The following is a 56,481-nucleotide window of genomic DNA, read 5'->3' as shown; positions in this document are numbered from 1 at the left end:
CCGGCGAAGGAATCGATATCCATGCCCATCATCTCGATGAACTTCAGCGGCGACAGAATCTGGTGGCCGCCCGAGCTTTCATGCAGGAAAGCGGTGAGCTCGACCCCACGGATTGTGGCGGTCAAGATCTTGCCCCCGGCAGAAACAGTGGTGCCTCTCATAGGTCGATCACCAACCCGGGATTGAAGTCCTTGTTCTCGAATTCCCCGTGCCAGTTCAGGTAGCCGCGCGGATTGCACACCACCCGACAGGCGCCGGCCCGGTAGTCGAAGCTGTCGTGCGTATGCCCGTGTACCCAGAGGGATGGCACCTCGAAGAACTCGGGCAGCATCTCGTTGACGAAGCCGCCCGAGGCCCAGTCCTCGGCGAACCGTGGTGCCAATGACTTGCGGTGCGGCGCATGGTGGGTGACGACCACTGTGGGCCCGTCGAACGGCTCGGCGAGCTTCCTGCGCAGCCAAGAGCGATGCCGCCTGTGGAACTGCAAGGTGTCCATCGGCACCAGACGCCTCGTGCCCCGGGAGTTGGACGTCAAGGGATCGTCGATGCGGATGGCCGAGTAGTCGGCCAGGTAGCGCGAGCACGCCGTCATCGAGCGATAGCGGTCCGACAGAAGGCGCACTGGCTGCCCCGCAAAGCCGGGGTTGTCGATACGCAGGCGAAAGTCCGTCCACAGGGTGCAGCCGAGGAAGCGCACACCGGCGATCACGACCTCGTCGCAATCGAGGAAATGAATGCCGTGCTCCTTGGCCTGGCGTCGCATCTCAAGCAGTTCCTGATCCAGGACGGACTCGTAGTACTCGTGGTTGCCCGCGATCTGCACGATCGGCTTGTTGCCGAACCGGGCCGGGTTACGCAGCCAGCGCGCGGCGACGCGCCCAGGTGCCACGATGTCGCCCGCCAAGACGGCCACGTCGTAGTCCAGATCCTTCGCAACCTCGAAGGTCTCGAACTCCGCATGCAGGTCCGAAAGGATGAGCAGCTTCACATCGGTAGGCCCATTTCTTCGGCAGCGCATTCAGGGCATCAGGATCGAGAGCTTGGCGTTCCATGCCTCGCCGTCCGACCTGGAGGGCACGGCGACGCGGATCGTCGGGCGATCGAAGTCACAGGTCTCGAAGAGGAAGTGCACGTGCTGAAAGCGCCACAACGCGGGTTGCCTGAAGTCCTCGGTCCACAGGAGCTGCCAGGTCCGGAAGTAATCGAAATCGACCGTCCGGGCAGTCTTTCCATGAAAGACGATGCAGGCCTTGCGCGCGTCCGGATCAAACAGGATGCAGGTCCCGTCCCAATCGCCCAGCATGCGTCGGGGATCGACCGGGAAAAAGGTCGCGCCAGACGCCTGTCCCTGTTTTCGCAGCAACTGCTCGCGCCCGGCCTGGATTAAGCGTGGGGATGCAATCCAGGCCCAGTAGAAAAGAGCCAGGGCAATGAAAAGCGCCAGCAGAAGCGGGATTTCCATGCTCAGCCTTTCTGGGCTCGAGTCAAAGACCGCACGCAATGCAAGAGCAACTCGCCATCCATTTCGAAAACGGTGAGCATCAAGCTCTCCTCTTCAATTTTCAATTCCTCAATTTGTACCATACAGACGGGTGCATAAAAGAGTCTTCGCAACGAGATTCGTTGCATGCGGTCACCCCAGGATCCTGCGCTGTTGAGAGCCTTTGCGGCCGAGCTGAAAGCTCGGCGAACCGCACTTGGCTTCAATCAGGAGGAGTTGGCCTTTGCCGCAGGCCTCAATCGCACGTTCGTCGCCAAACTGGAGACGGCGACGACGAGTCCATCCTTGAGCAGTCTCGTGCTGCTGTGCGGTGGATTGACGGTAGAACCGTCGGAGTTGATGCATTCGCTGATGAAGCGATACAGGAAAGAGCTTCGCGCTGAATCAAACCAGACATGATGGGCACACACGACATCCGGTTACGAAATCTGGTGGAGACTTCTAGGATCAGGTGATCCGCCCCTGCGGGGAGCAAGCTGTCCCACCAAATTGCTCATCCATAAAGCCGCCTTCTGCTGCGGCCGTTGGTGCTCGATTTAAGCGCGCTTTCGAGCGTGCATGACCCTTTTTGTTACCGCCGTGGGCAAGGACATGGACTTGCCGTGACTGACTTCGTGCGAACGCCGCAACGGAGCGCAGGCTACGAACCGGGCCCTATGAGACGTAGCTCCCGCACGGAGTGCAGGAATTGCGCACAACTGCGGTGAATCAGAGCAGATTCTTGTCCGCGTTGGATTTCAGCAGACCCCCCAAGCGTCCGGGAGAAGGCTCAATGGCGACGCACTTTATTCTCCCGACGCACTTTATTGAACATCAGCAGCGCATCAGGGAATCTACGGATATATGATTCCCCGAATGGCCTTGATTGAGTGCATTTTTTGTATACAAATAACGCATCCGAAAAGCAGGTACTCAATCCACCCCACTCGCACGAGGAAAAGACCATGAGCACAGTCGTCAGCCAGGCCCCCGCGGGGGCAAGCGAAGCCGGCCTTGCGCCGCACGCGGAATCGAACGCCGTCATCAAGCCGGGCTACCACCCGCGCCTGACCAACGAAGACCTCGCTCCGCTGAAGAAGCAGACCTGGGGCCAATACAACATCTTTGCCTTCTGGATGTCCGACGTGCACAGCGTGGGCGGCTACATCACGGCCGGCAGCCTGTTCGCACTGGGCCTGTCGAGCTGGCAGGTGCTGGTGTCGCTGCTGGTGGGCATCGTGATCGTGCAGTTCTTCTGCAACCTGGTGGCCAAGCCCAGCCAGGTAACGGGCGTGCCCTACCCCGTGGTTTGCCGCGCGCCCTTCGGCGTGCTGGGCGCGAACATTCCGGCCATCATCCGTGGGCTGATCGCGGTGGCCTGGTACGGCGTGCAGACGTATCTCGCGTCGGCCGCCTTCATGGTGCTGGCGCTGCACATGGCCCCGGGCCTCGCGCCATATGCCGATGTCGCGCAGTACGGCTTCGTCGGCCTCTCGGCGCTTGGCTGGGTCGCGTTCATGGTTATGTGGGTGCTGCAGGCCTTCGTGTTCTGGCGCGGCATGGACGCCATCCGCAAGTTCATCGACTGGGCCGGCCCGGCGGTGTACGTGGTGATGGCCGTGCTCTGCGGCTGGCTGGTGTGGAAGGCCGGCTGGAGCAAGATCGACCTGAACCTGGGCGGCATCAAGTTCCAGGGCTGGGACGCGCTGCCCGTGATGCTCTCGGCCATTGCGCTGGTGGTGAGCTACTTCAGCGGCCCGATGCTCAACTTCGGCGACTTCTCGCGCTACGGCAAGAGCTTCGACGCGGTGAAGAAGGGCAACTTCTGGGGTCTGCCGGTGAACTTCGTGTTCTTCTCGCTGTTGACGGTCATCACCACGGCCGCCACGCTGCCCGTGTTTGGTGAACTCATCACCGATCCGGTGCACACCGTGGGCAAGATCGACAGCACCACCGCCGTGGTGCTGGGCGCGCTGACCTTCATGATCGCCACCATCGGCATCAACATCGTGGCCAACTTCGTCTCGCCGGCCTTCGACTTCTCGAACGTGGCGCCGCAGCACATCAGCTGGCGCACGGGCGGCATGATCGCCGCGGTGGGCTCGGTGTTTCTCACGCCGTGGAACCTCTACAACAGCCCCGAGGTCATTCACTACACGCTCGACGTGCTGGGGTCGTTCATCGGCCCGCTGTTCGGCATCCTGATTGCCGACTACTACATCGTGCGCAAGCAGCGCATCGACGTGGACGCGCTCTACACCATGAGCCCCAAGGGCGAATACTGGTACAGCGGCGGCTACAACCCGAAGGCGATCCAGGCGCTGGTACCGTCGGCTCTCGTGCCGATCCTGTGCGTGATGGTGCCGGCGCTTCGCGGTGGCGCCAACTATGCTTGGTTCATCGGCATGGGTCTGGGCTTCGTCCTCTATGCCCTGCTGAACCGCAACAGCAAGACTTGAACTGAAAGAGAAAGAAAGGGCCGCTCCGTGCGCATCAAGATCATCAATCCCAACACCACCTGGAGCATGACCGAGAAGATCGGCGCCTGCGCCCGCGCGGTGGCGCACGCCGGCACCGAGATCGTGGCCGTGAGCCCGGCCATGGGGCCGGTCTCCATCGAGAGTCACTACGACGAGGCGCTGGCCGTGCCGGGCTTGCTGCAGGAGATCGCTTCGGGCGAGCGCGACGGCATCGATGGCTACGTGATCGCCTGCTTCGGCGACCCGGGCCTGAAGGCCGCGCGCGAGTTGGCACGCGGCCCCGTGGTGGGCATCGCCGAGGCGGCGATGCACCTGGCCAGCATGATCGGCAGCCGCTTCAGCGTGGTGACCACGCTGGGCCGCACCATGGGCCAGGCCTGGCACCTGGCCGAGATCTACGGCATGGAACGCTTCTGCGCCAACGTGCGCGCCTGCGAACTGCCCGTGCTCGAACTGGAAGAGCCCGGCTCGGGTGCGCGGGAACGCATCGTCGACGAGTGCCGGCGCGCGCTCGAAGAAGACGGCTCCGACTGCATCGTGCTCGGCTGCGCCGGCATGACCGACCTGTGCGAGCACATCGAGCAGGTGCTCGGCGTGCCCGTGATCGACGGCGTGGCCGCGGGCACCAAGCTGATCGAATCGCTCGTTGCCCTGAAGCTGCGCACCAGCAAGCGCGGGGAGCTGGCAAAGCCCCTGCCCAAGCCCATCATTGGTGCGCTCGAGGGCTTCACTCTCCCGCGCTAGGCCACAATCCGCGCATGCCTCGCGCCAGTTCCAAACCCTCCGCTTCCCCTGCCACCGCTGTTCCGGTCGAGAACGGCGTGGCTGCAGCCGACAAGAACAGCTCCATCGAAAGCATCGCCAACGACATCGCCACCGCGATCGTCGAGAAGCGCCTGCCGCCAGGCACATGGCTGCGCGAAGAAGCGCTGGGCCGGGTGTATTCGGTGAGCCGCACCAAGGTGCGCGCCGCGCTGCTGATGCTGTCGAAAGACAAGCTCATCGAGATGATTCCCGACAAGGGCGCCTTCGTCTGCCAGCCCTCGGTGGAAGAGGCCCGCGAGGTGTTCGCGGTGCGCCGCATCCTCGAGAGCGAGGTGGTGCGCCTGTTCATCGCCGCCGCGCGGCCGCGCGACTACCAGGTGCTGGAGCAGCACATCAAGTTCGAGCGCACCGCGCTGCGCCAGACCACCACCACTGGCACCGTGCGCGAGAAGCTGCTGGGCGACTTCCACGTGGCGCTGGCAGAGGCCACCGGCAACCGCACGCTGGCCGAGCTGGTGCGCGAACTGGTGGCGCGCAGCTCGCTGATCGCCATGCTCTACCACTCGTCGAACGACCCGCATTGCTCGTCGGACGAGCACTCCGACTTCCTGCGCCTGTGCCGCAAAGGCGACGTGGAGGCAGCCGTGACGAGCATGATCGACCATCTGGAGCGCATCGAATCCAGCCTCGAACTCGGCACCGACAAGCCCGACCGCCAGCTCGACCTGGTCAAGGCGCTGCTCGCCTGACCCCACGGCCGGCAGGGCCGGTGCGGCTGTCACACAACCGCGTCATGCTGTAGCCCGAATGGCTTACGCGTTTTTCCCGTGCGCGAGCGCCGCCGACGAACAACTTCCACAGCATGCCCCGGCAAACCCGGCCCAACGCCACCCCTGCCTCGCCTCCTGCGATCTCGCCCTTCTTCCAGCCCATCGTGGATCTGCGCAAGGGCACGGTCTTCGGCCATGAAGCCCTCATTCGCGGACCGGCCGGCACCCCGCTCCACAGCCCGCAGGCGCTGCTTGCACTTGCCGCGGCCGAGTCGCGGCTGACCGAGTTCGAGCTGCAGTGCGTGAAAGCCATCCTCGCCGAGTGGGGCCGCCTGCCCGATGCGGGCCGGCTGTTCGTGAACATGAGCGCCGACGCGCTGACCGCGGCCACGGGCGGCGTGGGCACGGCGTGCTGGCTCGAACGCATGCTCGCGCACCACAACGTCAGCGCCCGCGACGTGACCGTGGAGCTCACCGAGCAGCGCGCCACCGGCAGCCCTGAGGCGCTTGGACGTGCGGTCGAGACGCTGCATGCGCTGGGCGCGCGCGTCGCGCTCGACGACTTCGGCGAAGGCCATTCCAACCTGCGGCGCTGGAAAGACCTGCAGCCAGACTTCGTGAAGATCGACAAGCTGCTGACCCAGGGCATCGCGAACAGCCCACAGAGCGTGGCGCTGGTGCGCGCCATCGTCGGCTTCGGCAACGCGCTGGGCACCGAGCTCATCGCCGAGGGCGTGGAAGACGCGAAAGACCTGCACGTGCTGCGCGACCTCGGCATTGCCCATGGCCAGGGCTACCTGTTCGGCCGGCCGGCGCCGGCGCTGCAGCCAGCGCTGCCCGAGCCTATGGCGGCCACCATCCGCGACACCCGCATCGCGGTGATGCCGCATGCGTCTCAAACGTCGCAGCCCAATGTGCTGCGCAGCCTGTCGGTCATTCAGGCGCCGGCGCTCAGCCCGCAGACGCCGATCGACGAGGTCTCTGCAATCTTCCAGAAACACCCCGAGCTGCATGCGCTCGCCGTGGTCGACAAGGGCACCCCCGTTTCGCTGATCAACCGGCAGTCGTTCATGAACGACTATGCGCGGATGTACTTCCGCGAGGTCCACGGCCGCCGCCCCTGCCTGGCCTACGGCAGCAGCACTCCACGCATCGTGGAGCGCGAAGAGAACGTCGAGAGCCTGCTCGGCATCCTGATGTCGGAAGACCAGCGCTACCTGAGCGAAGGTTTCATCGTCACCGAGAAGAAGCGCTACGTTGGCCTGGGCACGGGCGACCAGCTCGTGCGCGCCGTGACCGAGGCGCGCATCGAGGCCGCGCGGCACGCCAACCCGCTGACCTCGTTGCCGGGCAACATCCCCATCAACATCCACATCGCGCGCCTGCTCGACAGCGGCGCCGACTTTGCCGCCTGCTATGCCGACCTGAACAACTTCAAGGTGTTCAACGACCACTACGGCTACTGGCGCGGCGACGAAATGATCTTGCTGCTCGCGCGGCTGGCGACGCAGCACGCAGACGCCCATCGCGACTTCGTCGGCCACATCGGCGGCGACGACTTCCTGGTGCTGTTCCAAAGCCCCGATTGGCACCGGCGCTGCACCGCCCTGATCGACGACTTCAACCGGCAGGCGCCCAGCCTCTACGACGAGGCGGAAAGACAGTCCGGCGGCATCGAAGGCGAGGACCGGCATGGCGTGGTCCGGTTCACGCCCTTCTCCACGCTGTCCATCGGCGCGGTGCGCATTCCGCCGGGCATGTTCAGCCATGCCGAGGATGTGGCGAGCGAGGCGGCCATCGCGAAGCACGATGCCAAGCAGACGGCCTCGGGCCTCACGGTGCGCGAGGCCCGGCCACGCCCATAGCGCAGGGACTTATGCGTCGATGGTCCCGGCGGCCGGCGACAGTCTTGCGGCCTTGACCACTCGGCGAGGCCCCCTCCGCGGATGCGGGTTTTCCAGAGTCTGGATTGTTGCATAAGTTGTATACAGTTTGGCGTACACAAAACGGGGTGTGCGCATGCCAAGCCGTGTCGCCCACCTTCCTTCTCGCCGCAGCAGGAGCCCAACGATGACGGCCGACAGTTCTCTCTCAACAGTCCATCCCGTGGACCAGCGCCTGCCTTCGGGCAAGCTCGCGGCCCTTGGCCTGCAGCACGTGCTGGTGATGTATGCGGGCGCCGTCGCGGTGCCGCTGATCGTCGGGCGCGCGCTCAAGCTCACGCCAGACGAGGTCGCGCTGCTGATCTCGGCCGACCTCTTCTGCTGCGGCATCGCCACGCTGATCCAGGCGCTGGGCGCCACGCAGTTCTTCGGCATCAAGCTGCCCGTGATGATGGGCGTAACCTTCGCGTCGGTCGCGCCGATGGTCGCCATCGCCAATGCCAACCCGGGGCAGAACGGTGCGCAGCTGCTCTTCGGCGCCATCATCGGCGCGGGTGTGGTGTCGATACTGATCGCGCCGCTGGTGAGCCGAATGCTGCGCTTCTTTCCGCCGGTGGTCACCGGCACCATCATCGCGGTCATCGGCATCAGCCTGATGCGCGTGGGCATCAACTGGATCTTCGGCAACCCCGTGGGCCCGACGGCGCCCGCGCTGGTCGATCCGGTCTATGCGAAGTGGCTGGCCGAAGTGACTTCGCCGGGCAGCTCCATTCCCGCCGTGCCCAAGGGCTTCGCGATCATGCCCACCGTGCCCAACCCCAAGTACGCAGACCTGTCGGGCTTCGGCGTGGCTGCGCTGGTGCTGGTGTCGATCCTGCTGATCGTCAAGTACGCGAAGGGCTTCATCGCCAACATCTCGGTGCTGCTCGGCATCGTGATTGGCGCCGTGGTGGCCTCGATCACCGGGCTCATGACCTACGAGAAGGTGGGCAAGGCCGCGTGGGTCGACATCGTGCTGCCCTTTCACTTCGGCATGCCGCAGTTCGACCCGATCCTGATCTTGACGATGACGCTCATCATGATCGTGGTGATGATCGAATCGACCGGCATGTTCCTCGCGCTGGGTGAGATGACCGACCGCAAGATCAGCCAGAAGGACCTGGCCCGCGGCCTGCGCACCGACGGCCTGGGCACGCTGATCGGCGGCATCTTCAACACCTTCCCGTACACCAGCTTCTCGCAGAACGTGGGCCTCGTGGCCGTCACCGGCATCAAGAGCCGCTATGTGTGCGTGGCCGGCGGCGCGATCCTGATCGTGCTGGGCCTGCTGCCGAAGATGGCCGCGCTGGTCGAGTCGCTGCCCACGGTGGTGCTCGGCGGTGCGGGCCTCGTGATGTTCGGCATGGTGGCGGCCACCGGCATCCGCATTTTGTCGGGCGTGGACTTCAAGACTAATCGCCACAACGCGATGATCGTCGCGGTGTCGATCGGCATCGGCATGATTCCGTTGATCGCGCCCAACTTCAAGCAATGGATGCCGCATGCCATTCACTCGCTGATCGAGTCAGGCATCTTGCTGGCGTCTATCGCGGCGGTGCTGCTGAACCTGTTCCTCAATGGTGCGAAGCACGACGAGCAGGCCGTGATCGCTGCGGCCAAGCAGGCCGAAGCCCACTGAGCCTTTGCTAGATCATCGCCAGCGGCCCCTTGCGCCGCGGCGGTGGATGCAACCGGTCGAGCTCTTCGAGAGTCGCCGCATCGAGCTTCAGCTCTGCGGCGGCCAGGTTCTCCTTCAGGTGCGTGCTGCGCACCGCCTTCGGGATCGCCGCCACGCCGGGCCGCGCGATCACCGCGGCCAGTGCCAGTTGCGCGGCCGTCACGCCGAGCCGCTCGGCCAATTCGCCCAGCCCATCGTCTTCGGCCAGCGCGCCCTGATCGATCGGGCTGTAGGCCATCAGCGGCATGCCACGTTCGCGCTGCCACGGCAGCAGGCTGAACTCCGGGCCGCGCTCGCCGAGCGACAGGTACACCTGATTGGCCGCGCAACCCGGGCCGTCGCCGACGGCCTGCGCCAGCTCCTCCATATCGTCGGTGTCGAAGTTGCTCACGCCCCAGTGGGCGATGCGCCCGTCGGCCACCAGCGAATGCATCGCCGCGACCGTCTCGCGCAGCGGATGGCTGCCGCGCCAGTGCAGCAGGTAGAGATCGACGGCGTCGAGCCCCAGCCGCTTCAGGCTGCGCTCGCAGGCATCGCGCGTGCCACGGCGGCTGGCGTTGTGCGGATAAACCTTGCTGACGATGAAGAGCTCTTCGCGCCGCACGTCGCTCGCGCGCAAGGCCTCGCCGATGGCCTGGCCCAGGACGGTTTCAGCGCCGCCTTCGCCGTACATCTCGGCGGTGTCGATGAGCCGGTAGCCGAGCGCGATGGCCTCGCGCACCGCCTTCACTTCGGCCGCGCGATGCCCCGCGTTTTCGCTCATGCGCCAGGTGCCGAGGCCGAGTACCGGCATCTCGCCGCCGGTGGGGAGTTGGAGTGTTCGCATCGGGCCATGGTACGGGGGACGCAAGGCCCTGTCAGCCCGTCGACAACGGAAGCCACACGGTCGCGCACAGGCCGCTCCCGTCTTCACCGGCCGCCAGTTCGATCCGGCCGCCATGCTTGTTCAGCACCGAGCGAACGATAGCCAACCCCAGTCCGCTGCCCGACTGCGTCTGGTCCGGGTTGCGAAAGAAGCGGTCGAATACACGTTCGCGCAGCTCCGGTGGAATGCCAGGCCCCTGGTCCGTCACGCGGAGCACGGCTTTCGACGATTCCGATTCGTGCCCGACGCGCACGGTGACAGTGCCGCCGTCCGGGCTGTACTTGATGGCGTTCTCGATGAGATTGCTCACCATCGAGATCAGGCTCTCACGCTCTCCGAACACCAGCACCGCGCCTTCGGACACGAAGTCCAGCCTGATACCGCGCACGCAGGCCAGGCCTTCCACGAACAGAACGCGCTCCTGCACCAGCGCATCGAACGCAAGCAGCATGGGCACGGCATCCTGCGGCATCTCGTCGCTGCGCATCAACTGCTGCAGCTGGCCCACCAGCCGCGCGGCGCGGTCGTTGCTGCGCAGCAGGTTGACCATGAGCTCGCGCTGGCCTGCGTCGGCGGTCTGCTCCTTCAGCGCCTCCACATTCACGCGCATCGCATCGAGCGGCGTGCGCAGTTCATTCGCCGCATCGGCGATCAGCACGCGCTCGCGCGATGCCCGGTCGCGCACGCTGCGCAGCAGGTCGTTGATGCTGCGCACCAGCGGCTGCAGCTCCTTGTGCCGCGGCTCGAAGCTCAGCGGCGTCAGGTCGGCCGGGCCGCGCTCGGCAGTCTCTTGCGTCACCTGCCGCCAGGGACGCAGCGCGAACAGCACCGAAAGCCACGCCGGAAAGACGAGAAACGGCAGGCTGATGGCCAGCGGCAGCAAGTAGTAGCTGCGGTGGTCGACAGTGAAGCTGAAACGCAGCACCTTCGGCTCGGCCAGCAGCACGCGGGTGTCGAGCGATGGCGAAGTCATCATGCGCGCGCGCCACACGCGCTCGCCGACGCGCACGTTCTCCACCCGGCCCGGCGCTGCCGTGTGCATGACCGGCGCGGCAGCCGTGGAGTTGAAGATGAGCCGCCCCCGCTGCCACACCTGCATGACGGGCGCCTTGTCCGTCTCTGAACTGAAGTCACCCGATGTTTCGAGCAGCGCCATGTCGAAGGCCCTCAGGGCCTCCTGCTGACGGGCGGGGTCGGCCGCGAGGTTCTGTGCAATCGTGATGACGCTATCGAAGATATTGTCGTAGCGCACCAGATCCGTCACGCGGTTGGAGTCGTACAGGAACAGCGCCAGGATGGCGCCCCACAGCAGCACGACCACCGCGGTCTGCGCCAGCAGCAGGCGCCGCAGCAGTGAGGGCTGCAACCACCGTTTCCAGCGCCGGGCAAGCGCCGTCATGGCGACAGGCAAAAGATTCATGGTCCTCCAGGCGGCGGTCTCTGCGGAGCGCATCGCAAGCGCGTGGAGTATCCGGTACGCCCGCGCCGAGGGCTTCAGAAAACCTTCATGAACCGGTTGTCGGAGCCGGCAAGCGGTCAGTCGCGGATGCTTGTCGCCTTCTAATTTTCTGAAGTCAAAGTCAATTTAATGACAAGGAATTCTCGGAATCTCCTGTGAAGGCATTCCGCTTTGCCTTCTGATTTTGTCAATGCCATTTGAGTGCCAACCCCCTCTTCAGGCCCGGTTCTCGCTTCTAGAATTTTTCGACAAGCCCGGCGTCACGAGCGCTGGCGCACCGAACGAAACGAACTTGGAACAGGTTGAGTCAATGCAGAAAAAGCACAGGATTGCCGTCATTCCCGGAGACGGCATCGGCGTCGAGGTCATGCCCGAAGGGTTGCGCGTACTCGATGCGGTCGGTCGCCGCTTCGGCATCGATTTTTCGTACGACCACTTCGACTGGGGCTCCGACCACTATGTGCGCACGGGCCTGATGATGCCGGCCGACTGGGCCGACAAGATCCAGGGCCACGACGCGATCTATTTCGGTGCGGTGGGTGCGCCCGACAAAGTGCCCGACCACATCGCGGTGTGGGGCCTGCTCATCAAGATCCGCCGCGACTTCGACCAGTACGTGAATCTGCGCCCCGTGCGCCTGATGCCCGGCGTGCCCGGCCCGCTGGCGCACCGCAAGCCCGGCGACATCGACTTTCTGGTGGTGCGCGAGAACACCGAGGGCGAGTACACCTCGGTGGGTGGCCGCCTGTTCGAAGGCACGCCGCGCGAGATGGCGATCCAGGAGGCCGTGTTCACCCGCACCGGCGTGGACCGCATCATCGACTACGCGTTCCAGCTCGCCAATCGCCGCAAGCGCAAGAACCTGGTGGCCGCCACCAAGTCGAACGGCATCTCGATCACCATGCCCTACTGGGACGAGCGCCTGGCCGAGATCGCCACGCGCTACCCCGACGTGGCGACGAGCAAGTACCACATCGACATCCTGTGCGCGCATTTCGTGCAGCACCCCGACTGGTTCGATGTGGTGGTGGCATCCAACCTGTTCGGCGACATCCTGTCGGACCTGGGCCCGGCCTGCACCGGCACCATCGGCATTGCGCCCTCGGCCAACCTGAACCCCGAACGCAAATTCCCTTCTCTGTTCGAGCCGGTGCACGGTTCGGCGCCCGACATCGCGGGCAAGGGCATCGCCAACCCGATCGGCCAGATCTGGTCGGCCGCGCTGATGCTCGACCATCTGGGCAACAACGACCCTGTGTACGCAGAGGCTTCGGCTGCGGTGATCTCGGCCATCGAGACCGTGCTGAGCGAAGGTCCGCGTACTCGAGATATGGGCGGGACCGCCAACACCGTGGACGTGGGCCGCGCGATTGCGAGTTGCATCTCGGCATGACGCACTGCTCTTGTTCAGGGAGCGATCACGCCGACGGCGTGCTCTGCTCCGCGAATGTCCCCCGGCCTGCGGCCTCCTCCTTTATTTCGCTGCGCAGAGCACACCATCGACGTGATCGATGGACGCAATGGTTGATCGGCCGGCACAAGCGCTGCGTCCATGTGCGAATGGCATCGGGTGCTCCCCGCAGCGAAATAAAGGAGGAGCCGAAGGCGGGGGACATTCGCGGAGGGGAGCACCCGGTGTCATTCGCACGCACCCCGAACAAGAGCATCCCGCAACACAACGAACAGCGAGTTCACTGAAATGGGCCTGTTCCTGCTCAAACGCACGCTGACGCTGATCGGCACCCTGGTGGGCGCATCGATCATCGTGTTCCTGGTACTGGAGATTCTTCCGGGCAATGCAGCGCAGATGCTCATGGGCCCAGACGCCTCACCCGAAGCCGTCGCGGCACTGGCAACGAAACTGGGTCTCGACTTGCCCGCATGGACCCGCTACTGGCACTGGATCGGTGGCCTGCTCACCGGCCACCTCGGCGACAGCTACGCCTACAGCTCGCCGGTGCTCGACCTGATCCTCGAACGCCTCGCGCTCACCGTGCCGCTCGCCATGCTGGCGATGGCACTCACCGTCGTGATTGCGCTGCTGGTGGGTGTCACGGCCGCGGCCCGCCACAACAAGCTCGGCGATGTCGGCCTGATGGGCATGGCCCAGGTCGGCATCGCCATTCCGAATTTCTGGTTCGCCATCCTGCTGATCCTCGTGTTCTCGGTGCAGCTGCAGTGGTTCTCCGCAGGCGGCTTCGAAGGATGGGGCGAAGGCATCTTCGCGGGCATCAAGTCGCTGCTGCTGCCTGCACTGTCCCTGGCCGTCGTGCAGGCTGCGATCCTCGCGCGCATCACGCGCTCGGCGGTGCTCGAAGTGATGCGCGAAGACTTCGTGCGCACCGCGCGCGCCAAGGGCGTCTCGCAGCGCGCGGTGTTGTGGACCCACGTGCTGCGCAACGCCATGATCCCCGTCATTACCGTGATGGGCATGCAGTTCTCCGAGCTGCTGGCCGGCACCATCGTGGTGGAGAACGTGTTCTACCTGCCGGGCCTGGGCCGGCTGATCTTCCAGGCCATCAGCAACCGCGACCTGATCGTGGTGCGCAACTGCGTGATGCTGCTTGCGGCCATGGTGGTCATCGTGAACTTCGTGGTCGACGTGCTGTATGCCGTGATCGATCCGCGCATCAAGGCCAGCGACATATGAGCACCCTTGCTATTCCAAGCCCAAGCGCCGCGGCGCTCAAGGTGCCGGGCTTCTGGCGCCGCGCGCTGAAGCACCGCAGCTTCGTCATCGGCGGCGTGCTGGCCGCCCTGCTGCTCCTGGCCGCCCTCGTGTCCTTCGTGTGGACGCCCTGGTCGCCCTATGCGATGGACATGCCGAACAAGATGCAGGCCCCTTCGGCCTCGCATTGGCTCGGCACCGATGCGTTCGGTCGCGACGTGGCTTCGTTGTTGCTGGTTGGTGCGCGCGCATCCATCCTCGTGGGCGTGATCGCAGTCGGTATCGGCCTGGTGGTCGGCACCGCCTTGGGCCTGCTCGCGGCCGCGAAACGCGGTTGGGTCGAAGAAGCGGTGATGCGCCTCTCAGACTTCACGCTGGCCTTCCCCGCGATCCTGTCGGCCATCATGATGACGGCAGTGTTCGGCGCGGGCATCGTGAATGCCATCGTGGCCATCGGCATCTACAACATCCCGACCTTCGCGCGCATCACGCGCGCCTCGGCTAACGCGATCTGGTCGCGCGAATACGTGGCCGCAGCGCGTGCCTGCGGCAAGGGGCCCTTCGCGATCACGATGCAGCACGTGCTGCCCAACATCTCGGCCGTGCTGATCGTGCAGATCACGATCCGCTTCGCCATCGCGATCCTGGCCGAGGCCGCCCTCTCTTACCTCGGCCTGGGTACGCAGCCGCCGCAACCCTCGTGGGGCCGCATGCTCAGCGAAGCGCAGACCCTCATGTTCCAGCAGCCGCTGCTGGCCGTCTTCCCCGGCATGGCGATCGCCCTCGCAGTGCTGGGGCTGAACCTCCTTGGCGACGGGCTGCGCGACTTGCTCGACCCCCGTCTCGCCAGAGCCCGGTAAGCGCCATGCCCCTCCTCGAAGTCAACAACCTCCAGATCGGCCTGCAGACCCAGCGCGGGCCGGCGCAGGCCGTGCGCGGCATTTCTTTCTCGCTGGAGCGCGGCGAAACGCTGGGCATCGTCGGCGAATCGGGCTGCGGCAAGTCGATCACCGTGATGTCGCTCATGGGCCTGCTGCCATCGAGCGCCAAGGTCGGGGGCAGCATCAAGCTCGACGGGCAGGAGCTCGTCGGCCTGCCCGAAAAGCAGATGTGCCAGATCCGCGGCAACCGCATCGGCATGATCTTCCAGGAACCGATGACGGCACTGAACCCGGTGCACACCATCGCGCGCCAGGTCAGCGAGCCGCTGCAGCTGCATCGCGGGCTGACGAAGGCACAGGCACGCAAGGAAGCATTGAGCCTGCTCGACCGCGTGGGCATTCCCGATGCAGCCTCGCGCCTCGACGCCTACCCGCACCAGTTCTCGGGCGGCCAGCGCCAGCGCATCGGCATCGCCATGGCACTCGCCTGCGGGCCCGACCTGCTGATTGCCGATGAGCCCACCACCGCGCTCGACGTGACCATCCAGAAGCAGGTGCTCGACCTGATCCAGGGCCTGGTCAAGGAAATGGGCATGGCGCTGATCCTGATCTCGCACGACCTCGGCGTGATCGCCAACAGCGTGCAGCGCATGCTCGTGATGTACGGCGGCAGCGCGGTGGAAAGCGGGCCGACCGACACGGTCTTCGCCGGCCGCGCACACCCCTACACACGCGGCCTGTTCGCAGCGCGGCCCGCCATCGGCGCGGTTCGTGCCGGCCGCCTGCCGACCATTCGCGGCAGCGTGCCCGAGCTGGTCGACATGCCCCGGGGCTGCGCCTTCGCAGGCCGCTGCGCCCACACCATCGACCTGTGCCAGAGCACACGCCCCCAAGCCACGATGCTGCCGAACGACCACACGGTGCGCTGCCTGCGGCTGGGCGAAATCGCCGCGTTGAATGCCAAGGCGGCCACCGCATGAGCAAGCCCACCACCGCCGGCCAGCCCTTGCTGGCCGTGAACAACCTCTACCGCCACTACGCGTTGCCGCGCGAAAAACTCTTCGGCCCACCGCCGACCGTGAAGGCGCTCAACGGCGTGAGCTTCGAGGTGCAGGCCGGCAAGAGCGTGGGCATCGTCGGCGAATCGGGCTCGGGCAAGTCGACCATCGCGCGCCTCGTGATGGCGCTCGACACACCCACCTCGGGCACTGTCTCGCTCGAAGGCCGCAACCTGCATGCGCTGCCCAAGGCCGAACTGCGCACCGCGCGGCGCGATTTCCAGATGGTGTTCCAGGATCCGTACGGTTCGCTCGATCCGCGCCAGACGGTCGCACGCATCGTCGCCGAGCCGCTCGAAGCGCTGGCCGAGACCAGCCGCGCCGTGCAGCGCGAACGCGCTTCCGAAGCATTGGCAGCGGTCGGCCTGCGCACCACCGACATGGACAAGTACCCGCACGAGTTCTCGGGCGGCCAGCGCCAGCGCATTGCGATTGCGCGCGCGCTCATCACACGCCCCAAGCTCATCGTCGCCGATGAGCCGGTGAGTGCGCTCGACGTGTCCGTGCAGGCCCAGGTGCTCAACCTCATGCAAGACCTGCAGCAGCAGTTCGGCATCAGCTACCTGCTCATCAGCCACGACCTCGCGGTGGTCAACCACCTGTGCGACGAAGTCTGCGTGGTCTTCAAGGGCCGCATCGTCGAACGGGGCCGCCCGGCTGACCTGTTCCAGCACGCCCAGCACGAGTACACGCGCACCCTGCTTTCCGCCGTTCTGCACACGCCGTCCCGCTAGCCGGGCAAGGCTTTCTTTTCCTCCACCCTCACCTCCAGGAACTATCGAATGTTGAAGCGACGCACACTCATGACTTCCGCCATGGCCGCGGCAATCCCGGGTGTATTCCTGCCCCAGGCCCGCGCGCAGGCCGGCAAGAACACGCTGACGATCGGCATGCCGCTCGAACCGCCAGGACTGGACCCAACGAGCGGTGCCGCATCGGCCATCGCGGAGATCACGCAGTACAACATCTTCGAGACGCTCACCAAGGTGAACGCCGACGGCTCGGTCACGCCGATGCTGGCCGAGAGCTGGACGTCGTCGCCCGACATGAAGACCTTCGTCTTCAGGCTGCGCAAGGGCGTGCGCTTCGAGAACGGCCAGCCCTTCAATGCGTCGGTGGTGAAGTTCTCGTTCGACCGTGCGGGCAATGCCAAGAGCACCAACAAGGACAAGCGCTTCTTCAGCGAAATCGGCACCGTGGTGCTCGACGAGTACATGGTGGGCGTGAACAGCACGCTGCCCAACCCCGACCTGCCGTTCATGCTGGGGCAATCGACCGCCTGCATCGTCGAGCCCAAGAGCGCCGAGACCAACGTCACTGCGCCGGTAGGCACCGGCCCGTACAAGCTGAGCGCATGGCAGCGCGGCGCTTCGTGCACGCTGGTGAAGTCGCCGACCTATCGCGACCCGAGCCTTGCGAAGACCGAGAAGTTCGTCTTCCGCTTCATGTCGGACACGGCCGCGCAGACCGCCGCGCTGCTGTCGAACGACATCGACATCTTCCCGCGCGCAGGCACGCGCTCGGTGAGCCAATTCAAGGGCAACCCGCGCTTCCAGGTGATCGAGGTGGGCACGCGCGGCAAGGTGATCCTGACCATCAACAACCGCAAGAAGCCGCTGGACGACGTGCGCGTGCGCCGCGCGATTCTCGCGGCCATCGACCGCAACGCCATCGTCCAGGGCGCGGCAGACGGCTTCGGCAGGCCCATCGGCAGCCATTACGCCCTGGGCGCGCCGGGCTTCATCGACACCACGGCAATGAACCCCTTCGACATCGAGAAGGCGAAGAAGCTGCTGGCCGAAGCCGGCGTGAAGACGCCGCTCGAACTGCGCCTGCAGCTGCCGCCGCCTTCGTATGCACGTCAGGGTGGCGAGATGATCGCGGCGCAGCTCGCGCAGATCGGCATCAACGTGAAGATCCAGAACGTCGAGTGGGCCCAGTGGCTCAGCGGCACCTTCGGCGGCGCGCACGACTTCGACCTGACCATGGTCGCGCACGTGGAGCCCTTCGACCTGGTGAAGTACACCGAGCCCGACTACTACTGGGGCTACGACTCGAAGAAGTTCCGCGACCTGTTCGTCAGCATCCAGAACGAAGAGAACAAGAAGCGCCGCGCCGATCTGCTGGCCGAGGCGCAGCGCCAGCTGGCAACCGATGCGGTCAACGGCTTCCTGTACCAGGCGGTGTTCCCGACCATCGCACGCAAGGAAGTGAAGGGCCTGTGGCCGAGCATGCCGATCGTGGTGAACGACCTGGCTGCAATTTCGTGGAGCTGATGCGATGACCAGGCCCCTGTACTCCCTGAGCGTGCAGGAGCTGCACGCGGCCTACGCCGCCAAGGAACTCTCGCCAGTGGAAGTGGCGCGCTCGGTGAACGAGCGCATCGCGGCCTACGAGCCTGAGCTGCACGCGACCTGGCTCTTCCGCCCCGAGCTTGCGCTCGAACAGGCCCGCGCCTCCGAGGCGCGCTGGCTGGCCGGCACGCCGCGCGGCACGCTCGACGGCGTGCCCGTGACCATCAAGGACAACCTCGCGACCGAAGGCGACCCGATGCCGCTGGGCACCGCCGCCTACGACCTCGTGCCGATGACGCAAGACTCCCCGCCCGCCGCCCGCCTGAAGGAAGACGGCACGGTGCTGGTCGCCAAGACCACCATGCCCGACCTGGGCATGCTGTCGTCGGGCCTGTCGAGCTTTCATGAACTCTCGCGCAACCCGTGGGACCTGTCGCGCACGCCGGGCGGCTCCAGCGCGGGTGCGGGCGCGGCGGCTGCCGCAGGCTATGGCCCACTGCACGTGGGCACCGACATCGGCGGCTCGCTGCGCCTGCCGGCCAGCTGGTGCGGCATCTACACGCTCAAGCCCAGCTTCGGCCGCATTCCGCTGAGCACGCCCTACATGGGCCGCTGCGCCGGTCCGATGACGCGCACCGTGGCCGATTCGGCGCTGATGATGGCGTCGGTTGCGCAGCCCGACGACCGCGACTATTCGGAACTGCCGGCGCCGGGCATCGACTGGACGGCCTTCGAAGTCGACCCGTCGTTCATCAAGGGCAAGCGCGTTGCGCTGCACATGGACGCGGGCTGCGGCCTGCCGCTCGATCCACAGATCGCCGAGGTGGTGCGTCGCGCGGCGAAGCGCATCGAAGCGGCCGGCGCGCTGGTCGAAGAAATCAAGCCCTTCATGACGCCGAAGATGCTGCAGGGCATGGACCACTTCTGGCGCATGCGCTCGTTCATCGACACGCAGGCCATGCCCGCCGAGAAGCGCGCGAAGATCCTGCCGTACATCCGCGCCTGGGCCGAGAGCGCGGCGGGGTTTTCCGGCGAGCACATCTTCGAGGCCTACAGCCAGTTCATCGCCACGCGCGCGGCCACCATCGCCGCCACCAAGGCCTACGACTTCGTGATCTCGCCGGTGTCACCCAACATGCCCGCGCCCGCGGACCACGCCTCGCCGACCAACAACCCGCTGCTGTCGATGGAGCACATCGGCTTCACGGTGCCCTACAACATGTCGGAGCAGCCAGCTGCCTCAATCAACTGCGGCTACTCGGCCGAGGGCCTGCCCATCGGCCTGCAGATTGCCGGGCGCCGTTTCGACGACCTGGGCGTGCTGCAGTTCAGCCGCGCTTTCGAACAGATCCGCGAAGCACAAAAACCCTGGCCGGAACCCAAGTGACTGGCCGCAAGGAGACAAATCAAATGAGCGCAACCCACTACATCGACGGCCGCCATGTGCCGTCCGAAGGCAACGCCACCATCGACGTGATCGACCCGAGCGACGGCCAGAAATTCGGCCAGATCGCACGCGGCACGGCCGCCGACGTGAACACGGCCGTGCGCGCCGCACGCCAGGCCATGGGCGAGAACTTCGACGGCCCCTGGGGCGCGATGACCGCGCTGGAGCGCGGCCGCCTGCTCGCCAAGCTGGGCGCCGCCGTGATGCAGCACCACGAAGAACTCGCCCAGCTCGAAGCCCGCGACACCGGCAAGGCGCTGCGCGTGGCGCGCAACGACGCGACCGCGCTGGCCCGCTACATGGAGTACTACGCCGGCGCCTGCGACAAGCTGCACGGCGACACCCTGCCCTACGAGCGCGGCTACACCGTGCTGACAGTGCGCATTCCACATGGCGTGACGGGCCACATCATTCCGTGGAACTACCCGATGCAGATCGCGGGCCGCAGCGTGGGCGCATCGCTCGCCGCGGGCAACGCCTGCGTGGTGAAGCCGGCGGAAGACGCGAGCCTCTCACTGCTGCGCCTGGCCGAGATCGCGACCGAAGTGGGCTTTCCGGCCGGCGCGCTCAACGTGGTGACGGGCTACGGCAAGGAAGCCGGCGCCGCGCTGTGCGCGCACCCGGGCATCGACCACATCTCGTTCACCGGCTCGACCATGACGGGCCGCAGCGTGGGCCTGGCGGCCGCCGAGCGCCATTGCCCGGTGACGCTGGAGCTGGGCGGCAAGTCGCCGCAGATCGTGTTCGCCGACGCCGACCTCGACGCGGCCGAGCCGGTGCTGCTCAACGCCATCATCCAGAACGCTGGCCAGACCTGCTCGGCGGGCAGCCGCGTGCTGGTGGAGCAGTCGGTCTACGAAGAGGTGGTGCAGCGGCTCGCGAAGCGCTTCACGGCCGTGCGCGCGGGCACGCCCGCCGAAGACCTGGACATGGGTCCGCTCATCAACGAGAAGCAGTTTCGCCAGGTGCGCGACATGGTCTCGACGGCCGAGGCCAGCGGCCTGAAGGTGGCGGCGCGCGGCACGGTGTCGCCCAACGCATCGGCCACCGGCTACTACCAGGAGGCCGTGCTGTTCCGCGACGTGCCGCACGACAGCGAACTGGCGCAGCGCGAAATCTTCGGCCCGGTGCTGGTCGTGATGCCCTTCGCCGATGAGGCCGAGGCAGTGCGCCTGGCCAACGGCACGGACTTCGGCTTGGTGGCCGGTGTGTGGACCCGCGACGGCGCGCGCCAGCTGCGCATGGCGCACAAGCTGCACTGTGGCCAGGTCTTCGTCAACAATTACGGTGCGGCGGGTGGTGTAGAACTGCCTTTCGGCGGCGTGAAATCCAGCGGCTTCGGCCGCGAGAAGGGCTTCGAGGCCCTGCTCGGATTCACGACCCTCAAGACCATCGCCATCAAGCACGGATGAAGACAACACATGACAACCACTGAACAGCAAACGCCGCGCAAAGTCGGCCTCGTCGGCGTCGGCCTGATGGGCCACGGCATTGCCAGCAACATCGTCAAGCACGGCCACCAGCTCACCGTGCTGGAGCACGCGGGCAACCAGCCCATCGACGGCCTGCTGAAGGCCGGCGCCACTTCGGTGAAGGACGTTGCCGCGCTCGCTGCGCAGGTCGACGTGCTGATCCTCTGCGTAACCGGCACGCCGCAGGTCGAGGCAGTGATGCTCGGCGACAAGGGTGCACTGACGGCCCTGCGCCCCGGCACGGTGGTGATCGACTGCTCGACGGCCGTTCCCGCCTCCACCGCCAAGGTGGCGGACGCAGTAAGCGCCAAGGGCGGCAAGTTCATCGATGCGCCGATGACCCGCACCGCGAAGGAAGCCGCCGAAGGCCGCTTGAACCTGCTGGTGGGCGGCGACGCCGAGGTGCTGGCCTCGTGCCTGCCGCTGCTGCGTTGCTTTGCCGAGAACATCACGCACGTGGGCGGTATCGGTGCGGGCCATGCGATGAAGCTGCTGCACAACTTCGTGTCGCTGGGCACCGTGGCGCTGCTGTGCGAGGCTGCTGCCTGTGCGGAGCGCGCGGGCGTGAAGCCCGATGTGTTTGTCGACGTGCTTGCCAAGGGCGGCGGCAACGGCGTGGCGCTGGAACGCGTCAAGCCCAAGCTGCTGACGGGCAGCACCGATTCGCTGAAGTTCTCGATGGCCAATGCCAAGAAGGACCTGGGGTACTACAACGACATGGCGGAGCAGTCTTCTTCCAGTCATGGCATTGCGCAGGCTGTCGATGCGCTGTTGACTCAGGGCGTCGAAAAATTCGGGCCTGACCGGATGGTGCTGGATCTGGTCGAAGCGCTGCGCTGATTTCTTGTTGTGTTCTGTGCGCCGCCGTTGTTCAGGGCGCGTGCACAGGACACCGGGTACTCCCCTCCGCGAATGTCCCCCGGGGCTGCGCCCCTCCTCCTTTATTTCGCTGCGGGGAGCACCCGATGCCCTGCGCACGATGAGCGCGGCTGTGGCGTTGGCGGTTCGACCGCTGCGGCGGATTCGCGAACGACGGGCGCTGGACAAGGTGAACTCTGAGATCCGGCGTAGCGACGGTCAACATTGGCATGACTGCATTCCATGCCCGCTTCAGACTGGAAAGCAGATATCCGTGGCGGCCGGGTTTATGGCGGCACAGGGCCCACTGCAGTCCTTGCCTTTGCCCGATAGCAGTCGCTCACTACATGTGCGAATCGAAGTCACGTTGCGTGCTTATCGTGCTGCTCAACGTTTGACTTGAGAGGTGCGGACCGACTTGCCGGGGATCGTCATCTCGATGACAGGGTGAGGCCGCTCTCGCCTCGGCTTTCCTAGCATTCTTCTGTCGCTATTTCGGATAGTGCTCTCCCCAGTGAATGTCTGAGAGATGTGCGAGGAAGAGATCGCAGTCTGCTTGCTCAACAAAATAGAACTCGTTGTAGCCGAAGTCGTAGTCTGTCTTCGCGAACCAATGTGACGCCCACTTCCCTGTGTGACTGTGTTCAGTTTCGTCAGAGCAAGCCTTGTACTCAGAGTACTTTTGCGTGCACGCGCCATCCATTGGACCAAAGCGTTGCCAACACCAGCGATGCGCGTAGTCGAGTTCCGGAAAGGCCATTTCAAGCATCACGGAGCGAGGAAACTGGCGCAAGAGATTTTCTCGTTCTCGAAACGCTGCATCTCGTTCCTCGGGCGAATCATCCTCGCAGGCGAGGTAGCTCTCGATTGAGGAAAGTTTCAACGTCTTTAGTGTCATCGGATGCGCAAAATGGGGGGCGGAAGTGAAAGTCGGGTTGTGGCCGATGGCGGCCTGCTTGACTGCTACCTTCGCTGAAGCCAGCGGCCTTCAAATTCTTCCTTCGAAATATCCGCTATCTCGAACTCAGGCTCGCGACCCAAAGTCTCCAGATTCGGCCAAGGCTCGATGCCGAGCATTGAGCCTCCAGATTCTTCGTCGTTGTCCGCATAGCCGAGCTTTCCATCGCGAAAGACTTCGATTTTTCGCTGCTCCCACAACTGCCCATCCAGCTCGGTGAAGATTGTCAAGGGGTCACCCGCAACATCGTGCTTCCAATCAACTCTGGTGTATCTCATGGCGTTGCCTCTTCTGGGTTACATGTTGACTGCTGGGAGCCCTATTGGTGTCGGATTGCGGTAAGCAGTTCTGACCCGATGGTGACCGTCTGCTCCTGGTCGACTGTAGCTTCACGCGCGGCCAGCGCGAGGGTCCGAAGCTGCTGCCCGGCATTGCCGAAAACGGTCCCTCGCCGAAACGCGTGTAGATTAATCGCCCAACGAGTCAGTGCCGATCAGCTTACCCGTATCGTCGAATGTGAACTTCCAGACGTTAACTAACTCGACCGGTTCATCACCAGTGACAATGAACTCGAAGGCGCCGGCGGGGAAGTCGCAAAACATCTCTGCGTGAAGTTCTGTCGCGAAGCCGCACTGCTGAAGTCGGAACGCTCCCGAAAGGACGTACACCCGGCCAGCTTTATGGCTACCCGAAAATCTTGCTCCCACTTCGTAGGCATTGCGACTCACACGGAACTTCGAGGAGTCAGCATACAAGCGCTGAATAGCTTCAAGAGTGAGGGGCTCAGTTGAAACCTCTCCCCAGCTACGCGCGGGATTGCTCATGGCTATGTCTGGTCTTGGCCGAAGGTCGTCTTTAATAGGTCGCCTTTTGGAATACAAGGCAATCTACGGGCGGTCCGGGGGAAGGTAGCGGGATTTAAGAATAACCCGTGCGGCTTCCTGCGAAACGTGCTTGACAAACGCCTCGCTGCCAGGGGTGGACTTCAGCATGAAGTACTCACCGAACTCATTTCGGACGATGCGCGTAAATCTGTAAGCGCCGTACCTGGGCGCACTGGTTTCCGAGTCGCTCATGACTTCGGCCGTTGACACGTCCAGCGCGAAATGTGGGTCTCGGGAAGCAATCACGACGCGGGAGAACTGAGCATTTGCCCGGTCGAGGTGCTTGGGCCTATCTCGCGCAATGAGTTTCAGACGCAAGGCTTTTTTCAGTGCAGCGGTGGCGGCCACCGCAATCAACAGCATCAGCGCGAGCAAGACATAGGCCATATGGGGCAGCGGGTTCGCAGTCAATGCAAGGTGGAACGTCGACCGGAACGTCCGGTAGCGGCCGACTGTAGCCAACCCAGTGGCCGGTGCAAAGGGCCGAAGCGGGCGGTCAACCAGTACGGTGCGAGTCAGGTTTGCCAATTACAACTTCGAGAGTAATTCCAGACTCAGGCCCGTTATGTTCTGCCCGCTTGTACTCATCGAGCGCATCAACCATTAAGACTGTGACACCAAGGCTGAACAACTTCACCTGCTTCTTGTTATTCGTATAGATGCCGAATGACTCCCGCCCGCCGAGCGACAGATCAAGCACCATCTCGTTGTTCTGGCCGGTCTTGCTGTCTTGCCCTGCTTCATAGACCTCGACGATGGTCCCTGAGATGAAGCGCAACGGCATCTTCCGCCGGTTGATGCTATCCCACCACTGGGGCGAGCCGAACAATCCATACGTGCCCTTGAGACCCATGTGCGGCTTGTCAGGATTCAACGTGAGTGCTTGAGCCAGTTCGACTTGCCTCGGATCAGACTCAAGCTCCGCGGTGAGCGTGTAAACACGCCAGAACTTCGAGTCATCAAATTTCAGGAGAGGCTCTTGTACTCCGCGAAGTGGTTCGCGGCTGCTGTGGAAAAGATGTCTGAAAAAAGTCATCAGTGCAATGTCCGCAATTGGCCGGGTCGAGCCTATGGAGTTCGGGCGTCAAGCTCATCCCAGGTTGGTGCGAGTCCCAAGCTTCGCAGATGGGTACCGAGGTCCACGAAGGGCTTCGTCCCAATCTCGGACTCGACGAACCAAGTAGCCTCGCACTCCTCGCAAACGAACAGCCCAGCGCCGCTGCTTCTGATTGCCATCGCGGCAATCTCGCCTTGTTCACATCTTGGGCAACGCATGGAGGTAGTTGTGGGGGGCAGGTGGGCCGTTCAATGTCCGCTATCGCGCGAAGTCTAAAGGACCTACGAACGTTGGCTTTTGGCCGAACCGTGTCACCTGCGTTTACGTGCAAGCTGACGCCCCGCGGCACTTGGCGACCCCACTCGGCCTTGGCCACTTTCCGGCTATTCGACGTCAGGATGGTATGGCGACCGCATTTCCTCGACGAACAGGCCAACCTTCGTCGCCAGCTCCTGCGCTTCAGGACATGCTGGTGCGACCCCTATGTACATGTAGTAGTCCCACCCAAAGTGGATGAACCCTCTATCGCCCTCAAGCCTGCACCAGAGCTCCTCGCGGAGCACTTTGGCCATGATTGCCTCGACATCCATCACCGTGAAGCAACCTCCTTCCGCATAGGGCGGCTTCCCTTTCTTTCGGTACTCTAGCCCTCGAACTACCAAGGAACCGACGTTCGCTTCTCGAAGGAATGCCGTGGCGACGGAGATGTACGCCGCCTCGACCTTTTCGTACGTCGCTCGGGTCAGCACTGTTCCGTCGAAGGTGGCACCAACGTCGCCGAAGGAGGTCCACTCGTTGTAGGTTCCTCCATTCAGTCGGACGGCTGGGTCGTACTTGGTGACTCGATACTCAAACATTGCCTTCTCCTCGCCGCAAACGTCCGCTTCCTTACGAATTCTGCGGCGCGGTCGAACGTCTCCTGTTGTCCGATAGTACCTATTCGCACGAGGCCGAGGGATGTCGGCAATCGCTGCAAAGCAGATGCTCGTATCGACTGTTGACGATCAGCGTGGAGTGCATAGCCGACACCGAGGCCTACTCCATAAACCTCAACCGAACCGAATTCCCACCATCACGAAGACTTCAGCCATCACAGCCCAAAGGACCTGTTCCTCAGGCGAGCTGCGAAACCCGCAGCCCGCAGACCAGTCGCTAACCGCCGGTCTCGGGCGCCCCACGTCGCGCCTTCTCGCTCATCTGAAACAGCTCCCCAGCCTTGCGAGCAAGTTCAGCCGCAAGCCAGAGCAGGTTGTCCAATCGTCGAGGCCCATCCCCGCTGCACCAGTCGATGTCTTCCCCGTGGCAGACCCACAGGAGAGCTTCGAGTTGAGAGAGGGTGTTTTCGAGAAGATCCGCCGGGTCTTGGGCGTTGTCTTCGGAAGCGACCTGCGTGCGGGGCCGGGCTATAGTCTTGGTAGCCATTTTTGTGCGTTCCTTCCAAGGTGTTGCACGAACTTGGTTAGACGGCTGGGGTGCTCGCTACACCCTGGCCGTCGCCTTTTGATACCTCGCATTTGCATCGCTGCTTTCGCACCGACAACCTGCCGCGAGGCAAGCAGCCTTCAAAAATTTCGGTGGCTATGTGTGTTGCGCCTTTCTTCTTCCCTTGTTGGGGTATCGAGTGACAGGGGCATCCACTCTAGAGAAGAACCCTGCGAAGTAGCCGTTCCATACGGCACGAAGTCTCGGCGACCGCCAACAAATGCAGCTTCCGCAGCGGCTCTGAACGATCACGCCGATGGGGTGCCTTGCGCAGCGAAATAAAGGAGGAGGCCGAAGGCCAGGGGACATTCGCGGAGCAAGGTACCCCGTCGGCGTGAGCGTCGCCCTGAATGAACCCGATCCCGATCCCTACGGCATCCCGCGCGCCAACAAATGATCGACAAGCCGACGCTGCGGAAAACTCAACGCCTCCTGCCGCGTGCACAGATACATCCGTCGTGAAGCCCAAGCATCGGTGAGATTGATGAACCGCAGTTTCATCTCTTTGCGATAAGTCACCGCGGCCCCCTCGGGCAGGATGCCCACGCCCATGCCCGCTTCGATCATCCGGCACACGGCCTCGAAGCTCTTCACGCGCACACGCAGCTTCAGCACCTTGCGCGCGCTCATGGCGGCGTCTTCCATCGTGCGGGAGATGGCCGAGTCGTCTTCCAGCCCCACGAAATCGAAGTCGAGCAGTTCCTCGAACGACACCTCGCGCCCGCGCCACGGATGCTTCTGCCGCACGATGGCCACCAGCCGGTCGGTGCGATAGGGAATGAAGTTGAGCGCGGGGTCTGCCGCCTCGCTGGTGATGACGCCCACATCGGCCTGCCGGTCTCGAATGGCCTGCACGATGTAGACGCTGCGGTGCTCTTCCACGCTCACGCGGATCTCGGGGTAGCGCTGGCGAAAGCTCGCCACGTCGTCGGGCAAGAACTGACCCATGGCCGAGGCATTGGCATGCAGCCGCACACGGCCGGTGGCGCCCTGTGCGTAGTCGGACAGGTCGGCCCGCATGCGATCGACGTCGCGCAGGATCTGGCGCGCATGCATGGCCAGCGATTCGCCGGCGCCGGTGGGCGTCACGCCCTTGGAGGTGCGGTTCAGCAGCGCAACGCCCAGGTGGCCTTCGAGAATGGACAGGCGGCGGCTCGCGGCCGACAGCACCATGTGGCTCTCGGCGGCGGCCTTCGACAGGCTGCCGTGCTCAATGGCGCGCAGGAAAAGCGCCAGCGAATCGAGGTCGGGTCTCATCGGGTTCTCGTCGTGCTGCGGGGGCCGCCATTGTCGGGCCAGCGGGACGGTTCGAGCCTGCCGAAATCCTTTCGGTCGATCGCACCCGCAAAAGACAGATCTTCCGTAAAGCGCTGCGCTTTGCCAAAACGAAGAAGCACTTTCAGGAGACAAGGCGGAAGAATCGTTGCTGCCTCGCCGTCTACCCCGGCAAGGCATCTCGCGAGCCGGCCCTCTACCGGGGCCACGCCCGCATTTCCACGAGTCCCACCCGGAGTCTTTTTCAGTCATGGCATCCCACGAACTGGCCAGCGTTGCGCTGGACGACAAATACACGGCCACCGAAGGCCGGATCTACCTCAGCGGCATCCAGGCGCTGGTGCGCCTCATGCTCGTACAGAAATGGCGCGACCAGAAGGCGGGGCTGAACACCGCAGGCTTTGTCTCCGGCTACCGCGGCTCGCCGCTCGGCGGCCTGGACGAAGCGCTATGGAAGGCGCAGCCGCAGCTCGAAGCCAACGCCGTCAAGTTTCTGCCCGGCGTGAACGAGGAGCTGGCCGCCACCGCCGTCTGGGGCACGCAGCAGGTGCACCTGACCGGAGAGAGCGCCGTCGATGGCGTCTTTGCCATGTGGTACGGCAAGGCGCCTGGCGTGGACCGCTGCGGCGACGTGTTCAAGCACATGAGCCACGCGGGCACCTCGCCCAACGGCGGCATTTTGCTGGTGGCGGGCGACGACCACGGCGCGTCTTCTTCCACGCTGCCCAACCAGAGCGACCACCTGTTCGCCGCCTCGATGATCCCGATGCTCTACCCGCAGAGCGTGGAGGAATACATCGAGCTGGGCCTGCACGGCTTCGCGATGTCGCGCTTTGCGGGGCTGCCGGTGGGCTTCAAGGCGCTGGCCGACACGGTCGAATCGTCGGGCTCCATAGCGGCCGGCGCGCTCGACGTGCATACGCGGCTGCCTTCGGACTTCGTGTTCCCGCCCGGCGGCGTGCATGCGCGCCTGTCGACCGACACGCTCGGCGTGCAGGCGCGCAAGCAGGAAGCGCTGATGCAGGACTACAAGATCTACGCCGCCATCGCCTACGCGCGCGCCAACCGGCTGAACCGCGTGACCATCGATTCGCCAAAGGCGCGGCTGGGCATCGTGGCCTCGGGCAAGTCGTACCGCGACGTGCTCGAAGCGCTGGAAGAACTGGGCATCGATGCGGACGAAGCCGCGCGCATCGGCATTCGCCTGTTCAAGGTGTCGATGCCGTGGCCGCTGGAGCCCGACTCGATCCGCGAGTTTGCCGACGGCCTCGAAGAAATTCTGGTCGTCGAAGAAAAGCGCCAGATCGTCGAGTACCAGCTCAAGGAGCATCTCTACAACTGGCGCGAAGACGTGCGCCCGCGCGTGATCGGCAAGTTCGACGAACAGGGCGAATGGGGCGCACATCCACGCGGCCAGTGGCTGCTACCGGCCACGGCCGACTTCTCGGTGGCGCAGATCGCGCGCGTGATCGCAGGGCGCGTGGCGCGCTTTCACACCAGCGACCGCATCCGCATGCGGCTCGCCATTCTTGACGCGAAGGACGTGGTGCTCGGCAAGGCCGTGGCCACGCCCTCGCGGCCGGCCTGGTATTGCTCAGGCTGCCCGCACAACACCTCGACCAAGGTGCCCGAAGGCAGCCTCGCGCTGGCCGGCATCGGCTGCCACGTGATGGCGACGGCCATCTACCCCGAGCACAACAAGACGACCACGCACATGGGTGGCGAAGGTGCGCCATGGCTGGGGCAGGCGTGGTTCTCGAAGCGCAAGCACGTGTTCGCGAACCTGGGCGACGGCACGTACTACCACTCGGGCTCACTCGCGATCCGCGCGGCCGTGGCGGCGGGCGTGAGCATCACCTACAAGATCCTCTACAACGACGCAGTCGCAATGACGGGCGGGCAGCCGGTCGACGGGCCCATCACCGTGCCGCGCATCGCACACCAGATGGCCGCCGAAGGCGTGAAGCGCCTCGCGCTGGTGGCCGAAGACCCGACGCGCTGGGCCGACCGCAGTGTGCTGCCGCCGGAGCGTGACGGCTTCGTGCTCACCGTGCACCACCGTGACGACATGGACACGGTGCAACGCGAGCTGCGCGAGTTCGAGGGCGTGTCGGTACTCATCTACGACCAGGTGTGCGCAGCCGAGAAGCGCCGCCGCCGCAAGAAGGGCGAGTTTCCGCAGGCCGCGCGGCGCGTGTTCATCAACGACGCGGTGTGCGAAGGCTGCGGCGATTGCGGCGAGCAGTCGAACTGCACCGCACTGCTGCCCAAGCAGACCGACCTGGGCCTGAAGCGCAGCGTGGACCAGAGCGCGTGCAACGCCGACGAGTCGTGCATCAAAGGCTTCTGCCCAAGCTTCGTGACGGTGGAAGGCGTGAAGCCGCGCAAGCAGGCTCCGGTGGCAACGAAGGCCGATGCGCAAGAGACTTCCCTGCCCGACCCTGCGCCTTTGGCACTCGAAGGCATGCACAACATCCTGATCACCGGCATCGGTGGCACGGGCGTCATCACCATCGGCGCGTTGATCGGCATGGCGGCGCACCTCGAAGGCAAGGGCGTGAGCGTGCTCGACATGACGGGCATGTCGCAGAAGAACGGCTCGGTAACGTCGCACGTGCGCATCGCGCGCGATGCGGCGCAGCTGAAGGCGCAACGCATTCCCACCGGCGAGGCCGACCTGATCCTGGGCTGCGACATGCTCACGGCCGGCGCGCCCGATGCCATCGCGCGCATGCGGCCAGGGCGCACCTATGCGCTGGTCAACACCTTTGAGCAGCCGACGGGGCATTTCGCGCAGCAGCCCGACTGGGAGTTTCCGGCCGCGCAAGTGCGCGCGCTGATCGAAGAATCGGTCGAAGGGCGTGCGGACTTCATCGATGCGACGCAACTGGCGACGCGGCTCATGGGCGATGCGATTGCGGCGAACCTGTTCCTGCTGGGCTTTGCGTTTCAGAAAGGCTTTGTTCCGCTGTCCGCCGAGGCGTTGGACAAGGCCATCGAGATCAACGGCGTGGCCGTGAAGGCGAACCTGTCGGCTTTCCGCTGGGGCCGCAAGGCGGCGCTGGATCTTGCGGCTGTGACGCGCGAAGCGGCGCCTTCGAAGGTGGTGGCGCTGCAGCGGCCGCAGAGCTTCGAGGCGCTGGTGGCTGATCGCACCGCGTTCCTCACGTCGTATCAGAACGCGGCGTATGCGCAGCGCTATGCCGAGCTGGTGGAACGCGTGCGCGTGGTCGAACAGCGCGAGCGCGGCAGCACCCTGCTCGCGAAGGCCGTCGCATCAGGCCTCTTCAAGCTCATGGCCTACAAGGACGAGTACGAGGTCGCGCGGCTGTACACCGACAAGCGCTTCATGGAAAAGCTGAGCGAGCAGTTCGAAGGCAAGCCGGTGCTGCGCTTCCACCTCGCCCCGCCGGTGCTCGGCCGCCGCGACGCCGAAGGCCGTGCGGTGAAGACGAGCTTCGGGCCCTGGATGATGGGTGCGTTCCGCCTGCTCGCGAAGTTGCGCGGCCTGCGCGGCACGGCGCTCGACCCGTTTGGCCGTACCGCCGAACGGCGCATGGAGCGGCGGCTGATCGAGGATTACCGCGCGATGGTCGAAGACCTGCTGGCGCGCTTCGACGTCATCGACTTCGACACCGCGCTGTCGCTGGCGCGGTTGCCCGAGCAGATTCGCGGCTTCGGGCATGTGAAGGAAGAGAGTGTGGTGTCAGCGCGCGTGCGGTGGGGCGTGCTGGTGAAGCAGCTGGACGTGGTGCCTGCTTCCCGTGCACGAGCTCCAGCGCCTGTGCAGCCCGTGGCTGCCTGAGCCAAGCGTCAGCGGCATCTGGGGGCCTTCCAGCGATCAGGGCAAAATTCTGCTCGCCGCGCCGGTCGGCCCCTGCCTCCCATGCCGCCAATCACGCTCGCTCCTCCGCCACCCCCAACCCGCCCGCGCCGCCGCTACCGCGCGATCGCCGCATGGGCGGCCGCCCTCGCACTGGCCCTGCTGCTGATCGGCCTCGCAGCCCAATGGGCCGCAGTCCGCGAAGCGAATTTCCAGGCCGACTCGATCCGCCGCGCCATGGAAGTCCACGCGCTGGGCCTGCGCGATGCCGCCGGCAAGTACAGCTACCTCCCGTTCACGGCAAGCCTGCATCCCGACGTTCTGGCCGCGCTGGCCCATCCCCAGGATGCGGCGGTGAAGCAGCGCGCCAACCGCTACATCGAGGAAGTGAACCGCCAGGCGGGCTCCGATGCGCTCTACCTGATCGACCTGCAGGGCATGACGCTGGCGGCCAGCAACTGGGCGACGCCGCAGACCTTCGTGGGCGAGTCGTATGCCAACCGGCCCTACTTCATCGACGCCCGCGCGGGACGCAATGGCCTGTTCTACGGTGTGGGCCAGACGACCGGCGAGCCGGGGCTCTTCATTTCGGCACCGGTGCGGCCGGACGGCGGCGCGGTGCTGGGCGTGGTAACGGTCAAGGTCAGCCTGCGCCAGTTGCAGGATGCCTGGACCTTCGCGCGCGACCCCATCTTGCTGACCGACGCGCGCGGCATCGTGTTCCTGAGTTCGGTGCAGTCATGGATGTACCAGGCCACGCGAGCCCTGGGCGCCGCCGAGATCGAAGGCATGCGGCGCGACCAGCAGTACGGCGCGCGCACGAACTTTCCGGCGCTGCCGTGGAAGGTCGATCGCGACGAAGGCGGGCCCGGCTACCTCGTGCGCACCGACCTCGGCGGCCAGCCGCGCCGCTTCCTGGCGGTGGACGAGCCGCTGCCCGATCTCGGCTGGACGCTGACGGTGATGGCCGACCATGCCGAAGTCGTCCGCGCGCGCGAGCGCACCTGGATGCTGGGTCTGCTGTGCGCCGGCCTGCTGCTGCTGGGCGGCCTGTACTGGCAGCTGCGCGAACGCCGCTTCGCCGAGCAGCGCGATGCGCGGCGCGACCTGGAGCTGCGCGTGCGCGAGCGCACCCACGAGCTCGACGAGGCCCACGCCTTCCGCAAGGCGATGGAAGATTCGCTGCTGGTGGGCATGCGCGCGCGCGACCTGGACGGCCGCATCATCTACGTCAACCTGGCCTTCTGCGAAATGACGGGCTACGGCGCCGACGAACTGCTCGGCCGGCTGCCGCCCTACCCCTACTGGCACCCCGACGACGTGACACTGCACTGGCGCCACTACGACGCCATGATGAGCGGCGAGCCCGCACATGCGGGCTTCGAGTCGCGCCTGCGGCACCGCGACGGGCACGAGGTGATCACCATGGTCTACACCGCCGCGCTGATCGACGCCGACGGCAAGCACAGCGGCTGGATGAGCTCGGTGGTGGACATCACCGAGCAGAAGCGCGCCGAGTTGCGCCAGCGCCAGAACGACGAGCAACTGCAGCACGCCCAGCGCCTGGCCAGCCTCGGCGAAATGGCCTCTACGCTGGCCCACGAGCTGAACCAGCCGCTGATGGCGCTGAGCAATTTCGCGAGCGCCGCCAAGGCTTTTGCAGAGCAGGGCAACCAGCAGTTGCTGGTCAGCAGCCTCGACGAGACCATGGCCCAGGCCCAGCGCAGCGCCGAGATCGTGCGGCGCATTCGCGGCTTCGTGCGCCAGCGCACCGCCGGCACCGAAGACTGCGCGGTGGCGGCGCTGGTCAGCAACGCGCTGGCGCTGCTGCAGGGCGAGATGCGCATGCGCCAGGCGCGCGCCGAGGTTCGCATGCCGGCGGGGCTGCCCGAGGTGCGCGGCGACCGCGTGCTGCTCGAACAGGTGCTGCTGAACCTGCTGTCCAACAGCCTGCACGCCATGCAGGCCACGCCGCCGGAGCAGCGGCTCGTCGAAATCGAGGCCGAAGTGCTCGAAGGACGCATGCACATCCGCGTGGCCGACCGCGGGCCGGGCATCGACGCCGCGCTGGCCGAGCAGGTGTTCGCGCCCTTCTTCACCACCAAGACCGGCGGGCTGGGGCTGGGCCTGAACATCTGCCGCACCATCGTCGAGGCCCATCGCGGCCGGCTGTCCTTTGCCAACCGGGCCGGCGGTGGCACAGTTTTCACCCTCGAACTGGAAATCACACCCCCATGAACGCCATGAGCGCTCTTGCCAACAACCTGTGCGTGGTGGACGACGACGAGGCCGTGCGCCGTTCGCTGGGCCTGCTGCTGCTGTCGCGCGGCTACGCGGTGCAGACCTTTGCCTCGGGCGAGGCCTTCCTGGCCGGCGCCGATTTGCAGCGCGCGGGCTGCGTGATCCTGGACCTGCGCATGGACGGCGTGAGCGGCCTGCAGGTTTTCGATGCGCTGCGCGCAAAAGACAGCCCGCTGGTGGTGATCTTCCTGTCCGGCCACGGCGACATACCCATGGCCGTCGAAGCCGTGCAGAACGGCGCCTTCGGCTGGCTCGAAAAGCCCTGCAATGACGAGCGCCTGCTCGACAGCATCGCCAAAGCCTTGCAGCAAGCCGGCGAGATCGCCGCGCGCCGGCAGGCCCGCCAGGCCGCGCAGGCACTGTGGGACAAGCTGACGCCGCGCGAGATGCAGGTGGCCCGGCTGGTAGCCGAGGGCAAGCCCAACAAGCAGATCGCCCTGGAGCTGGCGCCGCTGGAGCAGCGCACGGTAGAGACCCACCGCGCGCACGTGTTCGCCAAGCTGGGGCTGGCGAACAGCCACCAGTTGGACCGGTTTCTGCGGGAACACGCGCTGTAGCGACCCGACTGGAAGCAAGTGGAGGCCCGTGTGCGAGCACATGGCAGGACCGGAAGTGGCTCGGCGAGCTTCTTGCTTGACCTCATCGCAGCAGCCAGTCGCGTTGCGCAGGAGGTCTCCGATGCCGAATTTTTACTTGCCGCTCTCCGGCAATGTGCGCCAGGAAATCAATCCCTGGACTTGGTTTACCAAGATTGCCAATGGGCAGCTTGGGTTCATCAACATCAATATGGGCAAGTCGTCAGACCCTGCTCTGGAGCAGCAGATTCTGGATGACGTCGGAAGCTACGGACGGCAGATTGGGCAACTCGGCGATGCGCTGGAGGCGGTTCTCGCGCACATGAAGACCGACACCTGGGAGCCCAAGGCCAAGGAAGCGGTAGATGCCTTCAGGTTCCAGCTCGCCGAGATTCGCCGGCTGAAGCAGAGCCGGGCTGACAACAAGACCTGACATTTCTCGGCGGCATATCGAACTGACCTGGAGCGGGCTTTGCGATGTCTTCTGGTCCGGGGACTTCACCAAGGCCATGCCGTTTCAGTGTCGCTGCATCGCAGCGCTGCTCTCGAGTTGATGGTAACTTGCGGCGAGGACCAGACGTTCGCAGCGCCTATGCTAGGCGGTCAAGAACAAGTCCCCTCCCCGGCCACTGCCGCGAGACAACCCGACCATGCAATCGACCGGAACCCTGCGCGGCATCGCCGCGATGCTGTTGGCTTGCGCCTTCTTTGCCTGCATGGACGCGCTGCTCAAGAACCTGGCCGGGCATTACCCGCCGGTGCAGGTGATGGCACTGCGCGGTCTCACGGCCCTGCCCCTGGTGTGCCTGTACATCGCCTGGCGGCGCGAGGCAGCCGGCGTTTTCAGCCGCCGGCTGCGTTGGCGCCTGCACCTGCTGCGCACCGCGCTGAATATGACGATGCTTGTGCTCTTCGTCTATGGCCTGAAGACCCTTGGCCTGGCAGAGGCCTACACACTCACTTTCATCGCTCCGCTGCTGATGGTGCTCATCGCCGTGCCGATGCTGGGCGAGTCGGTCCAGCCGCGGCACTGGATCGCCATCGGGCTGGGCTTCATAGGCGTCGTGATCGCACTGCGACCCGAGCAAGGGGCCTTCCTCTCGGTGGGCGCTCTGGCGATCCTGGTGGCCGCAGTCTGCTATGCGCTGTCGAACATGCTGGGCCGGCTCATCAGCCGCACCGAATCGAGCGCCGCGCTGGTCTTCTGGACCACGGCCGGCATGGCTGTCGGCGGTAGCCTGTTATCAGCACCGCAATGGGTGCCAATCCAGGCCCAGCACACGTGGGTGCTTGCGGGTTTGGCCATCAGCGGTTTTCTGGGCCAGATGGCTATCGCGGAGGCCTTCCGTCACGGCCAGGCCGCTGCCATCGCCCCCTTCGAATACAGCGCCCTCGCCTGGGCGCTTGTGCTGGACTGGGTGTTCTGGCAGGCCGCGCCCGACGCATGGACGCTGGGCGGCGGGGCGTTGATCGTTGCGAGCGGACTGTGGCTGGCGCGAAGCGAGGCGCCAAAATCTGCTCGGCCAAAACGGCAGGCCACCTGAGCCGCGGCGAAGCGGGCGTGCGAAGCCGCATCGGGCAGACAAGATCAACGGCTCGCGTGGTGCGAGCCGAAGATCCCTGCCTGCGTACCGCTCAGGGCGCCAGCGTGAGCTTGAAGATCTGGTTGCCGTTGGATGCGCCCACGTAGATGGTCCCGTCGCTGGCGACCGCCACACCAATCGGAAAATTGAAGATGATCGCCGCGCCGGTGCTGTCCCGCAGTGTGCTGATCTCGCCCGCAGGCGTGACCACTCGCGCCACGCCATCCCAGGCATGCGTCAGGAACACGTTGTCATGTGCATCCACCGTTACGCCGTAGGAATAGCCGAGCTTGGCCGGCGTGGCGGCCGTTCCGTCGACCACATTGGAAACAGCGTTGCCGTTGCAATCGCCCAGCAGCGTGCTCACTGTGGCGCTGGCCACATCGATCTTGCGCAAGCATGTGCCGTCGGTGTCCGTGTCGTACAGCGTGCTGCCATCGCGGCTGATCGCCAGGCCCTGCGGACGGGCAAACTGGGCTGCTGTGCCAACCCCGTCCAGGTAGGCCTGCGTGCCGTCGCCCGCGAGCGTGCTCGTGGTGCCATCGGCTGCGACCTTGCGCACGCGCTTGTTTTCCAGGTCTGCCACGAACAGGTTGCCTGCGCCATCCAGCGCAATGCTGGCGGGGTCGTTGAACATTGCAGCGGCCGGGCTGTCGGCGTACCCGCTGGTGCCACTGCCCACCCAGGTGCTGTAGGTTGTGGCGTTGGGGGCGATCTTGTTGATGCGATGCTGGTCGCTCACGTACAGGGTACCGTCGGCGGCCAGTGCCAGGCCATACGGCGTGTTCATGGTCGTCCCCGGCGTTACTTCCGCGCCGCTGCCGCTGACCGTGTCGATCCTGTAGACCGAACCATTGCCTCCCATGGCCACGTAGAGGTTCGCGCCGCTGGCATCCAGAACGAGTTGATAGGGACGGTTGTATGTCACCCCGGTGGTCGCCAGCACGTTGGCGACCCAGGGTTTGACCGTCAGCGTGGCGGCATGGCTGGTCACACTGCCATTGGGGCCCGTCACTTGCACGCGCAGCTGCTGGCCGCTGTCGGCCAGTTGATTGGCTGCTGTGGTGAAGCTGTCGCTGGTGGCGCCGGAAACATCGGTCCAGTTGGCACCGCCATCAACGCTGCGCTGCCACTGGTAGGTCGTGGCACGCACAGCCTGTACCTTCAACATGGCGGTCACGCCCTGGCCAATGGTGGTATCCGATGGCTGTGTCGTGATGGAGGGCGCGGTGTCTTCCTGCGTCGGTGCCGGCGTCTGCGTTCCCTGAGGAGCAGGTGCAGGAGCGACAGCGAAGCCGGGGAAGCCGCCGCCTCCGCCCCCACCACCGCCGCAGGCGGCCAGCACGAGGTTCATCATCAGCAGCGCGGCGGGTGCACGCCATGCACGGGAAACTGTACGAGTGGTATTCATGATGGGCCTTCCTTTTTTCAAGTGGAGTGAACGAGAAGGCCTCCACGGTAGGGTCGGCAACGCCTGCGATCTAGTGTCGAAGGTCATCGCCGAGCAGCAAAAAAAGATGCTCAGGAGCGCATGCAAGCGTGCGTCGTATCGTGCCGCGCCAGCGATGCAAGGGCCTGCAGCAGCCTGTCGGCAGCCACCGGCTTGAGTAGCACCTGCAGCCCGGAGTCGAGCATCTGCCGCTGTCGCTGCGGCGCGGTTTCCCCGGTGATCAACAGCACCTGCAAGCTTGGGCCGAAGCGCGCGCTCAGTCGCTGCGCCGCGGCCAGTCCGTCGGCACCATCGGCCAGCCGCACGTCGCACAACAGAACTTCGACAGGGGCACTTCCATGTGCGGCTTGCACCAGCACGGCCTCGGCTTCGGCCTCGCTGGCCACTGCGTCGATGGCTACGCCGTGGGCCTGCAGCAGCCCGGTAACGGCCTGGCGGATCGCGGCTTCATCATCGATGAGCAGCACGCGCTGCGGCAATGGCGAGGCAGCGCCCGGGCATGCAGCGAGTGGCACGACACCCGAGGCGGTCACCGCCGGAAGCACCAGGCGAAAGCGACTGCCGTGATGCAGGCGCGAGCGCACCTGCAGCGGGTGCGCCAGCAGGCGTGAGAGCCGCTGCACGATGGACAGGCCGATGCCCAGTCCCTGTGCTCGATCGCGCCCCGGATTACCGATCTGGTAGAACTCGTCGAAGATGCGGCCGAGGTGCTCTTCCGCGATGCCGATGCCGGTATCGCACACATCGATCCACACCAGCGGACCGCGTGCACGGGCGGCCACCACCACGCCGCCACACGTCGTGTACTTGAGCGCGTTGTCCACGAGATTGGACAGCAGCCGCTGCAACAGCTGCGGATCACTCAGCACCCAGCAAGGCGTGGCGCGCAGCCGCAGTTGCAGATCCCGGTCGGCCGCCTGCGCCACGAACACATTGTTGAGCGCGAGGAACAGCGGATTGAGCTCCACGGGTCGAATCTGCGGCGCCACCTCGCCGGCATCAAGTCGCGAGATGTCCAGCAGGATGTCGAGCGAATCGCCGAGCGTTCCGACCGCATCCATCAACCGCACCGCGTGATCCCATTCCTCGGTGCCCTTGAGCTTCTTTTCAATGACGGCTCCGAACAATGCGATGGCGTGCAGAGGCTGGCGCAGATCGTGGCTCGCCGCGGCAAGAAAGCGCGTCTTCTCCTCGCTGACACGCTGGGTTGCGGCAATCTGATGGCTCAGCTGCTCGGCAAGCGCCTCCTTTTCGAAACGCATGGTCAGCGCAGCGGTCAGCAGCCGATGATGCTGCAGCGCGAACATGATCATGACGCACAGGTACAGCAGGCAGCCGGTGGCCAGGAACAGGTGCGTGCTGTCGCCGCGCCAGGCCAGCGCCAAGGTCAGGCTCGCCATGCTGGGCACGATGAAGCGTGGAATGTTGCGCTTGAGAACCGCCAGCGACAGTGCTCCGCCGGCGCAGCCGCCCATCATCATCACGATGACCATGACCCAGAGCCCCAGGTTGCGCCCCGGCGGAACGCACAGCCACGGCGCCAGGCCCCAGACGCAGGAGCGCAGCAGCACGTTGCGCGCATTGAAGCGTGCCCAGTACTCGGGATGAGCGGCCGCATCGGGACTGCGCCGATAGCGCCGATAAGCGCGCCGCAGCGTCAATGCCAGGTGCAGCGCCATCCACAGCAGGACTTGCCAGCGCCACGTGGCCACGAACAGGCCGATGCCCAGCGACTGTGCCGTGAGGAAGTCTGCGAGATAGGCTGCCGGCGCGTTGGCATGGACCGCGGCCACCTGTTCGCGCAGCACCCGCTGGGCCAACTCGGGCGGATGCAAGTCATTCATCGCAGGCATGCGGGGCATCGCCACGTCGAAGGCCGCACGGCGCGGAGGGCTCACTTCAGACTGCTGATGAGCTGGGCTCGCGAGCGCACGCCGAACAGCAACAGCAGGGTAGACACATGGTTCTTGACCGTGCCCTCGGTCAGGTGCGACAGCTGTGCAATCTCTTTGTTCGACTTGCCGGCCAGCAGCCAGTCGAGGATTTCGACCTGGCGCGCATTGAGCTGCGGCTGCAACTCAGTCGTCGCCGTTACCGCAGTCGTGCGGACGGCGACAGGGGTCGTGGACGGCGAGGCTGGCAGAGCGACCAGATCGTTGTCCCTCACGTAGCGCAACACCTCGCCCAAGTGACCTGTCTTGGGAAGAAAGGCCTGCGCCCCGAGCGCCATCACCCCTTGCATCAACGCATGGCTGTCCTTGCCCGATAGCACGACCACGCGCGATGCAGGAAAGGCGCGCCTGAAACGCACCAGGGTATCCAGCCCCTGGGAGTCGGGCAGATCGAGATCGAGCAGCACCAGGAGATGCGACGTGAGATGGAACTCGTACAAGCGCAACGCGTCGGCCAGGGAGCGTGCCTCGTGCACCGGCACGCTGCCGGTTTCCGCCAGCAGCAGCGCCCTCAGGCCCAGGCGCACCAACTCGTGGTCGTCGACCACCAGGATGCCCCGCGCCGGTATGGCAACGCTGGCCTCGCTACGCAATGGCGCGGCATGCAGCGGCAGGGATGTGGCAGTAGCCATGGTCCGGGCATCTTAGTGCGGATGGCTGCGAACCTGAAATGACCAAAGTCATGAGATCCGCGGCTCTGCCATGAGCAACTTCTGCCATCGGTAGGAGGTTCGGGCTTCACAACATCGCGCGACGTTTCCCCATATCGGCACCATCCTGCACCTTTGGATGAAACGCCTTAATCAGCAGGACGGCATTGAAATCAAGCATGTCTCCACCGAGGAGCCGCACAGGCCCTGATCGAACTGATGGGCGATCAAGCCGATCTCTCGTTGCTCACTACCGGTTAGGTTGGGCGCTGACGCTCGTGACGCAGAGGTTCAATTGCCGCGCAAATAGAAAGGCATAGGCAGAAGGGCATATGTCTTCGGGACATCTCGTTGCAGGGCGTATCAAGCAGCCAGCCCGCAGACCGGCATCTCTCTCGTTGCCGTCGGGGTACTCAATACGCCAGCGGCTTGGACGGCATTCCCACTGAAGCTCAAGGTGAGCTGCTCGTACTCGCTACTTGGACCATGCGGCTTGTCTGCTTGGAGCGCCTTTCGACGTCATGCCAACCGGCTACAGTCGGCCAGAGCCGGCCGTTCGCCGCGGGCCCTCAACTCGCCTGTAAGCAGACCTTCGGCGCCACAACCGAGCCTCCGGTCCTACATACAAAGAGCCATGATTGAAAACGCAGACTTCCTGACCGCATTCTCGATACACCGACTTCGCGGCGAGGCACCACCGCCAGACCTTGCGATTCTGTTGGGGCACCGGGACGCATTGGTACGTCAAACTGGGTTCGCTTTTGATAGCTCATCAAGTTGGGCGCCCTGGCTTGACACAAGCTATCTCAGGGAAAGCGAATGGGCCAATCCAGGTATTCGAGCCAACGTGAAGGCGATTGCCGAGGTCTGCGCCTCTATTGATTTTGTGGCTGCGGACGAGGAGCGGAACTACTTCGGCTACTGGCGCGGGCAAGCCGATATCAACGTCTCGCAGGCGCCAATCGTCCGCTTAGACAACGAGGGTCAGTTTGACTTCTGCGGCACCACCAATTTGGCCGGTGCAATTTTGACCGCAGGCGGAGGCGGTCTATTCGAAGAGGTGCGGTCCTGGATGCAAGGAATCGGCATCGGCTCGCTCCCGACGGTTCCATATGACCTGTTCGATGTTGATATTCACCCCTCGCCGCGAGAACTGCACAGGACGCTCTACGAGAAACTCTTGATAGAAGAGCAGCGCGGGTAGTCGAGCATCGGGCCCAACCTATGCGCTGTGGCACAGTTCGGCCATGAGCGGGCATTCGATGTCATCAACGAAGACCCTCGAGAATCGATGGCCACGTGAAATTAGCCGCATGTCCAACCTGACACTCTTCGATTCCTACCTCCAAAGCTGGAACGCGCAGCCTGACGGCGAGCCCTTTGCAACCCACGCCGGCCACCTACTACCGGTCCGTCTCGATGGACATCCGGACGGTCGCGCCGGGATGATCAAGATCGCGCGGCATATTGACGAGCGGGTCGGCGGTCAAGTGATGCGCTGGTGGGACGGCGATGGCGCTGCGCGCGTGTATGCCCTCGATGAGAACGCGGGCGTACTGCTGATGGAGCGTGCTACCGGCGCGGGTCATCTGCTGAAAATGGCTCTAGAAGGTGATGACGACGCTGCCACAAGCATCGTCTGCCGCACCATCGGCCGGCTGCATGCGAAGCGGCCCTTACCGGCGCCAAATGGACTGCTACCGCTGACGTGCTTCTTCGAATCGCTGGCGCCGATGGCGCGGCGTGAAGGCGGCCTGATGGCCGAATGTGCAGTGGTGGCAGATGAGCTGTTGGGCACGCAGCGTGAGCACGTCGTGCTGCACGGCGATGCGCACCATAGCAACATCCTTGATTTCGGCGCGCGCGGCTGGCTAGCAATCGATCCCAAGCGCGTGACCGGCGAGCGTTGCTACGACTACGTCAACGTTCTGTGCAACCCCGATTTGAAGGCCTGCACCGACCCGTCGCGCTTTGCGCAGCAAGTCGACATCGTCGTCAACGTCGCTGGGCTGGAACGCCGCCGCCTGCTCCAGTGGGTGATGGCCCATGCCGCGTTGTCGGCCGCCTGGTTTCTGGAGGACGGAGAGCGCGACGAGGCTGACAACGAACTGGCCGTAGCACGTATCGCCCGACAGGCCCTGGGCTGAGTCTCGTCAAGTCTTCCGATGCGGACGAGTCCGCAGCCAGCACCTGCTCTGGCAGGCATCAAGGCGAGGGAAATTCTTTCAGTTCTGAGAGAAGGCTGTTTGAGCCATGGCGGAGGTCCGCTCAGGGTCCGATGGCGTCGGCCTCGCTTCGACTACAGTCGGCCACAAGCAGTCGCTCACTATTAATCTCCAGTCGCAAACCAGAGTGCCATGGACAACATGAACGAGACCGACATTGAAGCATTCATTCGCGCGACCGATGAAGCACCATTGATCGCTCTCTTATCGTCGACGCTGGGTGGCCTGGTTCCGCATTCCAATAACAGCCTCGACGTAAGAATCTACACATCTGAGAACGCTACGCTCGTGGTTATGCCCAGCGAGAACGAGTTCCTCAGTGTATGGCTTCGCGGTGCCACCCCATGGCGCTCCCATGTCGATTTCGCACGATTCCTCTCCGGCGCACTGGATTGCCAAGTCCGCTGTGATCCGGGTTCGGAGCACTCCGAGATTTCCCCATACTCGGACGTCTTCTTGGACGTGCATAGAGGTGTAGAGAAGCTCGTTACATGGGGCTGAGCCCCTGCTTTCAGTCACCGATTTAGGGGCAATGCGTTCGGCCACCTTGGACGCAGAATGCGGTTGCAGGAGATCGCCGGAAACTGCGGCACTCGGCCAGAACCGGTCGGTCGCTGCTTCGGCAGAACAGCCAAGAACTGCCATTCGTTCAAGCTGAACATTGACTTTGAGAAGGGAGTCGCATGCACCGAGCAATTGCGCTGGTTTTATGCCTGGTCGTAAGCGTTTCAGCAATGGCACAGCCATCGGAAGAAAAAAGAGCAGCGTATGAAAAGGAACACGCTGACATAGTGAAGATGTTCCGGACCGAGACGGGGTTCGAGGAGATCGACCGAGGGGAAGTCCTTCAGTTCATCGACAACAAGCAATCGAGAGTTTTCTTGGTAACGAAGCCGGGCCATCCAGCACACCCAGCAGTCATAACTCGTCAAGCATTCGAGTACAAGGGACAACTCTTTCTAAAATCTGGCGGCATGGGGCGAGGAGATCAGAACGCCCTAGAAATTTGGGTCAACTACTTGAACTCAGAGGCCAAGGCGGTTATTGATAAAAAGCGCGAAGAGGCTGTCAAACCATGACGGTCCATGGCGTTGGACGCAAGCATCGAACGGCAGCTCTCGCGACGTCCGAGTGACGGCAAGGGCCCACAGCTGAAGTTAACCTGCAGCCAACAGAGGCGTCGAAGGCTTCTGGAGCCCTTCATAATCAAAACCTGCCCCCGCTTGTTCGAGATGCCGACCTTTCGTCATGGATAAATTCTTGCTGCAACAGCAGGTGCTGGAACGGCTCGCCGAAGACCTGCTGCAAGCCGAACAGGCAGTGCGGGCAGCCCATGAAACGGCGACTCACGAAGAAAACATCGCCGAAAACAAGTACGACACATTGGGACTCGAAGCCGCCTACCTGGCCACCGGCCAAGCTCGGCGCGCCGAAGCCATACGCCAGGCGATGGCCAATTGGCGCCGATTCCGCCCGCGTCCCTACGACGCCATCAAAGGCATACAGCTCGGCTCGCTGGTCTGCCTAGTCGACTCCGACGACAAGCAGCAACAGCTCTTTCTCGGCCCGGATGGGGGCAGCATGAAGTTGGTCAGCGGCACTCAGCTTGTTCAGGTCATCAGTAGCGAAGCCCCTTTGGGTAGGGCAATGCTGGGCAAATTCGAGGGTGATGAGGTGTCGATACAGGTCGCTCCAATCCAACAGCAGTTTGAGGTGCTGAGGGTTCTTTAAGCCGCAAGCAAGTTCACGCCGAATTGACCGAGGTCAGCAGACGTGCAGGCGTCGTGAACGTACCGGCTGAGCAGCAAGGTCAGCAGTACTTAAAACCGGCCACTGGGTCGAGATGACACTGGCGCATGAATGGCCGCTGCGTGGTCAAGACCGTGAACTCAGGAGGCCGACATCACCGGCAGCAACCGCTGCGAAGCGGAGGTCCGGCGGCCAGTCTGATGACAGCAATGGCCCTGCAGCACCGACCGCCCTTCGGCTACAGTCGGCCAGGAGCCGTCCTTTGGAGATGTCCGTTTAGGGTAGGCTTTGTGCTCGCCCGCAGCCGTTGTTGTAACTACATGCCCGCACGTCAGACGAGAAGGCCCAATACTCTCGCCGGAACGCAACTGGCGGCATCCGCTGCTCGTCGACCATCCAGCGTCAAATCGGCCGATCGCGTGTTCGACCTCCTCGAGCTGCTGGCGGGCACGGGCCGGGCCATGAACCACGGAGAACTCTCGCGCCGCACCGCGATACCCAAAGGTAGCCTCACGGCGCTCCTGCGCAACCTGATAACCCGCGGCTATGTCGAATATTTGGAGCGCACGCAAGACTATCGCCTTGGCGAGCGAGCGTACGACCTGGCCAGGCGCGGCGCACACCACCGTGACTTGGTCAGTCTCAGCCAGCCTTGGTTGGACGGCTTGGTGCGGGTCACCGGTGAATCGAGCATGCTGGTAGTGCGGCGCGACGATATGGCAGAGCGCATCGCCGCCTCTGCAACACCCCGCGCCGTCCTGTACACGACCCACGTCGGGGTCCTCATGCCGCTGTACGCCACGTCTGGTGGAAAGATCCTGCTGGCCTGGCAGCCAGCGGCGGAGCGAGAGACCTACTTGCGCAAGGTGTCGCTGCAACCGCGTACGGAGAAAACGATCCGTTCCGTCGGCGTGCTGCGGCGGCAATTGCGGGTGGTGCGTGACGAAGGCGTTGCGTGGTCGTGGGGTGAATTTACTGCGGGCTTGGTAGGCGTTTCTGTGCCCGTGCTGGACGTGCACGGCCGAGCCATTGCTGCGCTGGGCATCACGTTGCCGGAGAGCCGCTTCGACGAACTGCGCCAGGAGGCCGTACTGCAGGCTCTTCGATCGACGGGCGCAAAGATCGCCGACGCGGTCGCGGCTGTCGCCCTCAAATAGCGTTCACATTCGTGAACAGTGGCTGGCCGAGGGTGGCAGACCGCGACCACACTCTGAACTCCTTATCAAAGCACCGATGACAGGTGCCGCGCAGGTTCTATTCATAACCATGGACTGAGTGCGCCCGGAGGCGACGCCTCGACTACCGTGCAACAACAGGAGAAAACCCGATGATCAAAGTCAGTGTCATGTACCCGTACGCCGCAGGCGCGCGATTCGATCATGCTTACTACCGCGAGAGGCATATGCCAATGATGAAACAGCTGCTCGGCGCTGCATGTCTGTACTACACGGTGGACAAGGGCATCGCAGGTGGTGCTCCGGGCACCGACCCTGTTTACGTGGCCAAGTGCGACTTCGTCTGCACTTCTGTCGAAGCATTCCAGGCAGCCCGCGGCCCGCACGCGCAGGAGATCAGGGGCGACATAGCCAATTACACGGATATACAACCCGTTCTGCAATTTAGTGAGGTGGTAGTGGAGCGTTCGGAGAGTTGACCAAGGGTCGACGACATAGAAGTTCCTCCCTTGATACACGAGAGCTTTTGGTGATTAGTCGTATGCCCGCTTTCGAGCGTTGAACTCCCGAGATCGAAGGACAGGAACGGGCCCTGAGCAGCCATGGAAATTTCGCAAAGCGGTCACTCAGTCGACGTTTCCGCTGACCGTTAACCCGCCAAGACCATCCCCATCAGAACTCACTCGCAGAGCCTGATCCAGCGTTCAAGCCGTCCCACCACACGCGGAGTATTGAGCCGGGCAATCGACCCTTCCATGTCCTCAGCGCCTTCGCTTTGGCACAACAGCACAACCTCTTCACGCACGGCGCCAGTACCAAAAAATCCTTCGCGATCAAGTTGTTCCATCGCGGCGACGCAGGCTTCGAAGAGGCCCGCGTGCAAAACGTCGAATTCAACACTGCAGGGCAAGTCGTTGCGGTGGCAGGACAGGATCATGCGATAGGCGATGTCGAGAAACTCGTCACCCTCTGAGTGGGGCCACTCGGCGGAGCACCAGATCTCGCTTTCGTCGTCCATGTCGCCGGGCTCGCCCAGCGCAAGAACGCCGGCGGCGTGGATGATGGTCATCGCGCTGTCGTCACTGCCCAGCGCGAACAGGCGGATGGTTTCGTCGGGGTGGGCCGCGCGAATGGCCTGGAAGGCGCGGCGGGCTCCATCGCGAATCTCGGCGGTGAGCAGGGGGAAGTCGATGCGAGCCGGGTCGTGCGTGCCCTGGCGTACCCGCTTGTAGCCCTGGGCCTCGATCTCGCTGCTGCGCTGAACGAGGGCGTCCTTCGCGGCCTGCGGACTGGCAAACTCGGCGACGCTGGAGCGCCCCATGGTTTTCACCTTGCCATTCGCGGCCCACAGTGAGCTGCCGAACTGGCGCAATTCGTGGAAGTCGGTGGGCACCTCGTTGTCGAAGCGGTAGAACAATGACCAGGTCATGGCGGGGAAAACTCCTTCTGGCGGGGCGCTGTGTCTCCTGAATTTGAACATTCAGCTTGTGCGTGATCACACTGCCCGTTCGACCCACTGGGCGCGCCAGGCGGGGGCGTCGAAGGGGTCGGCAAAGTATTGAGTCTCGCGCGACACCTTTCCATCCCGGAACTCCATGATGCTCACGGTAGAGGCGTTCTTGCCCTCGTAGTCGATCGCATACTCGGTGATCCAGAGACTGCCCTCCCCCACGACGCGCCGGACCGCAAACCCCGACGGCTTGCCAGGGTGATGGCTGCGAAGTGCTTGCAGGTTGTGACGGCCGTGGATGACCTCGCCTGACTGCGGGTACACACAAACAGCGTCGTCGTGATAGATCTCATGCTCGACGACCTGGTCGCCTGCAGCAGACGCAGCCCAATGTCGGTCGATAGCCGTCCGGATGTTTTGCTCTTCCATCATCGACCTCCATTGCGAATCCGCTTGCTTGCGGCCCCATTCTAGGTATTTACCCTTGCGTACCGATACGTAGCCGCCCGGCGGCAGGCTACGGACGACAGTCCGGCGGCGGCCGGACAGACTCGGCGGGACGGCTTCGCGCGGCTTTGCGGCGGGCCGCAGCAAGAGACAAGCAAGGACCCCTTTTCATGACCGCCATCGCAAGCAGTGCGACCGCCGGCGCCTCCAGCCCCGACGCGACCACCGCCAACAACACCCCGTACACCTTCGAAGAAAAGCGCAAGCGCATCTTCGCCATCTTTGCCGCCTCGTCCGGCAACCTGGTGGAGTGGTTCGACTTCTACGTCTACGCTTTCTGCGCCATCTATTTCGCGCCGGCGTTCTTCCCCAAGTCCGACCCCACCGTGCAACTGCTGAACACCGCTGGCGTGTTCGCTGCCGGCTTTCTCATGCGCCCGATCGGCGGCTGGCTGTTCGGCCGCCTGGCTGACCGCAAGGGTCGCAAGACTTCCATGGTGACTTCGGTCGTCATGATGTGCGTGGGCTCGCTGGTCATCGCCTGCCTGCCGACCTACGCACAGATCGGCGCCGCTGCGCCCGCGCTGCTTCTGGCCGCGCGGCTGCTGCAGGGCCTGTCGGTCGGCGGCGAGTACGGCACCACCGCCACCTACATGAGCGAAGTGGCGATGCGCGGCCAGCGCGGCTTCTTCTCGTCGTTCCAGTACGTCACGCTGATCGGCGGCCAATTGCTGGCAGTGGTTGTCGTGGTGGTGCTGCAGCAGGTGCTCGACGAAGCCGAACTCAAGAGCTGGGGCTGGCGCATTCCGTTCGTCATCGGCGCCATCGCCGCGGTGGTCGCACTCATGCTGCGCCGCACGCTGACCGAAACCGCGAGCACCAAGACACGCGCCGCCAAGGGCGCGGGCACGATGCGCGAGCTGTTCACGAACCACAAGCGCGCCTTCTTCGTGGTGCTGGGTTACACGGCCGGCGGCTCGCTGATCTTCTACACGTTCACCACCTACATGCAGAAGTACCTGGTGAACTCGGCTGGCATGTCGATCAAGACTGCCAGCAACGTGATGACGGCCTGCCTGTTCATCTACATGTGCATGCAGCCATTGTTCGGCGCGCTGTCGGACCGCATCGGCCGCCGCACCAACATGCTGCTGTTCGGCGCACTGGGCGCGCTGATGACGGTGCCGGTGCTGAGCAACCTGCAGAGCGTGAGCAGCCCGCTTGTGGCCGGCATGTTGATCACGCTCGCGCTGGCGGTAGTGAGCTTCTACACCTCGATCAGCGGCATCGTTAAGGCCGAGATGTTCCCGCCCGAGATTCGTGCGCTGGGCGTGGGCCTGTCTTACGCGGTGGGCAATGCCATCTTCGGCGGCAGCGCGGAATACGTGGCGCTGGGACTGAAGTCGATCGGGCACGAGTCGTACTTCTACTGGTACGTGACGGGAATGATGGGAGTGGCCTTCCTCGTCAGCCTGCTGCTGCCGAAGCAGGCGACGTACCTGCATCACGACAAGTAAGCAAGCGCCCGGACAGAGCACCCCTGCAAACCGGGCGACAGAGGGCCCGGAAATACCCTCTGATTTCCTCGCAAGCCCCCCCCGGAACGGACCTGCCCGTCCGGGGCCGCGTCTTCGGCACGGCGCGGCACGGCGGCCATGCCGCCGCAACGTGCCGAACAGGCGCCTCCCGCATTCGAGGGATGCTGCATCCGTCGAGAAAGCACAGACTCGGGACGGCCTCCATGGCCTGCTTTCACGACGAAGGAGCACAAGGCATGAACGAAATTCTCTCGGCGTGTGCCCAGCAGATGACGCAGCAGAATGGCGTTGCGTTTCGCGACTGGCTTTCGCTGCTGGCGCTGGTCGCAGGCATATGCACATTCATCTGGAAGCTCTACGCGGATACGAAGTCCGCCCGCTACCGGGAAACCGTCGGATTTCTCGAGAAGCGGACCGCCGGGCTGATGGCTGACTGGAAGCTCGTGCAAAAGGCTGTTGCCGAAGGCCAGGACTTTGACGATGCGGCAAAGAGCATGCTGGGCATGCTCGATACCGTGGCTCTACTGGTCAAGAAGAAAGCCTTCGACAAAGAGCTGGTCTACAACTACTGGTGGGCGTACTTCATCGATGCGAAGAAGAACCCGGCGGTCGAGGCATGGATCAAGGCTCGACACGATCTCGACAAGCACGTCCTGGAACACTTCCTGGAGCTCCACGCCGAGTTCAAGAAACGCTGCGATGCGGAACAGGCTCAGGCGACGGTTACCACCGCGCCCCCGCCTCCTTCCGCATAGGCCCGGGAATACCCTCTGACCTCCCCAAAGTCTTCTTGCCTACATTTCTTGTATGCAAGACAAGGCGTTGCTTGCATGCAAAACCTAGACAAGACAGACAGGAGACTCCATGCCTCGCTTCGCCAAATCGCTTTTCGGTCAGGTGGTCATCGCGCTGGTGCTCGGCGTGCTCGCGGGGCTCTTCGCGCCCGAGTACGCCGTCAAGCTCAAGCCGCTGGGTGACGGGTTCATCAAGCTGATCAAGATGATCATCCCGGTGCTGGTGTTCTGCGTGGTGGTGCATGGCATTGCCGGCGCGGGAGACCTGAAGCGCGTGGGCCGGGTGGGTGTGAAGTCGCTCATCTACTTCGAGGTGCTGACCACCATCGCGCTGGCGATGGGCCTGGTGCTGGCCTTCGTGTTCCAGCCCGGCGCGGGCATGAACGTCGACCCGTCGAAGCTCGACCCGGCCGCGATGAGCGCCTATGCCTCGAACGCCGACAAGCTCACGAGCGGCGGCACGGTCGAGTTCCTGATGAAGCTCATTCCAACCACGGTGGTCAATGCCTTCGCCACCGGCGACGTGCTGCAGGTGCTGCTGTTCGCGGTGCTGTTCGGCTGCGCGCTCACGCTGCTGGGCGAGCGCGGCAAGCCGGTGGCCGTGGTGGTCGATGCGCTCTCGCTGGTGCTGTTCAAGATCATGGGGATCATCATCAAGCTGGCGCCGCTGGGCGTGCTGGGCGCCATCGCGTTCACGGTCGGGCAGTACGGCATCGGCTCGCTCAAGCAGCTGGGCATGCTGGTTGCGCTCTTCTACGGCGCGGTGCTGATCTTCGTGTTCGTGGTGCTCGGGCTGGTGATGCGCATGTCAGGCTTCAGCCTGATCAAGCTGCTGCGCTACCTGCGCGAAGAGCTCACCATCGTCTTCGCCACCACCTCGTCGGACAGCGTGCTGCCGCAGATCATGGCCAAGCTGCGCCGCATGGGCATCCGCGATTCGACGGTCGGCCTGGTGATTCCCACGGGCTACTCGTTCAACCTCGACGCGTTCTCCATCTACATCACGCTGGCGGCCGTGTTCATCGCGCAGGCCACCAACACGCCGATCTCGATGACTGACCTGATGACGATCCTGGCAATCGCACTGGTCACGTCCAAGGGTGCGCACGGCGTGCCGGGCTCGGCCATCGTGGTGCTGGCCGCCACGCTGCACGCCATTCCGGCGATTCCCGCCATCGGGCTGGTGCTGGTGCTGTCGGTCGACTGGTTCATGGGCATCGCCCGCGCACTGGGCAACCTGATCGGCAACTGCGTGGCGACCGTTGCCATCGCCGCCTGGGAAGGCGACATCGATCGCGAGCGCGCACACGCGGTGCTCGACGGCCGCTACTCGCCTGACGACGAGCCGCTGGCCGAGCCCGTGGTAAATACCGGCACCACCACCGCTTCGAGCGCCCACTGAAGAAGAAAAAGAAAAGAAACATGCCCGCCGACGTCAGCCCCACCGTCATTGCCGAACGCGTCGTCGAGGCCATCCTCGCGCAGAAGCTCGCACCGGGCGAGCGGCTCGGCGAGCAGGCGCTGGCCGAGAACTTCTCGGTGAGCCGCACGATGGTGCGCGAGGCGCTGATGCAGCTGCAGGCGCGCGGTTTCGTCGAAGTGCAGTCGCGCCGCGGCTGGTACGTGGTGGAGCCCTCGGCCGAAGAGGCGCGCGATGCCTTCTCGGCGCGGCGCATCGTCGAGGCCGGCATCCTCGAAGCGAGCGAGGGGCGCCCGCTGTCGAAGGTGATCCGCAAGCTGCGCGACCACATCGCCGACGAACAGCGCGCCATCGAAGGCGCCGATGCCGCAACGCGCGCCTTCCTGCTGGCCGACTTCCATGTCTGCCTGGCCGAGCAGATGGGGCACCAGTTGCTGGTCGACGTGCTGCGCGACCTCACGGCGCGCACCACGCTGGCGGCCACGCTCTACCAGTCGAAGCACGAGGCGGGGCAGTCTTGCTCGGAGCACGGCGCCATCGTCGCGGCCCTTGAGGCCGGCGACACCGCCGGGGCGCGGCGGCTGATGCTGGAGCACATCGGCAATGTCGAGCGCGCGCTGGAAGTCGATGTTGCAGCCGAGCCTGATGCGCCGAGCAGGCTCAAGGCCACGCTGGCGCCGGTGGCGCTGCCGCGCGCACGGCGCTAACGGCCGCATGGCCACGCGCCCTCGCGGCGCTGATGCAGCCGGCAATGACGCCAGGCTTGCACTGATTCGTGGCCGGCCGGGCAAGAAGCCCTTCATGCACCGTCAGTCCCTGGGGGCCGCAATCAGGTACAACCTCCGTCGAGGTGATTGGGGTGAGTGGTGGTGATCTGAACTGCGCCCAACTGAAACTGCACATCGGATTTCTATTGCCTGGTATCGATGCCATGCGGCCCGCGATACAAATGGCTCGAACCCAGCAGGTCTCAGACACATCCGAGCTACTAACATGATCCGCGTGTTAAAGGCGGACATCAATGTTGTGACGACCATAAACTATTTCCACATCAGACCCGAAGTCTCTTGGCGACGGCACGCGCCCCGTTAGTTTTGCGTAAAGCGATCGCAAGTAACCCGGCTTGTCTTCCACTTCATCTAGAGGTACCTCATGAGGTACCACCGCGCGCCAATACTTTTCGATAGCGCCCGATGACGAGATGAACTCAATAGCATCTAGCGCTCTTTGTTGGCTCTCTAGCCCGAAGCGGTCGAAGTCAGCCTTCATCGCATCAAACAGCTTGGCGCGGCAGCCAAGATCATTGATATGGAAATCATCCAGCTCGTCATCACTCATGACGTGCAAGTAGTAGTTCAACTTGGAGATGTAGTCAGGAAAAATTTGCATGTTTAAGGCTTGGAGATGAATCGCCTATGCACCGGGTCGTAGTACCGATACCGGTTGTAATGCAGCCTCGTTTCTTCATTCCAATACTGCCCCTGGAAGCGGATCGGATTTCGGAACCCCGCTTTCCTGCCCACTTCGCTGATCGCCTGCCTCGCCTCATCCCAAGCCCTGTGCCGACCAAGCCACACGCCCCTCATGGTCCGTCAGCTCCTGCGACGTGCCTAGGTCGCCGCAGGTAGAGGGCAATTCTTTCCTTGACGAATGGCGCAAACACTTGGCGATGTAATCCGTTTCATAACAGGTCTTGCTCGATACCGTAGCGCCCGCTGTTATTGGCCATCGACGCCTTCATATCTGTGGTCTCGTTCAATCAGACGGCTTACCTGATGCTGCGGTGGACTTGATTTATGCACTCGAGCTTTGGTTCGTGATGCCACCGGCCTATCCAGCCTTTGCCAATCCCGGCTGGCGACCTCATTCATCCCAGCGAATTTGGCGCATGCCATTTTTCATTGATTTTTCCAGTCATAAAGTCGGATTATTTTTTGGCAAAATGACCGCCTACAGATAGAAATACCGACATTGACCACCTCCTCTCAATTCGCCATCAACCTTGGATTCCAAAAAATGCCCTAAAACCCATAACGCCGCTCGCCTGAATGGAATTTTTCAACACTCATCTTTAATGCGAAACGCCCCCTTCAAACTTACTTCACAATCCAAATCTCCGTCCTCGTAGCACCTTACAGCCTCACCGTGCAACGCATTTCTTACCAGATCATATAATTTCATTGATCTGAAATTCACCTCTAACCACATGGAGAAATTGCTTTCCAGAATCAGTCGAGCATCATATTCAGCCGCGGACTGTAGAAGCCGATCTTTTAGACAAATCTCCTGTTCTTGAGATTTGATATAAGCATCACTGGACTTCAACGAATCTATGACGCGTTGCATCAAAAATTCATCGTCAAACACCAATCTATATTCATAGCTCATGATCCATGCGCCCTTCCTCGAACAAATGGCAAGTCAATAGGATTACGAATCCCGATATGCGTCTCCTTGGGGTCCAGCGAAACAATCCCACGATCACTTAGTTGATTTCCGATGGGATCTTCCTTGTGGACGTGCGCATTATTTCCCGATTTATATGGACAAGGGCATTTGTTTCCATATTTATGAACCCTGACTTCTGACCCATCCGCATGTGTCCAAGTTTCATTAACACCATTGTTTTTCTTTTTGGAAAAACCCGAATTGCTCAGCATTGACCCAACATTCGGCACGCTTCGCCCCTTCATCCGAGGCAAATCGGATGCGGCTGAAAGTCCCAATGGATCAACCCATTCAATAGCGTTGCTTGCGTACTCGAACACATTGAAGCCGCCAGCCAGCCCGATCGGGTCCTTTGATGCGAAGCGCCCCGTCTGCGGGTCGTAATACCGATATCGGTTGTAGTGCAGCCCCGTCTCTTCATCCCAATACTGCCCTTGGAAGCGGATCGGATTCCGAAACCCCGCTTTCCTGCCCGCCTCGCTGATCGCCTGCCTCGCCTCACCCCACGCCTTGTAGCTCGCCGACCAGGCCACACGCCCCTCATGATCCGTCAGCTCCTGCGGCGTGCCCAGATGGTCGCATTGGTAGAAAGCAATCTCTTCCTTGACGAATGGCGCAGGCGTTTGGCTTTGTTCTCCATTCCATAGCGGATCCTGCTCGATGTCATAGCGTCCGCCGTTGTCGGCCATCAGCGCTTTCACATCCGTCATCTGGTTCAACGCAACTGCCCGCGCTTGCCGGATCTGCACCAGCGGCACGAACGAGCCGGGTTCATGGATGTAGTGGACGCTGTCGCCCTCCCATGCCTGCTCCTGCTGCGCCTCCGTGCTCTGCGTACTCTCGAACGCCAGCGTGTCCCCGTCCCAGCCGAACAAGGTGCAGGCATGCCGCGTGCGCTTGCCGATGCGCCGGCCCAGCGGGTCGTAGCTGAAGCTCGTGATTTCGCCGAAGGTTTCGGCGCTGCGCATGCGGTTGTAGCCGTCCCAGGTGAACACCGTCTTTTCGCCGTTGCGGCTGCGCTCGATCAGGTTGCCGCGCTCATCCCACTTGTAGTGGGTGCCGGCGTAGTCCTTCAGCAGGTTGTCCATCAGCTTGCCGACCATGCTGCGGCCGTCACCGCCCGAGCGAACGGCAACACGATTGGTGGTGCGGCCCGCCGGCTGCGCACCGCCTTCCACGTCTGAAGACGAGTCGCCGATGTTGCCCGCTGGATCGAACGCGAAGGTCTCGCGCCCCAGCCGGCTGTTGGCTTCGAGCAGTCGCCCTACCGGGTCATAGCGATAGCTCAGGTTGCCGCGCCGGCTGTCGCCGATGGCGATCAACTGGCCGGCCCTGTCGTATTGGTAGCTGCGGCGGATGCCGGTGGGTTCGAGGGCACCGCGCCTGGTCTGGGAGATTTGCTGCTCCAGCAATCGGCCGGCCGGGTCGTAGTTCTGTCTCTGTATGAGCCCGTTGGCCTGCTCGCGCGCAATCTCGCGGTGCAGGTTGTCGCGCTCGAAGCCCAGGATGTCTTGCCCGTCGATGAGCAATCCGTGGACATGGCCCGAGCCGTAGGTCAGCCATTGGGTGACGTGGCCATCCGGGCGGATGGTGGCTATGCGCTGATTGAGTTCGTTGTAGCCATGCTGCCAGACCGCGGTGCGTGCGCCCTCCACGTAGAGCTGATGCTCGCGCGTCAGGTTGCCCGCGGGGTCATAGAACCATTGCAGCTTCGCATCGCTGTTCCTGGCTTCAATCAATCGGCCGTTGCGGTCGTAGGCAAAGCTTTCGGCGTCGCCGCCGGCCTGGCGCTCGCTCAGGCGGCCGATCGGATCGAATTGCAGCAGCGTGGTGTGCTCGCCCTCGACCACTTCCGCCAGCACCCCGGTGGACTCTTCATAGCGATACCGTGTGATCTTGCGGTCGAAGCCGGTTTCTTCCAGCAACCGACCCACCGGGTCATAGCGGAAGCTGTAGCGACTGCGGTTCTCGTTGTGCAGTTCGCTCAGGCGTCCAAGCAGGTCCCAGCGGTACTTGAGCGTGTGGCCTGCCGCGTCGGTGCGCTCGGACACGAGGCCGGAGCGCGTGTAGTCGTAGCTCGTCCTGCGTCCCAGCGCATCGGTGTGCGCGAGCAGGCGTCCCTCAGCGTCGTGCACGAAATACTCGCTGGTGTTGTCGGGCAGGGTGATTTCTTCGAGTTGGCCTGGACGGTTGGCGTTCGTCGCGGTCGTGGCCTGCCGCTGTCCGTTCGCCCCGGTGTAGCGATAGCGGGTGCTCTGGCCCATTGCATCGGTCGCTTTGACCAAGCGCCCCTGCTCGTCGTATTCCCATCGAGTGGTCTTGCCCGAGCAATCGGTGTGGCTGGCAAGTTGACCAGCGTACGTGTAGGCCAGCGTCTTGACGCCGCCCTTCGCATCGGTAATTCGCAACGGCCGGCCGGCCTTGTCGTAGGCGTATTCGGTCTTGTGCCCCAGCGGGTCGATCTCTTCGACGAGGTTGCCGTCGGCGTCGTAGTCGCGCTTCCAGACACCACCCTCGGCGTCGCGCAGGCCCGTCATGCGCCCGCGCTTGTCGTGCGCAAGGTGCACCTGGCTGCCGTCGGCTCGGGTGTGGGTCCGCAGGTTACCGTCGGCGTCGTAGCTGAAGTCGTCCGTGCTGCCATCGGTATGAACATGGCGAGTGATGTTCTTTGCTTCATCGCGGAAGAACCACTCCTGGCGCTTGTCTGGATGGACGATCCGGTAGGTGTAGCCGAGGATGTCGTAGTAGTACCAGGTCTCGCCGCCAAGCGCGTCGGTCGCATAGGTCAACCGGATGTTCCTGTCCCACTCCAGCTTGAGGGCAAAGCTCCCGTCATCACTCCACTCGCGCACGGCCTTTGCATCGGCGCCGGTGCCGTTGTATTCGAGGTTCATGCCGCGGCCGGTGCGGTCGGTGTAACGGGTCACGAGGTGATGGCTGTAGCTGTAGCTCCAGCTCTCGCCGTTTTCGTCCTGGGCCGAGACGAGGTCGCCTTCGGCATCGTGAACATAGGCGGCGAGTTGGCGCACGACCTGGCCGCCCTTGATCTCCCATAGGCTGGTGATCAATCCACTTTGCGCATCGGGGCGCGTGCCGACATGGGCAATCGTGAGCCCACCTTGCTTGCTGATGATGTCGCTCAGAACCT

At 63.8% G+C, this 56,481-nt stretch carries 54 protein-coding genes (2 of these 54 cut by a window edge); 32 read left to right on the top strand and 22 right to left on the bottom strand.

Going from position 1 to position 56,481, the window contains the following annotated elements; genetic code table 11:
* The 3 genes in view from ACSFCA_RS22925 to ACSFCA_RS22915 are tightly spaced (at most 32 nt apart) and all read right to left on the bottom strand, a layout consistent with a single transcriptional unit that may run on beyond the window.
* On the bottom strand, nt 1-125 hold the 5' portion of the coding sequence (locus tag ACSFCA_RS22925) for a DUF2384 domain-containing protein (RefSeq protein ID WP_435461307.1). The gene continues 259 nt to the left of window position 1, outside the view; 125 of the gene's 384 nt are visible here — the first part of the coding sequence; the start codon lies at nt 123-125; its stop codon lies off the left edge, out of view.
* A 32-nt stretch (nt 126-157) separates the two neighbouring features.
* Nucleotides 158-988: a metallophosphoesterase gene (locus tag ACSFCA_RS22920; protein ID WP_435461306.1), complete on the bottom strand. Its 831-nt coding sequence runs from the start codon at nt 986-988 to the stop codon at nt 158-160.
* Between the two features lie 30 nt (nt 989-1,018).
* Nucleotides 1,019-1,462 (bottom strand): hypothetical protein, encoded by a 444-nt coding sequence (locus tag ACSFCA_RS22915; RefSeq protein WP_435461305.1) that lies wholly within the window; start codon nt 1,460-1,462, stop codon nt 1,019-1,021.
* A 165-nt stretch (nt 1,463-1,627) separates the two neighbouring features.
* Here ACSFCA_RS22915 and ACSFCA_RS22910 point away from each other — a divergent pair, with 165 nt between their 5' ends.
* The 6 genes from ACSFCA_RS22910 to ACSFCA_RS22885 all read left to right on the top strand — a co-directional run bounded on the left by ACSFCA_RS22910 (nt 1,628) and on the right by ACSFCA_RS22885 (nt 9,056).
* On the top strand, nt 1,628-1,900 hold the full coding sequence (locus ACSFCA_RS22910; RefSeq protein WP_435461304.1) for a helix-turn-helix domain-containing protein: 273 nt from the start codon (nt 1,628-1,630) through the stop codon (nt 1,898-1,900).
* A 545-nt stretch (nt 1,901-2,445) separates the two neighbouring features.
* Entirely contained in the window at nt 2,446-3,939 is a 1,494-nt protein-coding gene (locus tag ACSFCA_RS22905; RefSeq protein ID WP_435461303.1) for an NCS1 family nucleobase:cation symporter-1, read from the top strand.
* A 27-nt stretch (nt 3,940-3,966) separates the two neighbouring features.
* Nucleotides 3,967-4,704, top strand: coding sequence for an aspartate/glutamate racemase family protein (locus tag ACSFCA_RS22900; protein ID WP_435461302.1), 738 nt, complete (start codon nt 3,967-3,969; stop codon nt 4,702-4,704).
* A gap of 14 nt (nt 4,705-4,718) precedes the next feature.
* Nucleotides 4,719-5,474 (top strand): GntR family transcriptional regulator, encoded by a 756-nt coding sequence (locus ACSFCA_RS22895; RefSeq protein ID WP_258353548.1) that lies wholly within the window; start codon nt 4,719-4,721, stop codon nt 5,472-5,474.
* 113 nt (nt 5,475-5,587) lie between these two features.
* A complete protein-coding gene (locus ACSFCA_RS22890; RefSeq protein WP_435461301.1) occupies nt 5,588-7,360 on the top strand; it encodes an EAL domain-containing protein in 1,773 nt (590 codons plus the stop codon).
* Between the two features lie 205 nt (nt 7,361-7,565).
* Complete coding sequence (locus ACSFCA_RS22885; RefSeq protein ID WP_093179676.1) at nt 7,566-9,056, top strand: nucleobase:cation symporter-2 family protein; 1,491 nt, start codon at nt 7,566-7,568, stop codon at nt 9,054-9,056.
* 7 nt (nt 9,057-9,063) lie between these two features.
* On the opposite strand, the gene ACSFCA_RS22880 is transcribed toward ACSFCA_RS22885, so the two are convergent.
* Nucleotides 9,064-9,921 carry an aldo/keto reductase gene (locus ACSFCA_RS22880; RefSeq protein WP_435461300.1) on the bottom strand — a complete coding sequence of 286 codons (858 nt, stop codon included), beginning with the start codon at nt 9,919-9,921 and terminating at the stop codon, nt 9,064-9,066.
* Nucleotides 9,922-9,952: 31 nt separating this feature from the next.
* Nucleotides 9,953-11,380, bottom strand: coding sequence for a sensor histidine kinase (locus ACSFCA_RS22875; RefSeq protein WP_435461299.1), 1,428 nt, complete (start codon nt 11,378-11,380; stop codon nt 9,953-9,955).
* A 349-nt stretch (nt 11,381-11,729) separates the two neighbouring features.
* Between ACSFCA_RS22875 and ACSFCA_RS22870 the strand changes: the two genes are divergently transcribed.
* From ACSFCA_RS22870 to ACSFCA_RS22830, 9 genes are all read left to right on the top strand, one after another.
* Nucleotides 11,730-12,812 carry a tartrate dehydrogenase gene (locus ACSFCA_RS22870; RefSeq protein ID WP_093179671.1) on the top strand — a complete coding sequence of 361 codons (1,083 nt, stop codon included), beginning with the start codon at nt 11,730-11,732 and terminating at the stop codon, nt 12,810-12,812.
* A 306-nt stretch (nt 12,813-13,118) separates the two neighbouring features.
* A complete protein-coding gene (locus ACSFCA_RS22865; protein ID WP_435461298.1) occupies nt 13,119-14,069 on the top strand; it encodes an ABC transporter permease in 951 nt (316 codons plus the stop codon).
* Complete coding sequence (locus tag ACSFCA_RS22860; protein ID WP_258353542.1) at nt 14,066-14,947, top strand: ABC transporter permease; 882 nt, start codon at nt 14,066-14,068, stop codon at nt 14,945-14,947. Before ACSFCA_RS22865 ends, ACSFCA_RS22860 begins: the two co-directional genes overlap by 4 nt.
* Before the next feature lie 5 nt (nt 14,948-14,952).
* Nucleotides 14,953-15,948, top strand: coding sequence for an ABC transporter ATP-binding protein (locus ACSFCA_RS22855; protein ID WP_258353541.1), 996 nt, complete (start codon nt 14,953-14,955; stop codon nt 15,946-15,948).
* A complete protein-coding gene (locus tag ACSFCA_RS22850) occupies nt 15,945-16,760 on the top strand; it encodes an ATP-binding cassette domain-containing protein (protein WP_258353540.1) in 816 nt (271 codons plus the stop codon). Before ACSFCA_RS22855 ends, ACSFCA_RS22850 begins: the two co-directional genes overlap by 4 nt.
* Before the next feature lie 48 nt (nt 16,761-16,808).
* Nucleotides 16,809-18,302: an ABC transporter substrate-binding protein gene (locus ACSFCA_RS22845; protein ID WP_435461297.1), complete on the top strand. Its 1,494-nt coding sequence runs from the start codon at nt 16,809-16,811 to the stop codon at nt 18,300-18,302.
* A gap of 4 nt (nt 18,303-18,306) precedes the next feature.
* Entirely contained in the window at nt 18,307-19,707 is a 1,401-nt protein-coding gene (locus tag ACSFCA_RS22840) for an amidase (protein ID WP_435461296.1), read from the top strand.
* A gap of 23 nt (nt 19,708-19,730) precedes the next feature.
* Nucleotides 19,731-21,179 (top strand): aldehyde dehydrogenase family protein, encoded by a 1,449-nt coding sequence (locus ACSFCA_RS22835; protein WP_435461295.1) that lies wholly within the window; start codon nt 19,731-19,733, stop codon nt 21,177-21,179.
* A 9-nt stretch (nt 21,180-21,188) separates the two neighbouring features.
* Nucleotides 21,189-22,079, top strand: coding sequence for an NAD(P)-dependent oxidoreductase (locus tag ACSFCA_RS22830; RefSeq protein ID WP_435461294.1), 891 nt, complete (start codon nt 21,189-21,191; stop codon nt 22,077-22,079).
* A 508-nt stretch (nt 22,080-22,587) separates the two neighbouring features.
* Here ACSFCA_RS22830 and ACSFCA_RS22825 read toward each other — a convergent pair.
* From ACSFCA_RS22825 to ACSFCA_RS22790, 8 genes are all read right to left on the bottom strand, one after another.
* The gene (locus ACSFCA_RS22825) at nt 22,588-22,995 is read right to left on the bottom strand and encodes a hypothetical protein (protein WP_435477448.1); all 408 of its coding nucleotides are present in this window, start codon (nt 22,993-22,995) and stop codon (nt 22,588-22,590) included.
* Nucleotides 22,996-23,060: 65 nt separating this feature from the next.
* Nucleotides 23,061-23,333 carry a DUF6881 domain-containing protein gene (locus ACSFCA_RS22820; RefSeq protein ID WP_435461291.1) on the bottom strand — a complete coding sequence of 91 codons (273 nt, stop codon included), beginning with the start codon at nt 23,331-23,333 and terminating at the stop codon, nt 23,061-23,063.
* A 189-nt stretch (nt 23,334-23,522) separates the two neighbouring features.
* Nucleotides 23,523-23,879 (bottom strand): hypothetical protein, encoded by a 357-nt coding sequence (locus tag ACSFCA_RS22815; protein ID WP_435461290.1) that lies wholly within the window; start codon nt 23,877-23,879, stop codon nt 23,523-23,525.
* A 63-nt stretch (nt 23,880-23,942) separates the two neighbouring features.
* Nucleotides 23,943-24,326 (bottom strand): hypothetical protein, encoded by a 384-nt coding sequence (locus tag ACSFCA_RS22810; protein WP_435461289.1) that lies wholly within the window; start codon nt 24,324-24,326, stop codon nt 23,943-23,945.
* Nucleotides 24,327-24,435: 109 nt separating this feature from the next.
* Nucleotides 24,436-24,975, bottom strand: a complete 540-nt coding sequence (locus ACSFCA_RS22805; protein ID WP_435461288.1) for a hypothetical protein — start codon at nt 24,973-24,975, stop codon at nt 24,436-24,438.
* Between the two features lie 404 nt (nt 24,976-25,379).
* Nucleotides 25,380-25,853 (bottom strand): hypothetical protein, encoded by a 474-nt coding sequence (locus ACSFCA_RS22800; protein WP_435461287.1) that lies wholly within the window; start codon nt 25,851-25,853, stop codon nt 25,380-25,382.
* A gap of 295 nt (nt 25,854-26,148) precedes the next feature.
* Nucleotides 26,149-26,418, bottom strand: a complete 270-nt coding sequence (locus ACSFCA_RS22795; RefSeq protein WP_435461286.1) for a hypothetical protein — start codon at nt 26,416-26,418, stop codon at nt 26,149-26,151.
* A gap of 429 nt (nt 26,419-26,847) precedes the next feature.
* Nucleotides 26,848-27,735, bottom strand: coding sequence for a LysR family transcriptional regulator (locus ACSFCA_RS22790; protein ID WP_093058171.1), 888 nt, complete (start codon nt 27,733-27,735; stop codon nt 26,848-26,850).
* A 268-nt stretch (nt 27,736-28,003) separates the two neighbouring features.
* Between ACSFCA_RS22790 and ACSFCA_RS22785 the strand changes: the two genes are divergently transcribed.
* The 5 genes from ACSFCA_RS22785 to ACSFCA_RS22765 all read left to right on the top strand — a co-directional run bounded on the left by ACSFCA_RS22785 (nt 28,004) and on the right by ACSFCA_RS22765 (nt 35,996).
* Nucleotides 28,004-31,558, top strand: coding sequence for an indolepyruvate ferredoxin oxidoreductase family protein (locus ACSFCA_RS22785; protein ID WP_435461285.1), 3,555 nt, complete (start codon nt 28,004-28,006; stop codon nt 31,556-31,558).
* Nucleotides 31,559-31,639: 81 nt separating this feature from the next.
* The gene (locus tag ACSFCA_RS22780; RefSeq protein WP_435461284.1) at nt 31,640-33,814 is read left to right on the top strand and encodes a sensor histidine kinase; all 2,175 of its coding nucleotides are present in this window, start codon (nt 31,640-31,642) and stop codon (nt 33,812-33,814) included.
* A gap of 5 nt (nt 33,815-33,819) precedes the next feature.
* Nucleotides 33,820-34,434 (top strand): response regulator transcription factor, encoded by a 615-nt coding sequence (locus tag ACSFCA_RS22775; protein WP_258355253.1) that lies wholly within the window; start codon nt 33,820-33,822, stop codon nt 34,432-34,434.
* A 121-nt stretch (nt 34,435-34,555) separates the two neighbouring features.
* Nucleotides 34,556-34,885, top strand: a complete 330-nt coding sequence (locus tag ACSFCA_RS22770; RefSeq protein ID WP_093058168.1) for a hypothetical protein — start codon at nt 34,556-34,558, stop codon at nt 34,883-34,885.
* A gap of 217 nt (nt 34,886-35,102) precedes the next feature.
* Nucleotides 35,103-35,996, top strand: a complete 894-nt coding sequence (locus tag ACSFCA_RS22765; protein WP_258353528.1) for a DMT family transporter — start codon at nt 35,103-35,105, stop codon at nt 35,994-35,996.
* A 91-nt stretch (nt 35,997-36,087) separates the two neighbouring features.
* Here the strand turns inward: ACSFCA_RS22765 and ACSFCA_RS22760 are convergent, their stop codons facing one another.
* The 3 genes from ACSFCA_RS22760 to ACSFCA_RS22750 form a co-directional block, all read right to left on the bottom strand.
* A complete protein-coding gene (locus ACSFCA_RS22760; RefSeq protein ID WP_435461283.1) occupies nt 36,088-37,446 on the bottom strand; it encodes an SMP-30/gluconolactonase/LRE family protein in 1,359 nt (452 codons plus the stop codon).
* A gap of 110 nt (nt 37,447-37,556) precedes the next feature.
* Nucleotides 37,557-39,383, bottom strand: a complete 1,827-nt coding sequence (locus ACSFCA_RS22755; protein WP_435461282.1) for an ATP-binding response regulator — start codon at nt 39,381-39,383, stop codon at nt 37,557-37,559.
* Nucleotides 39,380-40,069 carry a response regulator transcription factor gene (locus ACSFCA_RS22750; protein WP_258353526.1) on the bottom strand — a complete coding sequence of 230 codons (690 nt, stop codon included), beginning with the start codon at nt 40,067-40,069 and terminating at the stop codon, nt 39,380-39,382. Before ACSFCA_RS22750 ends, ACSFCA_RS22755 begins: the two co-directional genes overlap by 4 nt.
* Before the next feature lie 652 nt (nt 40,070-40,721).
* Here ACSFCA_RS22750 and ACSFCA_RS22745 point away from each other — a divergent pair.
* The 7 genes from ACSFCA_RS22745 (at nt 40,722) to ACSFCA_RS22715 (ending at nt 45,715) form a co-directional block, all read left to right on the top strand.
* On the top strand, nt 40,722-41,291 hold the full coding sequence (locus ACSFCA_RS22745; RefSeq protein ID WP_435461281.1) for a hypothetical protein: 570 nt from the start codon (nt 40,722-40,724) through the stop codon (nt 41,289-41,291).
* A gap of 109 nt (nt 41,292-41,400) precedes the next feature.
* The gene (locus ACSFCA_RS22740) at nt 41,401-42,234 is read left to right on the top strand and encodes an aminoglycoside phosphotransferase family protein (protein ID WP_435461280.1); all 834 of its coding nucleotides are present in this window, start codon (nt 41,401-41,403) and stop codon (nt 42,232-42,234) included.
* 210 nt (nt 42,235-42,444) lie between these two features.
* Nucleotides 42,445-42,813 (top strand): hypothetical protein, encoded by a 369-nt coding sequence (locus ACSFCA_RS22735; protein WP_435461279.1) that lies wholly within the window; start codon nt 42,445-42,447, stop codon nt 42,811-42,813.
* A 182-nt stretch (nt 42,814-42,995) separates the two neighbouring features.
* Entirely contained in the window at nt 42,996-43,391 is a 396-nt protein-coding gene (locus tag ACSFCA_RS22730) for a hypothetical protein (protein WP_435461278.1), read from the top strand.
* A 169-nt stretch (nt 43,392-43,560) separates the two neighbouring features.
* A complete protein-coding gene (locus tag ACSFCA_RS22725) occupies nt 43,561-44,043 on the top strand; it encodes a GreA/GreB family elongation factor (RefSeq protein WP_258353522.1) in 483 nt (160 codons plus the stop codon).
* 437 nt (nt 44,044-44,480) lie between these two features.
* Nucleotides 44,481-45,218, top strand: coding sequence for an IclR family transcriptional regulator (locus ACSFCA_RS22720; RefSeq protein ID WP_435461277.1), 738 nt, complete (start codon nt 44,481-44,483; stop codon nt 45,216-45,218).
* A gap of 170 nt (nt 45,219-45,388) precedes the next feature.
* Nucleotides 45,389-45,715: an EthD family reductase gene (locus ACSFCA_RS22715; protein WP_258353520.1), complete on the top strand. Its 327-nt coding sequence runs from the start codon at nt 45,389-45,391 to the stop codon at nt 45,713-45,715.
* A gap of 200 nt (nt 45,716-45,915) precedes the next feature.
* Here the strand turns inward: ACSFCA_RS22715 and ACSFCA_RS22710 are convergent, their stop codons facing one another.
* Both ACSFCA_RS22710 and ACSFCA_RS22705 read right to left on the bottom strand, forming a co-directional pair.
* Nucleotides 45,916-46,665: a DUF4303 domain-containing protein gene (locus ACSFCA_RS22710; protein ID WP_435461276.1), complete on the bottom strand. Its 750-nt coding sequence runs from the start codon at nt 46,663-46,665 to the stop codon at nt 45,916-45,918.
* A 66-nt stretch (nt 46,666-46,731) separates the two neighbouring features.
* Nucleotides 46,732-47,115, bottom strand: coding sequence for a nuclear transport factor 2 family protein (locus ACSFCA_RS22705; RefSeq protein WP_435461275.1), 384 nt, complete (start codon nt 47,113-47,115; stop codon nt 46,732-46,734).
* A gap of 188 nt (nt 47,116-47,303) precedes the next feature.
* Here ACSFCA_RS22705 and ACSFCA_RS22700 point away from each other — a divergent pair, with 188 nt between their 5' ends.
* From ACSFCA_RS22700 to ACSFCA_RS22685, 4 genes are all read left to right on the top strand, one after another.
* Nucleotides 47,304-48,650 (top strand): MFS family transporter, encoded by a 1,347-nt coding sequence (locus tag ACSFCA_RS22700; RefSeq protein ID WP_435461274.1) that lies wholly within the window; start codon nt 47,304-47,306, stop codon nt 48,648-48,650.
* Between the two features lie 257 nt (nt 48,651-48,907).
* On the top strand, nt 48,908-49,426 hold the full coding sequence (locus tag ACSFCA_RS22695) for a DUF4760 domain-containing protein (protein WP_258353516.1): 519 nt from the start codon (nt 48,908-48,910) through the stop codon (nt 49,424-49,426).
* A 109-nt stretch (nt 49,427-49,535) separates the two neighbouring features.
* A complete protein-coding gene (locus ACSFCA_RS22690; RefSeq protein WP_435461273.1) occupies nt 49,536-50,867 on the top strand; it encodes a C4-dicarboxylate transporter DctA in 1,332 nt (443 codons plus the stop codon).
* 20 nt (nt 50,868-50,887) lie between these two features.
* The gene (locus tag ACSFCA_RS22685) at nt 50,888-51,592 is read left to right on the top strand and encodes a GntR family transcriptional regulator (protein WP_435461272.1); all 705 of its coding nucleotides are present in this window, start codon (nt 50,888-50,890) and stop codon (nt 51,590-51,592) included.
* Between the two features lie 298 nt (nt 51,593-51,890).
* On the opposite strand, the gene ACSFCA_RS22680 is transcribed toward ACSFCA_RS22685, so the two are convergent.
* On the bottom strand, nt 51,891-52,223 hold the full coding sequence (locus ACSFCA_RS22680; RefSeq protein ID WP_258353513.1) for a hypothetical protein: 333 nt from the start codon (nt 52,221-52,223) through the stop codon (nt 51,891-51,893).
* Nucleotides 52,224-52,276: 53 nt separating this feature from the next.
* A complete protein-coding gene (locus tag ACSFCA_RS22675) occupies nt 52,277-52,471 on the bottom strand; it encodes an RHS repeat-associated core domain-containing protein (protein WP_435461270.1) in 195 nt (64 codons plus the stop codon).
* A gap of 107 nt (nt 52,472-52,578) precedes the next feature.
* On the opposite strand from ACSFCA_RS22675, the gene ACSFCA_RS22670 reads away from it, so the two are divergent.
* Nucleotides 52,579-52,845, top strand: coding sequence for a hypothetical protein (locus ACSFCA_RS22670; protein WP_258353512.1), 267 nt, complete (start codon nt 52,579-52,581; stop codon nt 52,843-52,845).
* A 98-nt stretch (nt 52,846-52,943) separates the two neighbouring features.
* Here ACSFCA_RS22670 and ACSFCA_RS22665 read toward each other — a convergent pair whose 3' ends face one another.
* Nucleotides 52,944-53,273, bottom strand: coding sequence for a hypothetical protein (locus ACSFCA_RS22665; protein ID WP_435461269.1), 330 nt, complete (start codon nt 53,271-53,273; stop codon nt 52,944-52,946).
* Nucleotides 53,270-56,481, bottom strand: the 3' portion of a protein-coding gene (locus ACSFCA_RS22660) for an RHS repeat-associated core domain-containing protein (RefSeq protein ID WP_435461268.1). 1,633 nt of this gene lie beyond the right edge of the window; only the last 3,212 of its 4,845 coding nucleotides appear in the window; the start codon falls outside the window, past its right edge; the stop codon is at nt 53,270-53,272. Before ACSFCA_RS22660 ends, ACSFCA_RS22665 begins: the two co-directional genes overlap by 4 nt.

It is taken from the genome of Variovorax multivorans (assembly GCF_051216835.1).
Taxonomy (GTDB): Bacteria; Pseudomonadota; Gammaproteobacteria; order Burkholderiales; family Burkholderiaceae_C; genus Variovorax.
This window is presented reverse-complemented; position numbering and strand designations above follow the sequence as displayed.

Bases quoted from the DNA above. Each gene is read 5' to 3' on its own strand.
- ACSFCA_RS22825 (WP_435477448.1), bottom strand. From the start codon at position 22,995: ATGACACTAAAGACGTTGAAACTTTCCTCAATCGAGAGCTACCTCGCC.
- ACSFCA_RS22885 (WP_093179676.1), top strand. From the start codon at position 7,566: ATGACGGCCGACAGTTCTCTCTCAACAGTCCATCCCGTGGACCAGCGC.
- ACSFCA_RS22760 (WP_435461283.1), bottom strand. From the start codon at position 37,446: ATGAATACCACTCGTACAGTTTCCCGTGCATGGCGTGCACCCGCCGCG.
- ACSFCA_RS22675 (WP_435461270.1), bottom strand. From the start codon at position 52,471: ATGAGGGGCGTGTGGCTTGGTCGGCACAGGGCTTGGGATGAGGCGAGG.
- ACSFCA_RS22880 (WP_435461300.1), bottom strand. From the start codon at position 9,921: ATGCGAACACTCCAACTCCCCACCGGCGGCGAGATGCCGGTACTCGGC.
- ACSFCA_RS22815 (WP_435461290.1), bottom strand. From the start codon at position 23,879: ATGAGCAATCCCGCGCGTAGCTGGGGAGAGGTTTCAACTGAGCCCCTC.
- ACSFCA_RS22845 (WP_435461297.1), top strand. From the start codon at position 16,809: ATGTTGAAGCGACGCACACTCATGACTTCCGCCATGGCCGCGGCAATC.
- ACSFCA_RS22805 (WP_435461288.1), bottom strand. From the start codon at position 24,975: ATGACTTTTTTCAGACATCTTTTCCACAGCAGCCGCGAACCACTTCGC.
- ACSFCA_RS22870 (WP_093179671.1), top strand. From the start codon at position 11,730: ATGCAGAAAAAGCACAGGATTGCCGTCATTCCCGGAGACGGCATCGGC.
- ACSFCA_RS22865 (WP_435461298.1), top strand. From the start codon at position 13,119: ATGGGCCTGTTCCTGCTCAAACGCACGCTGACGCTGATCGGCACCCTG.
- ACSFCA_RS22905 (WP_435461303.1), top strand. From the start codon at position 2,446: ATGAGCACAGTCGTCAGCCAGGCCCCCGCGGGGGCAAGCGAAGCCGGC.
- ACSFCA_RS22785 (WP_435461285.1), top strand. From the start codon at position 28,004: ATGGCATCCCACGAACTGGCCAGCGTTGCGCTGGACGACAAATACACG.
- ACSFCA_RS22695 (WP_258353516.1), top strand. From the start codon at position 48,908: ATGAACGAAATTCTCTCGGCGTGTGCCCAGCAGATGACGCAGCAGAAT.
- ACSFCA_RS22705 (WP_435461275.1), bottom strand. From the start codon at position 47,115: ATGGAAGAGCAAAACATCCGGACGGCTATCGACCGACATTGGGCTGCG.
- ACSFCA_RS22775 (WP_258355253.1), top strand. From the start codon at position 33,820: ATGAGCGCTCTTGCCAACAACCTGTGCGTGGTGGACGACGACGAGGCC.
- ACSFCA_RS22745 (WP_435461281.1), top strand. From the start codon at position 40,722: ATGATTGAAAACGCAGACTTCCTGACCGCATTCTCGATACACCGACTT.
- ACSFCA_RS22740 (WP_435461280.1), top strand. From the start codon at position 41,401: ATGTCCAACCTGACACTCTTCGATTCCTACCTCCAAAGCTGGAACGCG.
- ACSFCA_RS22690 (WP_435461273.1), top strand. From the start codon at position 49,536: ATGCCTCGCTTCGCCAAATCGCTTTTCGGTCAGGTGGTCATCGCGCTG.
- ACSFCA_RS22665 (WP_435461269.1), bottom strand. From the start codon at position 53,273: ATGAGCTATGAATATAGATTGGTGTTTGACGATGAATTTTTGATGCAA.
- ACSFCA_RS22780 (WP_435461284.1), top strand. From the start codon at position 31,640: ATGCCGCCAATCACGCTCGCTCCTCCGCCACCCCCAACCCGCCCGCGC.
- ACSFCA_RS22835 (WP_435461295.1), top strand. From the start codon at position 19,731: ATGAGCGCAACCCACTACATCGACGGCCGCCATGTGCCGTCCGAAGGC.
- ACSFCA_RS22910 (WP_435461304.1), top strand. From the start codon at position 1,628: ATGCGGTCACCCCAGGATCCTGCGCTGTTGAGAGCCTTTGCGGCCGAG.
- ACSFCA_RS22830 (WP_435461294.1), top strand. From the start codon at position 21,189: ATGACAACCACTGAACAGCAAACGCCGCGCAAAGTCGGCCTCGTCGGC.
- ACSFCA_RS22730 (WP_435461278.1), top strand. From the start codon at position 42,996: ATGCACCGAGCAATTGCGCTGGTTTTATGCCTGGTCGTAAGCGTTTCA.
- ACSFCA_RS22855 (WP_258353541.1), top strand. From the start codon at position 14,953: ATGCCCCTCCTCGAAGTCAACAACCTCCAGATCGGCCTGCAGACCCAG.
- ACSFCA_RS22860 (WP_258353542.1), top strand. From the start codon at position 14,066: ATGAGCACCCTTGCTATTCCAAGCCCAAGCGCCGCGGCGCTCAAGGTG.
- ACSFCA_RS22890 (WP_435461301.1), top strand. From the start codon at position 5,588: ATGCCCCGGCAAACCCGGCCCAACGCCACCCCTGCCTCGCCTCCTGCG.
- ACSFCA_RS22820 (WP_435461291.1), bottom strand. From the start codon at position 23,333: ATGAGATACACCAGAGTTGATTGGAAGCACGATGTTGCGGGTGACCCC.
- ACSFCA_RS22840 (WP_435461296.1), top strand. From the start codon at position 18,307: ATGACCAGGCCCCTGTACTCCCTGAGCGTGCAGGAGCTGCACGCGGCC.
- ACSFCA_RS22735 (WP_435461279.1), top strand. From the start codon at position 42,445: ATGGACAACATGAACGAGACCGACATTGAAGCATTCATTCGCGCGACC.
- ACSFCA_RS22800 (WP_435461287.1), bottom strand. From the start codon at position 25,853: ATGTTTGAGTATCGAGTCACCAAGTACGACCCAGCCGTCCGACTGAAT.
- ACSFCA_RS22700 (WP_435461274.1), top strand. From the start codon at position 47,304: ATGACCGCCATCGCAAGCAGTGCGACCGCCGGCGCCTCCAGCCCCGAC.
- ACSFCA_RS22795 (WP_435461286.1), bottom strand. From the start codon at position 26,418: ATGGCTACCAAGACTATAGCCCGGCCCCGCACGCAGGTCGCTTCCGAA.
- ACSFCA_RS22725 (WP_258353522.1), top strand. From the start codon at position 43,561: ATGGATAAATTCTTGCTGCAACAGCAGGTGCTGGAACGGCTCGCCGAA.
- ACSFCA_RS22770 (WP_093058168.1), top strand. From the start codon at position 34,556: ATGCCGAATTTTTACTTGCCGCTCTCCGGCAATGTGCGCCAGGAAATC.
- ACSFCA_RS22810 (WP_435461289.1), bottom strand. From the start codon at position 24,326: ATGGCCTATGTCTTGCTCGCGCTGATGCTGTTGATTGCGGTGGCCGCC.
- ACSFCA_RS22895 (WP_258353548.1), top strand. From the start codon at position 4,719: ATGCCTCGCGCCAGTTCCAAACCCTCCGCTTCCCCTGCCACCGCTGTT.
- ACSFCA_RS22915 (WP_435461305.1), bottom strand. From the start codon at position 1,462: ATGGAAATCCCGCTTCTGCTGGCGCTTTTCATTGCCCTGGCTCTTTTC.
- ACSFCA_RS22765 (WP_258353528.1), top strand. From the start codon at position 35,103: ATGCAATCGACCGGAACCCTGCGCGGCATCGCCGCGATGCTGTTGGCT.
- ACSFCA_RS22850 (WP_258353540.1), top strand. From the start codon at position 15,945: ATGAGCAAGCCCACCACCGCCGGCCAGCCCTTGCTGGCCGTGAACAAC.
- ACSFCA_RS22750 (WP_258353526.1), bottom strand. From the start codon at position 40,069: ATGGCTACTGCCACATCCCTGCCGCTGCATGCCGCGCCATTGCGTAGC.
- ACSFCA_RS22790 (WP_093058171.1), bottom strand. From the start codon at position 27,735: ATGAGACCCGACCTCGATTCGCTGGCGCTTTTCCTGCGCGCCATTGAG.
- ACSFCA_RS22875 (WP_435461299.1), bottom strand. From the start codon at position 11,380: ATGAATCTTTTGCCTGTCGCCATGACGGCGCTTGCCCGGCGCTGGAAA.
- ACSFCA_RS22685 (WP_435461272.1), top strand. From the start codon at position 50,888: ATGCCCGCCGACGTCAGCCCCACCGTCATTGCCGAACGCGTCGTCGAG.
- ACSFCA_RS22710 (WP_435461276.1), bottom strand. From the start codon at position 46,665: ATGACCTGGTCATTGTTCTACCGCTTCGACAACGAGGTGCCCACCGAC.
- ACSFCA_RS22715 (WP_258353520.1), top strand. From the start codon at position 45,389: ATGATCAAAGTCAGTGTCATGTACCCGTACGCCGCAGGCGCGCGATTC.
- ACSFCA_RS22680 (WP_258353513.1), bottom strand. From the start codon at position 52,223: ATGAGTGATGACGAGCTGGATGATTTCCATATCAATGATCTTGGCTGC.